The sequence below is a fragment of the Neobacillus driksii genome, from assembly GCF_013409995.1.
Taxonomy (GTDB): Bacteria; Bacillota; Bacilli; order Bacillales; family Cytobacillaceae; genus Neobacillus; species Neobacillus driksii.
Genome location: NZ_JACCBX010000018.1, coordinates 57,672 through 115,342, shown reverse-complemented (window position 1 = coordinate 115,342; position 57,671 = coordinate 57,672). Strand labels below are relative to the sequence as shown.

Annotated in this window: 51 protein-coding genes (2 of these 51 cut by a window edge); 9 read left to right on the top strand and 42 right to left on the bottom strand. The window is 39.3% G+C overall.

Features of this window, described 5'->3' with window-relative positions:
- The 15 genes from F4694_RS28660 to F4694_RS28590 all read right to left on the bottom strand — a co-directional run.
- On the bottom strand, positions 1-699 hold the 5' portion of the coding sequence (locus tag F4694_RS28660; RefSeq protein WP_179603334.1) for a glycoside hydrolase family 43 protein. It extends 267 nt beyond the left edge of the window; only the first 699 of its 966 coding nucleotides appear in the window; it begins with the start codon at positions 697-699; the stop codon falls past the left edge of the window.
- A 41-nt stretch (positions 700-740) separates the two neighbouring features.
- Entirely contained in the window at positions 741-1,691 is a 951-nt protein-coding gene (locus tag F4694_RS28655; protein ID WP_179603333.1) for a glycoside hydrolase family 43 protein, read from the bottom strand.
- Between the two features lie 27 nt (positions 1,692-1,718).
- Positions 1,719-2,933 carry a sn-glycerol-1-phosphate dehydrogenase gene (locus tag F4694_RS28650; protein ID WP_308806842.1) on the bottom strand — a complete coding sequence of 405 codons (1,215 nt, stop codon included), beginning with the start codon at positions 2,931-2,933 and terminating at the stop codon, positions 1,719-1,721.
- Positions 2,934-2,972: 39 nt separating this feature from the next.
- Positions 2,973-4,025, bottom strand: coding sequence for an aldose epimerase family protein (locus tag F4694_RS28645; protein WP_179603332.1), 1,053 nt, complete (start codon positions 4,023-4,025; stop codon positions 2,973-2,975).
- Positions 4,026-4,123: 98 nt separating this feature from the next.
- Positions 4,124-5,638 (bottom strand): arabinosylfuranosidase ArfA, encoded by a 1,515-nt coding sequence (gene arfA, locus F4694_RS28640; RefSeq protein WP_179603331.1) that lies wholly within the window; start codon positions 5,636-5,638, stop codon positions 4,124-4,126.
- A gap of 70 nt (positions 5,639-5,708) precedes the next feature.
- Complete coding sequence (locus F4694_RS28635) at positions 5,709-5,981, bottom strand: DUF6171 family protein (protein ID WP_179603330.1); 273 nt, start codon at positions 5,979-5,981, stop codon at positions 5,709-5,711.
- Between the two features lie 21 nt (positions 5,982-6,002).
- Positions 6,003-7,490: an alpha-N-arabinofuranosidase gene (locus tag F4694_RS28630; RefSeq protein ID WP_179603329.1), complete on the bottom strand. Its 1,488-nt coding sequence runs from the start codon at positions 7,488-7,490 to the stop codon at positions 6,003-6,005.
- Between the two features lie 85 nt (positions 7,491-7,575).
- Positions 7,576-9,060 carry an L-arabinose isomerase gene (gene araA / locus F4694_RS28625; protein WP_179603328.1) on the bottom strand — a complete coding sequence of 495 codons (1,485 nt, stop codon included), beginning with the start codon at positions 9,058-9,060 and terminating at the stop codon, positions 7,576-7,578.
- 78 nt (positions 9,061-9,138) lie between these two features.
- Positions 9,139-9,858, bottom strand: a complete 720-nt coding sequence (gene araD / locus F4694_RS28620) for an L-ribulose-5-phosphate 4-epimerase (protein ID WP_179603327.1) — start codon at positions 9,856-9,858, stop codon at positions 9,139-9,141.
- Positions 9,852-11,546 carry a ribulokinase gene (gene araB / locus F4694_RS28615; RefSeq protein ID WP_179603326.1) on the bottom strand — a complete coding sequence of 565 codons (1,695 nt, stop codon included), beginning with the start codon at positions 11,544-11,546 and terminating at the stop codon, positions 9,852-9,854. Before araB ends, araD begins: the two co-directional genes overlap by 7 nt.
- 359 nt (positions 11,547-11,905) lie before the next feature.
- Positions 11,906-14,185, bottom strand: a complete 2,280-nt coding sequence (locus tag F4694_RS28610) for a glycoside hydrolase family 127 protein (RefSeq protein ID WP_179603325.1) — start codon at positions 14,183-14,185, stop codon at positions 11,906-11,908.
- 16 nt (positions 14,186-14,201) lie between these two features.
- Positions 14,202-15,671 (bottom strand): arabinan endo-1,5-alpha-L-arabinosidase, encoded by a 1,470-nt coding sequence (locus F4694_RS28605; RefSeq protein WP_179603324.1) that lies wholly within the window; start codon positions 15,669-15,671, stop codon positions 14,202-14,204.
- Positions 15,672-16,059: 388 nt separating this feature from the next.
- Positions 16,060-16,902, bottom strand: a complete 843-nt coding sequence (locus tag F4694_RS28600) for a carbohydrate ABC transporter permease (RefSeq protein WP_179603349.1) — start codon at positions 16,900-16,902, stop codon at positions 16,060-16,062.
- Between the two features lie 85 nt (positions 16,903-16,987).
- Positions 16,988-17,878 carry a carbohydrate ABC transporter permease gene (locus F4694_RS28595; protein WP_179603323.1) on the bottom strand — a complete coding sequence of 297 codons (891 nt, stop codon included), beginning with the start codon at positions 17,876-17,878 and terminating at the stop codon, positions 16,988-16,990.
- Positions 17,879-18,032: 154 nt separating this feature from the next.
- Entirely contained in the window at positions 18,033-19,349 is a 1,317-nt protein-coding gene (locus F4694_RS28590; protein ID WP_179603348.1) for an ABC transporter substrate-binding protein, read from the bottom strand.
- Positions 19,350-19,824: 475 nt separating this feature from the next.
- On the opposite strand from F4694_RS28590, the gene F4694_RS28585 reads away from it, so the two are divergent.
- The gene (locus F4694_RS28585; protein WP_179603322.1) at positions 19,825-20,952 is read left to right on the top strand and encodes a GntR family transcriptional regulator; all 1,128 of its coding nucleotides are present in this window, start codon (positions 19,825-19,827) and stop codon (positions 20,950-20,952) included.
- Positions 20,953-21,076: 124 nt separating this feature from the next.
- On the opposite strand, the gene F4694_RS28580 is transcribed toward F4694_RS28585, so the two are convergent.
- Complete coding sequence (locus F4694_RS28580; RefSeq protein ID WP_179603321.1) at positions 21,077-21,784, bottom strand: HAD family hydrolase; 708 nt, start codon at positions 21,782-21,784, stop codon at positions 21,077-21,079.
- Between the two features lie 96 nt (positions 21,785-21,880).
- On the opposite strand from F4694_RS28580, the gene F4694_RS28575 reads away from it, so the two are divergent.
- Positions 21,881-22,474: a DUF624 domain-containing protein gene (locus F4694_RS28575; RefSeq protein ID WP_179603320.1), complete on the top strand. Its 594-nt coding sequence runs from the start codon at positions 21,881-21,883 to the stop codon at positions 22,472-22,474.
- A 141-nt stretch (positions 22,475-22,615) separates the two neighbouring features.
- Here the strand turns inward: F4694_RS28575 and F4694_RS28570 are convergent, their stop codons facing one another.
- The 5 genes from F4694_RS28570 to F4694_RS28550 all read right to left on the bottom strand — a co-directional run bounded on the left by F4694_RS28570 (position 22,616) and on the right by F4694_RS28550 (position 29,018).
- Positions 22,616-23,791, bottom strand: coding sequence for an amidohydrolase (locus F4694_RS28570; protein ID WP_179603319.1), 1,176 nt, complete (start codon positions 23,789-23,791; stop codon positions 22,616-22,618).
- A gap of 2 nt (positions 23,792-23,793) precedes the next feature.
- Entirely contained in the window at positions 23,794-25,047 is a 1,254-nt protein-coding gene (locus tag F4694_RS28565) for a Zn-dependent hydrolase (protein WP_179603318.1), read from the bottom strand.
- Between the two features lie 17 nt (positions 25,048-25,064).
- On the bottom strand, positions 25,065-26,267 hold the full coding sequence (locus tag F4694_RS28560; RefSeq protein WP_179603317.1) for a hypothetical protein: 1,203 nt from the start codon (positions 26,265-26,267) through the stop codon (positions 25,065-25,067).
- A gap of 261 nt (positions 26,268-26,528) precedes the next feature.
- The gene (locus F4694_RS28555; protein WP_179603316.1) at positions 26,529-27,149 is read right to left on the bottom strand and encodes a histidine phosphatase family protein; all 621 of its coding nucleotides are present in this window, start codon (positions 27,147-27,149) and stop codon (positions 26,529-26,531) included.
- Positions 27,150-27,851: 702 nt separating this feature from the next.
- A complete protein-coding gene (locus tag F4694_RS28550) occupies positions 27,852-29,018 on the bottom strand; it encodes a TraB/GumN family protein (RefSeq protein ID WP_179603315.1) in 1,167 nt (388 codons plus the stop codon).
- A gap of 96 nt (positions 29,019-29,114) precedes the next feature.
- Here F4694_RS28550 and F4694_RS28545 point away from each other — a divergent pair, with 96 nt between their 5' ends.
- Positions 29,115-30,059, top strand: coding sequence for an AraC family transcriptional regulator (locus tag F4694_RS28545; protein ID WP_257029461.1), 945 nt, complete (start codon positions 29,115-29,117; stop codon positions 30,057-30,059).
- A 4-nt stretch (positions 30,060-30,063) separates the two neighbouring features.
- On the opposite strand, the gene F4694_RS28540 is transcribed toward F4694_RS28545, so the two are convergent.
- Positions 30,064-31,296 (bottom strand): MFS transporter, encoded by a 1,233-nt coding sequence (locus tag F4694_RS28540; RefSeq protein WP_179603314.1) that lies wholly within the window; start codon positions 31,294-31,296, stop codon positions 30,064-30,066.
- Positions 31,297-31,429: 133 nt separating this feature from the next.
- Here F4694_RS28540 and F4694_RS28535 point away from each other — a divergent pair, with 133 nt between their 5' ends.
- Positions 31,430-32,143, top strand: a complete 714-nt coding sequence (locus F4694_RS28535; protein ID WP_179603313.1) for an MBL fold metallo-hydrolase — start codon at positions 31,430-31,432, stop codon at positions 32,141-32,143.
- A gap of 62 nt (positions 32,144-32,205) precedes the next feature.
- On the opposite strand, the gene F4694_RS28530 is transcribed toward F4694_RS28535, so the two are convergent.
- The 9 genes from F4694_RS28530 to F4694_RS28490 all read right to left on the bottom strand — a co-directional run bounded on the left by F4694_RS28530 (position 32,206) and on the right by F4694_RS28490 (position 41,207).
- On the bottom strand, positions 32,206-32,910 hold the full coding sequence (locus F4694_RS28530; protein ID WP_179603312.1) for a class II aldolase/adducin family protein: 705 nt from the start codon (positions 32,908-32,910) through the stop codon (positions 32,206-32,208).
- A 158-nt stretch (positions 32,911-33,068) separates the two neighbouring features.
- Positions 33,069-33,731 carry an amino acid ABC transporter permease gene (locus F4694_RS28525; RefSeq protein WP_179603311.1) on the bottom strand — a complete coding sequence of 221 codons (663 nt, stop codon included), beginning with the start codon at positions 33,729-33,731 and terminating at the stop codon, positions 33,069-33,071.
- Positions 33,732-33,745: 14 nt separating this feature from the next.
- The gene (locus F4694_RS28520; protein ID WP_179603310.1) at positions 33,746-34,384 is read right to left on the bottom strand and encodes an amino acid ABC transporter permease; all 639 of its coding nucleotides are present in this window, start codon (positions 34,382-34,384) and stop codon (positions 33,746-33,748) included.
- Between the two features lie 92 nt (positions 34,385-34,476).
- Positions 34,477-35,283 (bottom strand): transporter substrate-binding domain-containing protein, encoded by an 807-nt coding sequence (locus F4694_RS28515; RefSeq protein WP_179603309.1) that lies wholly within the window; start codon positions 35,281-35,283, stop codon positions 34,477-34,479.
- 15 nt (positions 35,284-35,298) lie between these two features.
- The gene (locus tag F4694_RS28510) at positions 35,299-36,027 is read right to left on the bottom strand and encodes an amino acid ABC transporter ATP-binding protein (RefSeq protein WP_179603308.1); all 729 of its coding nucleotides are present in this window, start codon (positions 36,025-36,027) and stop codon (positions 35,299-35,301) included.
- Positions 36,028-36,326: 299 nt separating this feature from the next.
- Positions 36,327-37,391, bottom strand: a complete 1,065-nt coding sequence (gene mtnA, locus F4694_RS28505) for an S-methyl-5-thioribose-1-phosphate isomerase (RefSeq protein WP_179603307.1) — start codon at positions 37,389-37,391, stop codon at positions 36,327-36,329.
- Positions 37,392-37,396: 5 nt separating this feature from the next.
- Complete coding sequence (mtnK, locus tag F4694_RS28500; RefSeq protein ID WP_179603306.1) at positions 37,397-38,629, bottom strand: S-methyl-5-thioribose kinase; 1,233 nt, start codon at positions 38,627-38,629, stop codon at positions 37,397-37,399.
- A 130-nt stretch (positions 38,630-38,759) separates the two neighbouring features.
- Positions 38,760-39,752, bottom strand: coding sequence for a Gfo/Idh/MocA family protein (locus F4694_RS28495; RefSeq protein WP_179603305.1), 993 nt, complete (start codon positions 39,750-39,752; stop codon positions 38,760-38,762).
- A gap of 12 nt (positions 39,753-39,764) precedes the next feature.
- Positions 39,765-41,207 (bottom strand): PstS family phosphate ABC transporter substrate-binding protein, encoded by a 1,443-nt coding sequence (locus F4694_RS28490; RefSeq protein ID WP_179603304.1) that lies wholly within the window; start codon positions 41,205-41,207, stop codon positions 39,765-39,767.
- 208 nt (positions 41,208-41,415) lie between these two features.
- On the opposite strand from F4694_RS28490, the gene F4694_RS28485 reads away from it, so the two are divergent.
- Together F4694_RS28485 and F4694_RS28480 are read left to right on the top strand one after the other, a co-directional pair.
- Positions 41,416-42,423 carry a GNAT family N-acetyltransferase gene (locus tag F4694_RS28485; RefSeq protein WP_179603303.1) on the top strand — a complete coding sequence of 336 codons (1,008 nt, stop codon included), beginning with the start codon at positions 41,416-41,418 and terminating at the stop codon, positions 42,421-42,423.
- Positions 42,424-42,435: 12 nt separating this feature from the next.
- Complete coding sequence (locus F4694_RS28480; RefSeq protein ID WP_179603302.1) at positions 42,436-42,747, top strand: YciI family protein; 312 nt, start codon at positions 42,436-42,438, stop codon at positions 42,745-42,747.
- Between the two features lie 36 nt (positions 42,748-42,783).
- Here the strand turns inward: F4694_RS28480 and F4694_RS32530 are convergent, their stop codons facing one another.
- Positions 42,784-42,918: a hypothetical protein gene (locus tag F4694_RS32530; RefSeq protein WP_257029458.1), complete on the bottom strand. Its 135-nt coding sequence runs from the start codon at positions 42,916-42,918 to the stop codon at positions 42,784-42,786.
- Between the two features lie 487 nt (positions 42,919-43,405).
- A complete protein-coding gene (gene brnQ, locus F4694_RS28475; protein WP_179603301.1) occupies positions 43,406-44,734 on the bottom strand; it encodes a branched-chain amino acid transport system II carrier protein in 1,329 nt (442 codons plus the stop codon).
- Positions 44,735-44,979: 245 nt separating this feature from the next.
- Between brnQ and F4694_RS28470 the strand changes: the two genes are divergently transcribed.
- Positions 44,980-46,440, top strand: coding sequence for a M20 family peptidase (locus tag F4694_RS28470; RefSeq protein WP_179603300.1), 1,461 nt, complete (start codon positions 44,980-44,982; stop codon positions 46,438-46,440).
- Between the two features lie 43 nt (positions 46,441-46,483).
- Here the strand turns inward: F4694_RS28470 and F4694_RS28465 are convergent, their stop codons facing one another.
- Positions 46,484-47,716: a Zn-dependent hydrolase gene (locus F4694_RS28465; protein WP_179603299.1), complete on the bottom strand. Its 1,233-nt coding sequence runs from the start codon at positions 47,714-47,716 to the stop codon at positions 46,484-46,486.
- Positions 47,717-47,957: 241 nt separating this feature from the next.
- On the opposite strand from F4694_RS28465, the gene F4694_RS28460 reads away from it, so the two are divergent.
- Complete coding sequence (locus F4694_RS28460) at positions 47,958-48,200, top strand: hypothetical protein (protein WP_179603298.1); 243 nt, start codon at positions 47,958-47,960, stop codon at positions 48,198-48,200.
- Positions 48,201-48,245: 45 nt separating this feature from the next.
- Positions 48,246-48,407 (top strand): DUF3934 domain-containing protein, encoded by a 162-nt coding sequence (locus F4694_RS28455; protein WP_179603297.1) that lies wholly within the window; start codon positions 48,246-48,248, stop codon positions 48,405-48,407.
- Positions 48,408-48,480: 73 nt separating this feature from the next.
- Here F4694_RS28455 and F4694_RS28450 read toward each other — a convergent pair whose 3' ends face one another.
- The 8 genes from F4694_RS28450 to F4694_RS28415 all read right to left on the bottom strand — a co-directional run.
- Complete coding sequence (locus tag F4694_RS28450; protein WP_179603296.1) at positions 48,481-49,236, bottom strand: NRDE family protein; 756 nt, start codon at positions 49,234-49,236, stop codon at positions 48,481-48,483.
- Positions 49,237-49,329: 93 nt separating this feature from the next.
- Positions 49,330-50,352, bottom strand: a complete 1,023-nt coding sequence (mglC, locus tag F4694_RS28445; RefSeq protein ID WP_179603295.1) for a galactose/methyl galactoside ABC transporter permease MglC — start codon at positions 50,350-50,352, stop codon at positions 49,330-49,332.
- 13 nt (positions 50,353-50,365) lie between these two features.
- Positions 50,366-51,868, bottom strand: a complete 1,503-nt coding sequence (mglA, locus tag F4694_RS28440; protein WP_179603294.1) for a galactose/methyl galactoside ABC transporter ATP-binding protein MglA — start codon at positions 51,866-51,868, stop codon at positions 50,366-50,368.
- A gap of 181 nt (positions 51,869-52,049) precedes the next feature.
- Positions 52,050-53,114 carry a galactose/glucose ABC transporter substrate-binding protein MglB gene (gene mglB, locus F4694_RS28435; protein WP_179603293.1) on the bottom strand — a complete coding sequence of 355 codons (1,065 nt, stop codon included), beginning with the start codon at positions 53,112-53,114 and terminating at the stop codon, positions 52,050-52,052.
- A gap of 206 nt (positions 53,115-53,320) precedes the next feature.
- The gene (locus F4694_RS28430; protein ID WP_179603292.1) at positions 53,321-54,907 is read right to left on the bottom strand and encodes a response regulator; all 1,587 of its coding nucleotides are present in this window, start codon (positions 54,905-54,907) and stop codon (positions 53,321-53,323) included.
- The gene (locus F4694_RS28425; RefSeq protein ID WP_179603291.1) at positions 54,882-56,366 is read right to left on the bottom strand and encodes a sensor histidine kinase; all 1,485 of its coding nucleotides are present in this window, start codon (positions 56,364-56,366) and stop codon (positions 54,882-54,884) included. Before F4694_RS28425 ends, F4694_RS28430 begins: the two co-directional genes overlap by 26 nt.
- Positions 56,366-57,364, bottom strand: a complete 999-nt coding sequence (locus F4694_RS28420; RefSeq protein ID WP_179603290.1) for a sugar-binding protein — start codon at positions 57,362-57,364, stop codon at positions 56,366-56,368. The genes F4694_RS28425 and F4694_RS28420 overlap by 1 nt, the downstream gene beginning before the upstream one ends.
- Positions 57,365-57,495: 131 nt before the next feature.
- Positions 57,496-57,671: the final stretch of a LacI family DNA-binding transcriptional regulator gene (locus tag F4694_RS28415; RefSeq protein ID WP_179603289.1), read on the bottom strand. Its footprint extends 814 nt past the window's final position; 176 of the gene's 990 nt are visible here — the last part of the coding sequence; the start codon falls outside the window, past its right edge; it ends in the stop codon at positions 57,496-57,498.

Here is a 57,671-nt window from a genome sequence, read left to right as displayed (position 1 = left end):
CGCTGTCAGAATGCCCATAGCATAATTTTCATCCGTGGCACTGCCAGAGAAAGAAATGAATATTTTACCGTCCCGCCTCAAAACTGCAGGCCCTTCATTTACCCAAAATCCAATTGTCTCCCAATCATATTCCGGTTTAGTAATCATGACTTGCGGTCCTTTAATCGTCCATGGGTTTTCCAATGGAGCAATATAAAGGTTTGAGTTACCTCTTATGTTTGGATCTTTTTGTGCCCAGACAAGGTACTGCTGACCTTTATGCTCAAACGAAGTCGCATCAAGGGCAAAGGACTCCCAGTCTGTTTTGATTTGTCCCTTTTCTTCCCAACTGCCTTCTAGGGGATTAGCAGATTTATTTTCAATGACAAACATGCGATGTTGAAATAGTCCATCTACGATTTCCTTTGATGGTGCGGCTGCATAATAGATATACCAGCTTCCGTTGATATAATGGATCTCAGGTGCCCAGATAAGTGCACTCAATGGTCCCGTATCATGCTTTCTCCATGCAACCACAGGTTCAGCTTCTGCTATTCCTTTAATCGTTTTAGAACGCCTCACTTCAATTCGGTCATATTCAGGGACTGAAGCAGTGAAATAGTAGTAGCCATCTGTGTGTTTATAAATCCAAGGATCTGCCCTTTGCTCTATAATGAGGTCCTGTGCTCTTTTCGCTTCTTCGATTGTTACTCTAACCATAAAAATCCCCCTTTATAGAAAATGATATCAACTGAATCGTCTTAGTTTGCATCTGGTACCGGAGTGCCAAAGTTAGGAGTTCCATCTTCATTCCATGTGAACACTTGTGCACGTGTATGACGATTCGGATCCCAAAGCGGGTCACCGACGATTTCACGGTAGTTACGAGCATGGTAAATCAGGATGTCTTGACTGCCATCTTCTGAAACCGTGAAACTGTTATGACCTGGACCAAATTGGCTGTTTTTCTCAGTTGTTTGGAAAACAGGTTCCGGCGATTTTTTCCATGATTTCGGATTAAGAAGGTCGCTGTCTTCGTCTGCTGAAAGCAAGCCCATGCAGTAGTTATAATCGGTAGCGCTGGCAGAATACGAAATAAATATTTTCCCGTTTCTTTTTAGAACAGCAGCACCCTCATTCACTAAAAATCCAATTTTCTCCCAATCGTATTCAGGCGTGGTAATCATAACTTGAGGACCTGTAAGTGTCCAAGGGTTCGCCATTTTCGCAATATATAGGTTTGAGTTGCCTTCGATTTCAGGATCTTTCTGAGCCCAAACATAGTATAGATTCCCTTGATGTTCAAAGGTGGTCGCATCAAGAGAAAAGGATTCCCAAGCCGTTCTAACTTGTCCCTTTTCAACCCAATTTCCTTCGAGCGGATTTTGTGCGTCATTTTCAATTACATACATGCGATGATCAAAAATAGCGTCCTTGCGGGCTGCCGCAAAATAGATATACCATTTGCCGTCAATGAAATGTATTTCTGGAGCCCATATATTTGCGCTCATGATTCCATCCTCATGTTTCGTCCAAGCAACGACTGGTTCTGCCTCGCCTAATCCTTGAATCGTTTTTGATCTTCGGACTTCAATTCGGTCATATTCAGGTACTGAAGCAGTGAAATAGTAGTATCCATCTGTATGCTTATAAACCCAAGGATCTGCTCGCTGCTCGACGATTGGATTTTTCAACGTTTCAACTTTTTGCATAATATTTCACCTTTCCTTTTAAAAAAATCATGGACGTATGAAGGGGCTGCTTTCCACAGCAACATTCATAAATTTTAAAGCTGTAAATCGATTTCTTAACGTATGTGCACCACTTAAGCTTGCGGCGACTAACTGTTCATCAATACCCAGCTGTTCCGGCGTGATGTCCCCGCCTGTCTCTGTTAATAGATTTTCTAGGTATTCGGGGGTTGGGATCTCTTGATATATTTTCATGATTTCTTTTACGTTTTCATTGTTAAGAGTGTTTTGCATTGACTGTAATCGAGCAGATTCAGATAGTAAAGGAAGGAACTGTCCTTTATAAACTTCCGCAAGCAGTACCGTTGATACTCCAACTTTCGCCCCGTGAAGCACGGCAGGGCGCTTCCGCTTTAAAAAGTCCATTTCCCAGTAGTGCGACAGGTGATGTTCGCCGCCGGAAGCTGGATGTGACTGACCAAATATAAGCATGGCCACCCCTGACATGATTAGAGCTTCAATTAGAATTTGAATTCCCTCTTCATCTGCTGCAGTAATCGATTCTACCTTTTCCACACAGGAATCTAATGCTTCACGGGTAATAGCGGCAACGAGCGGACAATATGGCTCTCCCATAACAAGGTGGCCAAATTTCCAGTCTGCAAGCGAGGTGAATTTGGCCAGCATATCCCCAAATCCTGCTGCCACCATTTTTCGTGGTGATGCCTTCAGTACAGATAAATCCGCGAACACGGCAATCGGAGCTGACATTTGGAAGGTTGTTTTCACACCCTTAACAATTAATGGAGCTCCCATTGATGTGAAGCCATCGACAGAAGGTGCTGTAGGAACTGAAATAAATGGCAATTTCATTTTTGTACTGCAAAAACGCGCTATATCATGGAGTGTACCTGCACCTACAGCGATAATGATCTCTGTATCTAATGGCATCTCTAATAATGCCTGAACTAAGGATTGCTCATCAGCAACGACATCATTATTTTCATCCGGCTTGATGATACTAAGAGAAATGTCAATACCTGTTTCTTTTAAAATCTCTGATAGACTTTTACCTGCTGCTTGATAGGTATTTTCATCTGCGATTATAACTGCATGTTTAAATCCCTTACCATCTACATATGCCGCAAGTTCTTTATAAACACGGTTTCCAATCTTGATTCTCTCAATGGGAATCGGATGATGATGATTTCCACAATCACATGTTTGAGCTAGAGTCATGAGTTCAGCAATATAGTTTTCCACTTTAATTCCTCCTGCTCTATAGAAAAAGTATCGGGAAATCTATTCTTCTAAAATCCCAAATTTATAGGTTGTTACCGTCGAATATTCTTGATCTTTCTCTAGAACCCAAGAAGGAAACTGAGGATGATGAATCGCGTCCGGTAATCCCTGTGTCTCTAAGCAAATTCCTAAGTACTTCCGTGACGGCACCCCGGCAATCTCCCCTTCAGATTTCATCTGATTTCCAGAATAAACGACAACACTTGATTCGTCTGTTTCAATCGTTAAAGTCCGTCCACTTTCGATATCCTTCAGGACAATTTCTTGATCATGTTGTGTATTTAATAAAAACGGATGGTCATACCCAGCGCCGGCTAATTTATTTTGCGGATGTTGTGACAGCACTCCAGTTTCAATCATTCTCTCCGTTATAAAATCAAATGCCGTACCTCTAACATCCAGCATATCTCCCGTCGGAAGCAGTTCATCATTTAATTCAAGAAACTTATCGCTTTTTATTCGTAAAGAATGATGTAAAATATCTCGTTTTAAATGTCCGCTTAAATTGAAATAAGAGTGATTGGTCATATTTAGTAGTGTGTCCTCATCAGACACGCCAGAATAACGGATAGAGAGTTCATTGTCATTATTCAAGGTGTAAGTAACGGAAACCTTTAAATTTCCAGGATAACCCTCTTCACCATTCGGGCTAAAATAGGTGAATCGAACGCCAATCTCCTGTTCATCCTCGATGACTTCACTATCCCAAACAATTTGGTTAAACCCTTTATTTCCGCCATGCAGATGGTTGTTATTTTCATTTTTTGCAAGTATATAGGTTTTCCCGTTCAAATCAAAGGCACCAGCCTTGATTCTTCCAGCGACACGGCCAACTGCAGCGCCTAAAAAATATCTATCATTTTCATATTCGTTCAAGTTGCCATATCCAATAACAACATTTTCAAAGTTGCCTTCTTTATCAGGTGTTATAATTTTTGTAATAATACAGCCATAATTAATACAGCCAATTTCTACTCCATGATCATTAATAAGATTAAATAAAAAAACAGTTTGGTTATCTTTCCTTCCAAACTCCTCTTTCAAGACCTTCATATATCTTTCAACCCTTCCTTTCGATAGATACCTAGAAAAAATGATTCCATACCCCTCCATCAACAAATGTAAACAGAAGAGGTATGGAATATTTGCTATTAGTTATGTTTCGCCAGGCGGATTACATTCCAAGATAACTTAGGTAATACCGCGGTAACTCCGCCGTTTTCAGATCTTGCATTACCATTAGAATGCGGTGCCACTGGTGTTCCTTTAGCAGAGTTGGTTTGTTTTAGATTGCCATCATTTTCTAAAACAATATGCTCGACAACTTCGTATCCATCAAAGTTACGGATGTCGACAGCGAGTTCCAAACCTTCCTCAAGGTGACGGTTTACAGCAAAGATTGTTAATGTTTCATGCTCTTCATTGTAAACAGCCGTTGACTCTAAATACGGTACATCCGTGAAATCCTTACTGTCATACTTAGGACTTGAAATAATAGGGTTTAATGAAACGCCGCGTCCATAGACAGAAGTATGCATATAAGGATAGAATATTGTTTGCTTCCAAGCAGGTCCATTGTCTTCAGTCATAATTGGTGCAATGACATTGACCAACTGTGCCAGACAGGCAATTTTCACACGGTCAGCATGCTTTAAAAGCGTAATCAGCATACATCCGACCAATAAAGCGTCTTCAAAGTTATAAATATCTTCTAATTGAGGTGGTGCAATACTCCATGGCTCAATATTTTTATCCGCTTCATTACTGTGATACCATACGTTCCATTCATCAAAGCTAAGGTTGATTTTCTTTTTACCGCGTTTTTTCGCTTTGATATAGTCCGCAATAGAAATAACTGATTTAATAAAGTCATCCATTTCTAGGGATAGTGCTAAATAGTTAGAAATTTCATTGTCACGGTTGCCGTAATACTGGTGCAAAGAGATGAATTCTACATGATCATATGTATGGTCAAGAACCGTTGCTTCCCAGTCAGCAAAGGTCGGCATATTGTGGTTTGAGCTTCCACATGCAACCAACTCGATTGTAGGATCTACCCACTTCATTACTTTCGCAGTTTCTTGAGCAAGGCGGCCATATTCCGCAGCTGTTTTGTGCCCGATTTGCCATGGACCGTCCATTTCGTTACCAAGACACCAAGTTTTAATTTTGTATGGATCCTTTACACCGTGAGAAATACGAAGATCACTATAGTAAGAACCACCTGGGTGGTTGCAATATTCTACTAGATTTCTAGCTGCGTCAATACCACGGGTTCCAAGGTTAACCGCCATATTTACGTCAGCATTGACTAACTGCGCCCATTTCATGAACTCGTTGGTACCCATTTCGTTGGTTTCTGTTGTACGCCAAGCTAAATCTAAACGACGCGGACGGCTTTCTACAGGTCCTACACCATCCTCCCAGTTATATCCAGAAACAAAGTTACCACCCGGATAACGGACAAGCGGAACTTGGAGTTCCTTAACCATTTCAATAACATCCTGGCGGAATCCATTTTCATCGGCTTGAGGATGTCCTGGCTCATAAATGCCGCCATAAACGGCACGGCCTAAATGTTCAATAAAAGAACCATAGATTCGATTATCAATTTCAGATACTTTAAAGTCTTTTTCTAAAATCATTTTCGCTTTATTTTTGCCCATGTTCCCTGTCCTTTCTTTTATCAGATAGAGTTTGCAAGCCACGGCTTCTTTTCTATAAAACAATGAGTAGTTAACTAACCTTTTCCCATTTTGGCTTTCCCGCAAAAGGACAGCTTTTGTTCTTAAACTTGGCCCGATAGCGGACTATACATCCGCTATGAGCACAAGTGGTGCCATATTGAAGAGAAGGGCAGCTTTCACAAATCTTTAAGCGTTCTGAGTAGACTTCGTCTGATACGATAACAGATAAATCTTCTTCCGTTTCCCTAACGAGCTCCTGGATGATTTCCTCTGTTACTATTACACTTTCAACGCAGCCTTTACATAGATTTTGCTTACTCACTGCTGGGGTCCCCCTCATTCTTTATTTAACCGCTAATGTAACAACAGACATTGCTGGAAGTTTAATGGCTAATTTATTATTTTCAACCGTTACGCCTGTGAACGCAACAGGTTTTACAACCTCTGGCTGTTCGAAAGTGTTATGTGCATTCATTGAGTCGGCTGTAATGATTGTTCCTGAAACCTTAGTTTCGGCTCCAATTATGCCACGAAGGTCTAAATCTAATACTGATTCGTTCTGGTGGTCAATGTTACATAAGCTGATGTGAATGATACCTTCAGCATTTTTTGAAGCAGATACGGTTACTTGTGGTAACGTTTCTCCGTTATATTCATAGCTGCCAAATGTAGTATCAACAGCAAGCAGTTCAGCATCTTGGTGAACTTTGTACATATCAAATACATGATAGGTTGGAGTAAGAATCATCTTCTCGCCTTCCGTTAAAATCATCGCTTGAAGCACGTTGACGGTTTGAGCGATATTCGTCATTTGAACACGATCAGCGTGATTGTGGAAAATGTTGAAATGCAGGCCAGCTACCAGCGCATCACGGATCGTGTTTTGCTGATATAAGAATCCAGGATTTGTTCCAGGCTCTACATCAAACCATGTTCCCCACTCATCAATAATCATACCGATTCGCTTATCTGGATCATATTTATCCATAATCGTGCTATGCTTTGTAATTAACTCATCCATATGAAGGGCTTTCTTCATCGTAATGAACCATTCGTCTTCAGGGAAATCAATCGCTGATCCTTTACCAAGCCAGAAATCTCCTGGGATCGTGTAATAGTGAAGACTTAAACCATCCATTAACCAGTGAGCGTTCTTCATTAATACTTCTGTCCAGTTATAATCATCGACGTTTGCGCCACCGGCGATTTTATAAATTTTATTGCCGCCATAGTTACGTACATACGTTTGATAACGGCGATAAAGGTCTGCATAATATTCAGGACGCATGTTTCCACCGCAGCCCCAGTTTTCGTTTCCTACACCGAAATACTTTAACTTCCAAGGCTCGTCGTGGCCATTTTCCCGGCGCCAGTTTGCCATTGGCGATTCACCTTCAAATGTCATATATTCAACCCATTCTGACATTTCTTGAACAGTGCCGCTTCCAACATTTCCGCAAATATACGGCTCGCACTCTAATAATTCACATAAAAGCATGAATTCGTGCGTTCCGAAGTGGTTGTTTTCTACAACGCCACCCCAGTGAGTATTGACCATACGTTTACGATTTTCACGAGGACCGACGCCATCCTTCCAGTGATACTCATCGGCAAAGCAACCGCCTGGCCAGCGAAGAACAGGAACTTTAATGTTTTTTAATGCTGCTAGTACATCGTTACGGATACCCTTTGTATTAGGGATCGAGGAATCTTCACCTACCCAGATTCCTTCATAGATACATCTGCCTAAATGCTCTGCAAAGTGACCATATATATTTTTATTAATTTTGCCTTTTGTAATATCAGCATTTACAATGACATTATTTTTCATAAAGTAATCCTCCAGTCGGTTTATGTAATCAAAGTACCCTAGTAAACCTTAGGGCTATTATTGCTAATAGCCCCAACTTTAAAAATTAACGATAGATAACGTCATTCCAGCGTAATTCGTTAATAAATGATTCTGTTTTTGTGTCGTTATTAATGACAACCATTTCAATACCAGCTAATTCTGCAAAGTCTCTTAACTGTTCTGTTGTTACTTTATAAGAGAACCCAGTATGGTGCGCTCCGCCAGCTTCAATCCAGTTCTCAACAGCTTGACTTAGAGAAGGCTGACACGTCCAAAGTACACGTGCAACAGGAAGTTTTGGCATATCCTGCTCTGGTTGTACCGCATCTACTTCATTTACAAGAAGACGGAAACGATGTCCAAGGTCGATAATGGATGCATTTAATGCAGAGCCGCCTCTTCCATCAAATACGATTCTTGCAGGGTCTTCCTTGCCGCCAATTCCTAGTGGATGCACCTCAATTTTAGGACGAGTGGCTGAAATGGTTGGACAAACCTCAAGCATATGAGCACCAAGAACCATTTCATTTCCTGGTTCAAAATGATACGTGTAGTCTTCCATAAAGGATGTACCTTCATTGCCCGCAATGATTTTCATTAAACGAACGAGTGCCGCAGTTTTCCAGTCACCTTCACCCGCGAAGCCGTAGCCTTGTTCCATTAGACGTTGAACTGCAAGACCTGGAAGCTGACGCATACCATGTAAATCTTCGAAAGTTGTTGTAAATGCTGTATATCCGCCTTCCGTTAAGAATGCTTTCATTCCAAGCTCAATTCTGGCTTGATAACGGATGCTGTCTCTTACCGGTCCGTCAGTTAGACCTTCTGGTGTAATATCATATTGCTCTTCATATTCAGCCATTAACTGGTCAAGTTCTTGTTCACTTACATCGTTCATGCGTTGAACGAGGTCGCCAACACCGTAACCATTAACTGTCCAGCCAAATTTAATTTGTGCTTCAACTTTGTCACCTTCAGTAACTGCTACTTGGCGCATATTATCACCAAATCTTGCCACCTTCAGGGTTTTACTTTCAGCAAAAGCAACTGCCGTTCTCATCCAGCTGCCAACGCGCTCTCTTACTTCCGCGTTTTCCCAGTGTCCGACAACCACCTTACGTTTAACCTTTAAGCGGCTGGCGATGAATCCGTGTTCACGATCTCCGTGTGCAGATTGGTTAAGATTCATGAAATCCATGTCAATTGAATTCCATGGGATATCACGGTTAAATTGTGTAGCTAAATGAAGATATGGTTTTTGAAGAGCTGAAAGCCCGGCAATCCACATTTTTGAAGGTGAGAATGTATGCATCCATGTAATGATTCCTGCACAATTTTCATCAGCATTTGCTTCAAGAATTAAGCGGCGAATTGCATCGGAATCCTTTACAACAGATTTAAAAACTAATTTATATGAAACGGCTGGATCATGATCTAGACCACTTACAATCGTTTTTGAATTTTCCTCTACTGCTCTAAGTACGTCTTCTCCGTAAAGTAATTGACTTCCAGTTACAAACCAAAATTCATAGGCTTTTGTCGTTAACAAGGTAAATCCCCCTAAAGTAGTTAGTTTTCTTCAATGTCCAAATAACATATGTTGATAAGTTAATCTATAAGACAACCATTAAAGCGTTTGCTTGGTTATTTGTTTTGTTTGACCATAATATGCGTTTTTCCCATGCTTTCGCAGGTAATGCTTATCCAACAAGAATTGTTGAATTGGGTTTACGTTAGGATTAAGCTGGAAGGTATGCAGCGCCATTTTCGCTACTTCTTCTAGCACAACGGCATTGTGTACTGCCTGATTGGCGTTTTTACCCCAACAGAACGGTGCATGGTTAAACACTAGGACTCCTGGCATTGCCACAGGGTCTAATCCTTGTTTTTCAAACGTTTCAATAATTACATTTCCTGTTTCAAGTTCATAGGCACGATCAATTTCATCCTGAGTCATCTCACGTGTACAAGGAATCTCTCCATAATAGTAGTCAGCATGTGTAGTTCCAAGTGCAGGAATCGGACGACCTGCTTGTGCCCAGCTCGTTGCCCATGGCGAATGGGTATGGACCACTCCGCCAATTGTTGGAAAAGCACGGTAGAGTGCAAGATGTGTTGGTGTATCTGATGAAGGGCGCAGATTTCCTTCGACAATCCTGCCTTCCAAATCTACTACTACCAAGTCCTCAATACTAAGCTCATCATAAGGAACACCGCTTGGCTTGATGACAACAAGGTTTTGTTCACGATCAATCCCACTTACATTTCCCCAAGTAAAAGTAACCAAGTTATGTTTTGGAAGCTGTAAATTAGCTTCCAAAACCTCTTTTTTTAGTCGTTCTAGCATACTGTCTCCTCCGTTCTTTCTAAGGAGCTTGCACTCTTAATTTTTTTCAATGTTTTCATCACGTTATTTTCGCCGCGTCCAAAATAATCGTATAGGCGGGCATATTCTGTATAAAGCTGATCATAGACCGCCTTATTTTCTGCATTTGGCTGGTATACATAATCTTTGACTCTGCCCATATCCTTGGCTGCTTCAGTAATGCTGTCATAGCCGCCGCGTTCTTTACCTGCTGCAACAGCACCAAACATTGCAGAACCAAGTGCTGGTGTTTGGGAAGAAGCAGAAATTTTAATACTCATATTTAATACGTCTGCATAAATCTGCATCATCATTACATTTTTCTCAGCAATTCCGCCTGCAGCATACACTTCATTAACAGGAACACCATTATCACGGAAGGTTTCAACGATCATTCGTGTACCGTATGCAGTTGCTTCAATCAGCGCACGATAGATTTCCTCTGGTTTTGTTAATAATGTTTGTCCTAGCAGTACTCCCGTTAGATCAGCATCTACAAGTGTTGAACGATTGCCGTTCCACCAATCAAGTGCGAGGAGACCGCTTTCACCAACGTTTAACTTACTTGCTTTGTCCGTTAATAACTGGTGGATATTTACGCCTTTTTCTTTTGCTTCTTCATAGTAACTTGCCGGTACACAGTTTTCAGTAAACCATTCAAAATGGTCACCTACGCATGATTGACCAGCTTCGTATCCCATATATCCTGGAATGACTCCATCTTCAACCACACCGCACATTCCCGGTACAATCTTTTCCTCTTCACCTAGTAAAATATGACATGTAGACGTTCCCATAATCATCAATAGTTTACCAGGTTCTGTAATCCCTACTGCTGGGACAGCAACGTGTGCATCCACATTCGCAACTGCAACTGCAGTACCCGGGTTCAATCTTGTTAACTTAGCACCTTCAGCAGTGATTTCTCCAGCTTTAGAGCCAATGGCAACGATATCCGTAGATAATTTATCCTCAACAACATTTTCTAAACGAGGATCAAGCGCTTTAAAAAATTCTTTTGATGGGTAGCCATCCTGCTTATGCCACATTGCTTTATAACCTGCCGTACAGCTGTTGCGCTTTACTTGACCAGTCAATTGAGAAATAACCCAATCGGTTGCTTCTAATATTTGATCTGCAGCTTCATAAATTTCAGGTGCTTCATCAAGAATTTGCCATACCTTCGGAATCATCCACTCGGAAGAAATTTTTCCGCCGTAGCGTTGTAAGAACTTTTCACCACGTTGTTCAGCAATTTCATTCAAGCGGTTTGCTTCGTCTTGTGCCGCATGATGCTTCCAAAGCTTCACAAAGCTGTGTGGATTTTTACTATATTCAGGTTTCAAGCATAATGGAGTCCCAGTCTGATCAACCGGTAGGACCGTACAAGCTGTAAAGTCGATTCCTAATCCGATGACATCATCCGGGGAAACTTGTGCTTTATCTAATACTTCCGGAATGGTAATCTGTAAAACTTCTAAATAATCTGTTGGATGCTGTAAAGCCCAATCATGTTCTAATTTAGTGGTTCCATCTGGCAAGAACTCATCCATCACTCCATGTGTGTATGGTTTTACAGCCGTTGCAACCTCTTTACCAGTTCCAATCTCAACTAAAACGGCTCTTCCTGACTGTGTTCCATAATCGACACCAATTGCATATTTAGCCATTTTTCTCACCCTGCCTTTTAGAAAGAATACGTTTACATAATCAATAAAATTTTTCTGAGTTTAATAGAATGTAATAACTACATTCGTATCTCACTCAGGTTAAAATTAAACGCTGCTTTATAAGTAAGTATGACATCCGTACAAGAAAGATGATTTTTCGACAAAACACTATCTATTTCACCCTACAAGTTAATGATATTGTAGCCGTTTTCAAAACTTGTACGTATAACCTTTAAGTTGATTGTACCACCTATCGATATTTTTTCAAGGTATTTTACTATTTATTTAAAAACTTTTTGCGTACAAGTTAAAAGAGCAGAAAATACATGTGAGTTTTGCCTGCTCTTTTAACTATTTTTCTATTCTTTTACCACACGAATACCAAATACCTTAGGTACCTTTTGACCTTCATGAGCACGGAAAGTCACCTTTATTTGCTCCTTACCAGCAGTTGTTTGCTTTGGAATCTCATATTTAACTTGTACAAACGTGTTCAACTCGGCAAGTTCCACTTTACCGTTTTCCAATTCAACTCCATCGATCGTGATAGCAAAGGAATTCATCGTCTCTATTTCTTTTGTATACATAACAAAAAGATGGTTCTGCTGGTTGGAATGAACCTTTAAAGCGAAAGAAAAGTGCCCGTTTGGCCATGTATCTCGGTATTTCCGATTGGACTGGACACCATAGCCCACATGCTCCCCTTCAAATTCATGATCACGCTCCGGCTGCATTTCTCCAGGCTGAACAAAATCAACGGTCCTAAGCTTTAGTTCATGCTCTTTTTCGACAGAAGCTTTATAAGAAAGTTCTGCTTCTTTCCATTTTTCTTCGGTAAAAACGTCCCAATAAACAGAAGTACTACGATCATGCATTTGATAGAATGGGAACAATCTCACATCTCGAGGATAGCCCAGCTCATTCATATCAAAATGATGATTATTTTCTGAGACAGGTACGATGCGATTAAGTAATGATGATTCACTGGTGACTAAAACTGGTGTAAATAATATCTCTTTTGCAGACTTATCCTGTTGTATTGGCCCTAAATCACCCGCTAGAACAAGTGGTCCATTCATAAATGCTATTCGATTTGGGTTATCGTTCATCGTTTCCACTCTTACTGTCATAGGTATATCTAATTCAACTGTATCACCGTTTTCCCACACACGATCAATAGTGATAAAACTAGAAGGTTTAGAATCGTGGTTGTACGGCTCACCATTCACTTTTACATTCATACCTTTTTCCGCCCAATATGGATAGCGGACAGATAGGGAGAATTGGTTTGAATCAGTAGACTCTACTACCAATTTTATTGAACCTGTTTCAGGATACGTAGTTTCCTGATGAACAATGACTCCTTTCTCGCTCCAATTCAGTTTGGATGGGATGTATTGGTTCACCACGAGAGATTGGTCGTTATAAAAATAGATTCCACTGCCATAACTAGAATGGTTCTCCATTCCCGTACCAACACAACAAGTAAAATCATTAAACTGAGAATTATAAACTTTGTGACCGCCCATATCTAAGGAAACAAAGTAAGTGACAGTGCCTTCTTGCGGGTGCTGGGACGCTAAAATATGATTATATAAAACTCTCTCGTAAAAATCTCCTTGCTCAGCAAGACCATTCCACTGAATAAGGTGTCTAGTTAGTTTTAACATGTTATAGGAGTTACACGTTTCACAAGTATTAGCCCCAAGCCGGTCAGTTAATTTGTCTGGTTCTCCAAAATGTTCATTCATGCTGTTTCCACCGATTACATATGAATGATGATGGACAACCTGTTTCCAGAAGAATTCTGAAATACGACGGTAGGATTCGTTATTTGAAATTTCATATTGACGTGCAGCGCCAATTATCTTTGGTATTTGTGTATTGGCATGTCTTCCTGCTAACACATCTTTTTCAGCTGCTAGGGAATCTAATAGTTCTTTGTGATAAAACAGTTGTGATAGCCTCCAAAAGCGCTCATCGCCCGTGTCTTCAGCAAGGTCAACAAGTACTTCTGACATACCGCCATATTCACATTTCAAGACTTCCTGTACCTGTTGTTCATTTAGGTTCTCAAACACATCGTTTAGCCATAAACCAAGCTTTGTTTCAACCTGCAAAGCTTTATTGTTATTCGCAAACTTAAAGGCATCACGCAGACCAGCGAATAATTTATGAATGGAATATAGAGGCACCCAGCCGCCATTCAAATCAAAACCTTGTGATCGGATATCTCCTGCTTTTACTTCTTCAAAAATTTCTTTTCCACGTGGGATACCAGAAATATATCCTGTTCCATGCGCTTTTTGACAAACTTCGAGTTCATCTACAATATAATCCACTCTTTGATTAAACACACTATCATCGTTTGCCGCTGCCATCATTGCTGCCGCTGATAGATAATGTCCTAGTGTATGTCCAGAAATCCCTTGTACTTCCCAACCTTCATAACTGGCCGCTTTTGGCTGAAGTCCCGCATACTCTCTGAATCTAGAAAGCAGTCTATCAGGCTCTAGCTTTAATAGATATTCCTTATTTAACTCCATTGCATGCTTTAGCGGACCGCCTGTAATACGAACATCCTTAAGATCAAATTCTTTTAGTTTCCTATTCACATTTACTTGATTGGTGGATAGCATGTAATGTCACTCCATTTTATTTATTTTTTTCAACCGTCTTTTTACCCCACAGGACCGTCCCCTCTTGGTCCATACCAGTGAAAACAAGCGTACCGTTCCAATTTTCCCAGTCCCAAGCAGGAATCACTTTCAACTTGTACTTCCAGTAATCATCAGGAGCTCTGCCAGGGTCATAAACCGTGAGTTCCAATGTGTTATCCCCCGTTAGTGCCCAACGACTCTTATCATCCTCTCCCATTTCCCCATTTGATTTGAGTTGTAAATTCTGAGAAACTTGTAAACTATCATCATATCTTGGGAGAAGGATCTGTTCCCATTTACCAATAATGTTTTCTTCGTTTATTTCTTGTTCTGCTTCACCCGCATATCTTTCCGGTGAAACCACCGGCCAGCCATCATCGGTCCAAACTATTTTCCTGACATGCAAATGGGACCAATAGACATCTTCGCCAGCTCTGGCATTGTGGGTGAGATAATATTCCCCATTTTCCTCAAACAAGGCATTATGACCAGTCCCCAGCCAGCCATCGCTATTTTCAAATCGATACGCTCCTACTAATTTGTTCCCAGTATTGAAGGATTCATCGGTTGTATCAATCATTTCACTGCCATTATAGTCCACATATGGTCCCGTTATATTTTTCGACCTAGCTGTACGGACATTATATGTATCCTCCAGCCACTCATATGATACAGTTAAGTAATAATAACCGGTATCACCGTTATAAATAATTTCAGGTCCTTCTATGCCGTAATTCATATTTTTCCTTTGCGCCACTAACGTTCCCTCATCATTTGGATCGACTAATTTTCCAGTAGCAGAATCTACTTTTGTAATAAAAATTCCGCCAAAATAGGAGCCATAAACCATCCAGGCCTGCCCATGTTCATCCAATACGATATCCGGATCGATCGCATTTACCGTGTGTTCATCCCCCTCTTGGGATTTAAATACGGCACCTTCGTCTTTCCAAGGACCCTCAATATTGTCACTTACCGCCACACCAATATACGAATTCCTTTTTCCAACAGAGGATACAGAGTAATATAAATAATATTTATCATTCAATTTCACCACATCTGGAGCCCAAAAGGTCGTTCCTTTGGTCCATTCCCACGCCTCCTGAGATACTTGTTCAAACACACGGCCAACAAACTCCCATTTAATTAAATCCTTCGACTTTCTTATCTGGATTCCTGGTTTTGGCGGGGCTCCTACCATGTAGTCTGTGGAAAACGCATAATACCAGCCATCTGCTTTAATGATTGAAGCATCATGAGTAAAATTGGTGGTCCAATCCTTTTCCTTATAAAGGATATCACTGTTGATATTTTGTACCGGCTTGTCAGCAGGTGCCGCTGGTAATGTAACGCCAGACAAATTGCCTGTTTTAGGCATAGCAAAAGTCATCAAAAGCGTTACTCCTATGATTAACACGATTAAAATGACGATTCCTGCTAAATACTTCTTTGTTTTAAGTTTCATTGATTGACTCCAAGGTATGTGAGTATTTTTTAAACACGGCTGTGTTAAAGCCAACTTTAATATTGGCACTCTGTTGATTTGCGCGGAAGGCACGAAGACTCCTGCGGGAGGACGGGGCAGGGGAGACCCCACAGGCGCTAAAGCGCCGAGGAGGCTCCCCGGACCGCCCGCGGAAAGCGAAGTGCCTCGTGACAGGCAAAGTGCGCCTGTCCCTGTGGTGATTTTCCAAAGAAGCTTTCCTTAGTGGAGCGCAAATCAACAGACCCATTTAACACAGCCTTAAACAAAAAGCACTTATCATCGAAAAATTCTGATAAGTGCTTTTTTATTTCTCTATTAACTTCTAATTTGTTGAGCCAAAAATGCACATGCATTTGATTTAGTTGTATTAACCTTTTACCCCTGAAATTGCGATTGATTCGATGATTTGTTTTTGGAAGACGATGAAAACAATCAACATTGGTAATAACGCAACAACCGAAGCGGCCATGATTAGCGGATAATCACTTTGGATCGCATATGAAGCGTTAAAGTTTGCAATTACAAGCTGAAGCGTCTGCTTCTCAGGTGAGTTCAGATAAAGAATCGGTCCAAGGTAATCATTCCAAATCCCCATAAACCATAGAATCAACTGTGCAGCTACAGCAGGTTTAATTAATGGAAAAATGATTTTGTAAAAGATTTGGAAGTATGAGCATCCATCAATCTTGGCAGCTTCAATGATTGAGTTAGGAATACTCGTTAAAAACTGACGTAAAAAGAAAATCATGAAAATGTTTCCGAAAAACCCTGGGATGATTAATGGCAGTAATGTATCAACCCATCCTACAGAAGAAAACATGATGAACTGCGGAATCATTAGCACTGGATAAGGAATCATAACCGATGCAAATAACATCATGAAGATTTTATTTTTACCATTAAAATGCAGCTTCGAGAATGCAAATGCTGCCAAACTTGAGGTGAATGTACCAATCACTGTTACTGACACAGCGACGATTAAGCTATTACTAATACCTGAAAGCAGCGGCCCCATAGACCAAATCTCAGAATACTTTGCAAAAGAAATCGTGTCTGGAATCCATACCGGAGGCAATGCAAAAACATCCTCCCGGGTCTTGATTGAAGTCGAGAACATCCATAACAATGGTGCTACCATGAAGATTGCTCCAAAGCTTAGGAAGATAAATACCACAGCGTCGGTAATTCTATTTTTCTTCTTTTCAGACATAGGTTCTGCTTTAACTGACTTTTTATTTGCAACTGCAACTTCCATTTTATACGCTCCTCTCTATTACTCTGTTACTTTACGGTTATTAATCCAGTTCGAAGGAATTTTTCTCATTTATCTTAAATTGGATTAAAGTAATAATGAAGATGAAAAGTCCTAATACTAACGCCATTGCAGATGCATAACCTAATTGGAAGTTACCAAATGCTTTTTGCCAAATATAAAACACCACGGATGCCGAACTATATTCAGGACCACCAGTTGGAGTCATTACGTTAATTTCAGTGAAAATCTGAGCCCCGCCAATAATGTTGGTTACGATAATAAAGAAGGTAACGGGTTTTACCATAGGAAGAGTGATGTGCCAAAATGATTTGAAGGCATTAGCACCATCCAGTTTTGCTGCTTCATAGAATGATTTCGGCACACTTTGAAGGGCAGCTAAGTATAACAGCATTGTATATCCTAATCCCTTCCACACCGCCATGATGATCAATGCTGGTTTTACCGTAGAAGTATTTTGCAGCCAGTTAGGACCTTCAACTCCAAAAATAGCTAAAAACTGATTGACTAATCCGTAATCTCCGTTATATGCCCATTGCCATAGAATAGATATTGCAGCGATAGAAGAGATAACCGGAATATAATATAGAACCCTAAATGTATTGGTTCCAGGAATCCCGCGATTTAAAGCCAAAGCAAGCAATAACGCTAATACAATACCGATTGGAATACCAAGCATCATATAAATCGTGTTAAACATCGACTTATAGAAGTACTCATCTTTGAATACATTGATAAAGTTTTCCAATCCGATAAAGTCCATTGACCCTAGACCATCCCAGTTTGTAAATGCACCGTAAATGGAATAAATAAGCGGAACCATTGCGAATATGAGGAATCCTATGACAGGTGCTGCAATAAATAAATAGGCATATCTTTGCTCTGTGCGATACAGTTTGGATGTCGTTTTCATCTTCCCTCACCCTTTCTAAAGCTATAATGATGACACATTTCCCTTTTTCTAAATTTCTTTTTCACCAAAAAATTTAGATAAAAGGAATAAATGGTGCTAGTAGTTTTTAAGAAAACTAGCACCATTTACACTGTGTCAAAGTTCAGTTAATTGCTTATTTCTTAGCTTGTTTTTCTTGTTGGATTGCTGCATCTAGTAATTTTTGCATCTTAGGCTGTGCTTCTTTAACATATTCTTCAGCTGTCATCTTACCATCAAGAACTGGCTGGATGTTTTTGAAGAATTCATCATACCATTCAGCTGTGTACGTTTTTTCAGCCGGGAAACCACGACCGTAATCGTTAATAATATCTAAGAATTCTTGCTTGTTTTCAGGCTTAATTGAAGTGTCCGCTGCCCATTGTTCAGCAACAGTTACGCTGTTTGGTAATTGAACTTGTGCATCTACTAACGCTTGGTTACCTTCTTGGTCAGCAGATAGGTATAATGCTAACTCAGCTGCTGCTTCCGCATTCTTGGATGTAGCTCCTACACCGATACCTAGAGAACCAACCCAAGCAGCAGGTTTACCTGTTTTACCTGCAGGCCATGGAATTAAGTCATATTCAAACTTTAATTGTTCTGCATATGTTGCCATATCCCAAGGACCAACTGGGAAGAAAGCCAATTCGCCCTTCATCCATCTTTGGTAAGTATCAAGTGTTTGTGCTTCTGCAATAGAAGGAGTGATTTTGTATTTATTTTGTTGATCAGCAAACCATTGTACTGCTTCAGCAAATTCAGGAGTATCAATTGTTACCTTTGTGCCAGTTTCATCGATCCAGTCTGCACCATTACTCCAAGCAATTGGCTGTAATGCCCATTGAATGTTAAATCCAGCACCAAATTGATCACTTTTTCCATCGCCGTTTTTATCTTTTGTCAATTGTTGTGCTACATTAATGAATTCGTCCAAAGTATAAGGCTTATCTTTGTCAGGAAGTGGAATTCCTGCTTCTTCAAACATTGTTTTATTGTAACCTAATGCAAATGGTCCTAAGTCTTTTGGCAATCCATAAATTGCACCTTGTCCTAGAGTTTCGCCGTCGAAACGATACTTAGCAACACCTTTTTCCCAAATATCTTCGATGTTTACATTTTCTGACCCTTCAACATACTCAGTAATATCTTTTAATACACCAGAGTTTACATATGCTTTCACTTGAGCTGGGTTATAGAAGAATACATCAGGAATCTTCTTACCAGCAATTGCCGCTTTTAACTTTGTATCATATTGATCTGGAGCAACTTGAACCAATGTCACTTTCACATCAGGATGTGATTTTTCATAACGTTTTACAGTTGCTTCATAAGCTTTCAATTCTTGAGGCTGACCTCTAAACATAAATGTAATAGCTGTTTTTCCATCTTTCGTTTTACCTGACGTCTCTGAGCTATTAGAGCAACCAGCAAGGATGGAACCGATAATCATAATAGTAAGTAGAATCAATGAACCTAGCTTTTTTGTTGATTTCGACAAGGTAATCCCTCCAAAACTATTTTAATAGTAAAACAATTTGGTAAAAACTTTGAAAACGCAACCATAATTTAATAAAATAATAGTTGTTTGTAATAATACGCTTGTGCATTGTACGTACATGTTAAGGCGACTACATAAAGATCCCTCCTGAATTTTCTACCGCCGTAACCTTTTGCACTAAACAACAGGCATTATAATTACGTTTTTCTAGCTTTTTTTTAAAACTATGAAAGCGTATTCCCTACAATTAAAATAGTAATATACCTGTTCGTACATGTCAATCATGTTTTAATAAATTTTTTACTTATGTACGTACGTGTTTTTAAGGTATAATAATTAGTGTATAATTAAAACATCGAAATCTCTTTTATTCTTACTCAAATATTTTAAGGGTATACTCATATGTAATATAGAAAGCGGTGATACAATGGCGCAAAAAACCAAGTACAATATGGTGAAAGAACAGATAACAGATTGGATCACCAGCGGTAAGGTTAAGCCTGGTGAAAAAATTCACTCAGAAAATGAACTTGTTAAAATGTTCGGTGTGAGCAGGCATACAGTTCGTCAAGCAGTGGGTGACTTAGTACATGAGGGATGGCTTTATAGGGAACAAGGAGCGGGAACCTTTTGTTCGTTTAAACAGGAAGAAAATGAGCCTACTGTTCTCCCAGCTCAAACGAATGGCAAAAATATCGGAGTCATAACTACCTATATTTCCGACTATATTTTCCCTTCTATTATTAGAGGAATTGAATCCTACCTATCAAACCAGGGTTATTCATTAACGTTTGCATGTACGGATAACGACATTGAAAAAGAAAAACTATGCCTGCAAACCATGTTAAATAGAAATATCGATGGTCTTATCGTTGAACCAACAAAAAGTAGTGTTTATAATCCTAACATTCATTACTACCTAGAACTGGAACAGCGTAACATCCCGTATTTAATGATTAACCAGTTTTATCCACAGTTAGCACCTCCACATATTGTTGTTAATGATGAACACGGAGGCTATATTGCTACTGAACATTTAATTAAACTGGGGCATCGCAAAATTATTGGCTTATTTAAAACCGACGATCTTCAAGGAGTTAACCGTATGCAGGGCTTCATCCGCGCATTCCGTGAACACGGAATCACGTTCTTCCCAGACATGGTTATCTCCTACTCAACCGAGGACATGAATGAAAAAGTCAAGGATCAATTAAACAAGTTTTATTCATCAGATGATAAGCCGACAGCAATTGTTTGTTACAATGACCAATTGGCTCTGATGGTTCTAGATGTATTAAGAAATTATCAAATAAGTGTCCCAGATGATGTTTCAATTGTCGGTTATGACGACTCATTTTTAGCTGAGACCTTTGAAGTAAAACTAACATCCGTTGCCCACCCTAAAATGGAAATGGGGATTGAAGCAGCGAAGAGGATCGTATCCGCTGTAGAAGGAAAGGACAATAATCCTCAGTCTATTATTTATGAACCTGAGCTGGTCGTAAGAAATTCCACTGCTCCTGTAAAAAGCACGGATTTGATTATACAAGAATAGCGGCTTTCGAACTTTGTTAAGGATTTCACTACTTTATATTAATTAAAAAAACACACGCAACTTGTGTGTTTTTTTAATAAGATTCGTTTTTCGATTACAGTGATTTGCTGCCTTTTGGATGGTATTAACTTTCTTCTTTTACTATATCAATAATAGATAGAAGTTGATTTATTTCTGCCAACGGTTTATGGCCGATATCTGGCAGCCTTTTTCGGTGGTTATACCAAATCGCCTTCCAACCTGCTTCCATCGGTGCCACCACATCATTTGGCCAGGAGTCGCCAATATATATCATCTCACTCGGAATCATGTTGACTTTTTGTGCTACATGCTGAAATATTTGTTTGTTCGGTTTTGCCACTCCCACCTCGTCAGAAATAAAGATGCGATCTCTAGAAACGAAACTTGTCAGGCCAAGTGAATTTATTTTATTAAACTGATGTTGCACTGGCCCATTTGTAATGATTCCAACAAGTTTTCCTTGAGCTTTAATCTCGTTTATTAGCTTCGGAACCTCCGCAAATAACTGGAGGCTGCCTGAATTTAACTCATATTGTGCTTGAAATCGACTCGCTAGTTCATTGGTAATGCCCTTTTGAAAATATTCTAATGCCATCACAATTCTAGCTATCCGCATTTCTTCTAAGGTCAACTGGCGGCTGCTATATTGTTTCCATAGCAAATCACTGAAGTCCCTAAATTTTTTGTACAATGACGTAACATCCATGTATTCATAAAGAAGGGGAAATGTATCTTTAAATGCTTTTGAAAATGGATATAGGTGATCATGTAATGTATCATCTAAGTCAAAGAAAATTGCTTTAATTGTCATTCTGTCCTCCTTAGAGACAACTTGTACTTCTTTTTTAAAAAGTTGTATGGTATTTTAATAGTACTACTAGCAAATACGAATAATGGAGATTCTAACATGAAACAATTATTCAAAATACTTGAATTTGTCACAGCCTTTTTCCAATTAAATCTCCTATGGCTTTTATTTTGCCTGCCGGTTATTACGATTTTCCCTGCAACCGTGGCAATGTACTGCGTAATCCGCCAGTGGGTATTACATAAAGACTATAGTGTTTTTCGGAATTTTTTCCAATACTTTAAAGAAAACTTTAAACAAAGTTTTGTCTTAGGGATTATCTGGATTGTTTTCGCTGGGCTGTTTTTCCTTAATTTTATGTTATTGAAAAACTTTGCCTCTTTCCAATATGTACTCTTAACCGTTTTAACTTTAATTGGCATCGTAATGCTTTTCATCACCATTTTCATTTTTCCAACCATTGCCAATTACAATGTTAATTGGACGACTGCAATCAAGAACTCCTTATTCTTTTCAATCAGATATATACTAGTTACACTATCTCTTATTGTCTTACTTATCTTAACGATATTAATCCTGTTCACTTGGAAGATTACCTTCATGTTTATTTTCTGTGTATACGCGTATTGTAACTACCATTTATGTAATATCGTATTTAACAGAATCCAACAACTGCAAACAACACAACAGTAAGCGTTGCAGCAAAAATGGATACCGCCAACGGCAGTATCCATTTTTATTTGTAACTTAAACCTTAATTTCCAACTGTCCGCCTGAGGCGGACAGTGTCCACGAGTGGTGCCTGTCACCTAGGTAGGTGACAGGCACACCGTTTTATTCATTTAGGTATGCCCATGCATATTGGGCGTAGAGTTCTGCGCCTGTTGCGAGGGCGTCTTCGTCGATGTTGAATTTTCCGTGGTGATGGGCCCATTCTGTGTCTTTATCTGGATTGCCACTGCCGACGAGGGCGAAGCTGCCTGGTGCATGGGCGAGGTATTCACTGAAGTCTTCTCCGCCCATGGTTGGTTTTTCGTTATAAACCACATGATCCCCAAATGCTTCTGCAGCAACTTTTTGCACTAGGTTTGCACTGTATTCATCGTTAAGTACCGCTTTGGTTCCACGAATATATTCCACATTTGCAGTCGCACCGTAAATCGCAGCTACCTGGTCAGCGTAATGCTGAAGCTGTTTTTCAATATAATCTCTCGTTTCAGGGTGGAAACAGCGGACTGTTCCTTCTATTACTGCATTTTCAGCTATTACATTAAACCTTGTACCGACGACCATTTTACCAATTGTAAGAACGGCTGGATGCTGGGCATCAATGGTTCTAGATACTACGGTTTGTACATTCATGACAAAGGAGGAAGCTACAATGGCAGCGTCAATACATGCATGCGGCATGGCTCCATGCCCGCCTCTGCCCTTGAAGGTAACTTTAAATAAATCTGCTGATGCAAAGGATGGTCCAGGGGTACACGATACTTTATGCGTTGGCATCTGCGACCAAATGTGGATTCCAAAAACGTTATCCACTCCTTCCATTGCACCTTGTGCCACTAACGCCTTCGCCCCTTCAGCTACTTCTTCAGCAGGCTGGAACAATAACCGTACATTACCTGGCAATTCTTCTTTTACTTCATTTAGCGCTTTAGCTGCGATTAATAACATAGCTGTGTGCGCGTCGTGTCCACAGGCATGCATTTTCCCTTCTTCTCTTGACGTATAGGGTAGATCTTTGTTTAATTCCTCAACCTGCAATGCGTCCATATCTCCTCTTAGAGCGACCGTTTTGCCCGGTCTTCCCCCTTGAATTTCCGCAATCACACCAGTCGGTTCAGTTTTCCTATAAGTGATTCCTAATTGATCAAGGTACTCCGAGACAAATTGAGTAGTTTTAAATTCCTCCCACGATACTTCGGGTTCAGAATGCAGCTTTCGACGTAACTCTGTTAATTCTTCGCTGTATGTTTGAATCGCTTCTTTTATTTTTGCATGTATCATGATTATTCAGCCTCCGTTAACTTTTTTGCTGCTTCATAAAGAACCTGAACAGCATTTGCGATGTGCCTAGAGTCGGACCATTCTTCCGGACAATGACTTAACCCGTCTTTACTCGGAATAAATAACATTCCTACATTCGTAAAATCTGAGAAGACCATTGCGTCATGACCTGCACCGCTGTTAATCGAACACTTGGGAATATCAAGTTCACCGCTCTTTCTCTTTAGCAATGAAACAATATCCTTGTTCATCTCTTTTGGTTGTATATATAATAGCTGCTCAACACTAACCTCAATACCTTGCTTGCTATAAAAAACCGCCAAGTCCTTCACTTTTTCGATCACATTCAAAACATTTTCTTCCTTGCCTGAACGGATGTCCACTGTAAATACCGTCTTATCAGGAATGACATTTGCTCCATTTGGAAATACATTTAATCTTCCAGTAGTAACAACCGTTCCTTCGCCTTCTGATTCGGCAAGGTCTGGGAATTCCGCAATCATCTTAGCTGCCGTGACTAACGCGTCAGCTCTACGATCCATCGGAGTCGTACCGGCATGTCCGGCCTGCCCCTTTACGGTTACTTCTAATTGAGTCAACCCAACAATGGCCTCAACGACTCCAATAGGGATAGCTTTTTCTTCAAGGATCGGTCCTTGTTCAATATGCAATTCCAGGTATGCCTTCATGGTTTTCGGATCTCTTTTTTTCGGAAGCGAAGGATCGAGTCCTATTTCCTTCATGGCATCGACTGCATAAATACCATCTTTATCTTTTAAACGATTAAAACCTTCCTCATCTAATAAACCTACGATTCCACGTGAACCCATCAGTCCGCCGCCAAATCTTGACCCTTCTTCTTCAACAAGAGCAATCACTTCTAGGGGGTATTTTGGTGTTAATTTATTCTCCGCAAATAGCGCCGCGACTTCAAGTCCTGCCACAACTCCCGCAGGTCCATCATAGGAGCCGCCATTTGGAACGGAATCAAAATGGGAACCAACAAGGACACTCGGAGCATCCTTTAGAGTTCCTTCAAGTCTCCCAAAAATATTACCAAATCCATCTTCCTGAACCGTTAAACCATATTCTTTCATTTTGTGTTTAATATATTGTCTTGCCTGCAAATCCTCAGCACTATATGTAAGCCGGGTAGTACCTTTACCCGGTGTAGCGGTAAAGGTACTCAATGTATCAATATGGCTTTCAATTCTAGCCTGAACTTTTTCTAAATTTGTTTCTATTTTTGTTTCCATCTACTCCAAATCCCTTCTTACAAGAATCCTACAAAGATACCTGCTAGTATAACCGACACCATTGTAACGGTGATGAATCCTCCGACAAGCATAGGAGGCAGCATATTGCTGGTCAGCATTTCTCTTTCCTTTTCATCTTCTGTCAAGGATTTAATAACTTCGTTTGTGATAATGTAATCGGCTGGAAATCCATATAAAGCTGTCAGCGAAACAGCGAAAGCCATATCTTTGCTTACTTTTAAAAGCTTTCCGGCAATGAATGAGAAGATATACATCCCGATTACCCCTAATACAATTGTGCCGACAAGCGGATAGATAATTTCAAGCATCATGCTTGGTGTCGCTTGTTTTAATCCGTCAAAGATAAACAACATAAGTGCCATGATGGCAAATCCGAAACCATTTGCTTTTTGTAAAACCTGCTTTTCCAGGAATCCAGCACTAGTGGCAATGACCCCGAACAATAAGCAAAGTACAAACGGGCTGATCGTAACCACAGGAGCTAATAGAGTTGAAGTTAGATAAGCTAGGTATGCAACCAATGAAAGCCTCAAAAACTTAAAGAAATCGGTATTATACTTTTCTGGCATATTCTTAAAAAGTTTCAACTCAGGTTTGGCAGCTGCTGTAGCTGCTACTTCAGCTGCAGCCTTCCCTTGTGCTTTTTCCGCAAGTTGTCCGCTGCGATATTGCTGTAGAAGTCTCTTCCCTTCTTTTTTCAAAACGATAGAAGTGATTGGATATCCCGCAAACCCCTGCATAACATAAATCACGATAGCAAATACAGATAATGATGCAAGTCCTGCTTCCTTCGCACCTTCAGACATGATTAGGGCCGACACAACTCCACCGACTAAAGGAGGAATGGCAACAACCACTGTCTGATAGCCGAAAAGGAATGTTCCAATTCCGAATAATATCGCGATAATTCCTAAAATCCCTGAGAGTGCAATAATGATCGTTTTCCACTGATTCTTCAATTCTTTAAGGGATAGTAAAGTTCCCATATTGGTAATTAATAAGTACATCATCATTGTTGCAACCACTGGCGGCACCCCTGCAAGTGCTACAATGTCTTGCGGGAAGAATGTCCAATATCCTCCAAGGAACAAGACGGCGCAAATGAAAATAGAAGGTACCCATGCCTTTGTTCGTACCGCAACTAAATCTCCAATAAATAAAATAGCCATAAGAATAACTAAAGCTAACATCTGTGACATGTAAAGTCCCTTCTTTCTGGTTAGATTTACTAAATTTTCGTCTTACGAAATATTTGTTATTACTAGAATAATAATATAATTATACTTTTCAGTCAATTTAAATTATTGGAAATTTTCATGTAATCGTTTTCAAAGCATTTCTTTACTTAAAAATTAAGCATTTTGTTATTATAGAAAATAATTTCATTATTCTAATAGGAGAATAATATAAAAAATACGCTCTCATTCGTATCGAACGAGAACGTATTTTGCGTTTTAGTTTTACACGACTGGCACGAAAATTTTTTCGAACTGATAATCTCCATCTAGTTCATTAATTTTAATAACCGAGGCGTTTTCAACCGGTTTGAAATTTTTTAAATCCTCTATTGGCCAATTCATCAGGAACGTTAAAAGCATGTGGATAAAGGCTGCATGAGTGACAATCACAATATTTTCGTAGCGCTGCTGCTTCCTCACACGTTCTACGATCGTGTGCATGAACATTGTCGCACGCAAGTACACGTCCGCAAGCGATTCTCCATTTTGAAAGCGAAAGTAAAATTGCCCCGCCGCTTTGAACTCCTTCTTCTTTTCAGGGGGACGGTCAGCAAAATCATAAAGATTCCCCAACTCCCACTCTCGTAATAATGGATTCTCGTAAAATGGAACGCTTTCTGGTAAAAGAGAATGAATAGCCTTAGCTGTTTGCATCGTTCTTAGATAAGGTGAACTGTACAGAACAGTCTTTGGGCTAACGATATTTTTGAAAAATTCAGCCGTTACCTGAGCTTGTTTATGCCCCAGCTCCGTTAAACTATGCTGTGAATCATGGGTATGCGACATCACGGTTTTATCGACATTATGCTCTGCTTCGCCATGACGGATGAGATAAATGTTCAACTATTTCAACCCCTTAAACAAGTCTATTACCTCTATTCTACTTCAGCCCGCTGACCGATTACCTAGTAAACGTTCGACAATATTTTACAGCGATCCCAATCCTAGACCTCTTATACATTACCTTTTTTGTTTTATGTTTCGTTTATGATATTACGTGCCAAATTTGTATTTTACGTGCCGATTTTAAAGTTTACGTGCCAAATCCCTACTTTACGTGCCATCTCTAGAATCCTTCCAAACTGATGCAGGCACTAATAAAAATCTATTAAAAGGCTGGCGATATGCCAGTCCAACGTCATTGATATGGTGTGGGACCAACACTAGATCGCTCTTAAATTACCTTTTTTAATTTATGTGCCGTTTTATAATTTTACGTGCCAAATTTGTATTTTACGTGCCGATTTTAAAGTTTACGTGCCATCTCTAGAATTACCTTCCAAACTGATGCAGGTACTAATAAAAATCTATAAAAAGGCTGGCGGAATGCCAGTCCAACGTCATTGATATTGGTTTGGTACCAACACTAGATCGCTCTTAAGTTACCTTTTTTTAATTTATGTGCCGTTTTATAATTTTACATGCCAAATTTGTATTTTACGTGCCGATTTTAAAGTTTACGTGCCAAATCCCTACTTTACGTGCCAAACTAATTAATCCATAAAAAAATACCACAGTCCTAGAACTGTGGTAACACATGACACGTTACAAATTATTAAGGAACGTACGAATCACGTCTGCTCCCCCGATAAAGGTTCCAAATGAACCTCCAATGTTGGTAAGGATGATGACTAATAGAACCCTTGTAAATTTATTACGCCAAAAGCCTTTAATGGAGAAAACATCTTCTGATAATGTTTCAAAGTCTGCGACACTTGGGCGTTTGATATAAGCTTGGACAATTCCAGACACCCATCCTGCTGCAAGTAACGGATGCAAAGTGGTGATTGGCGCGGCAATAAAGGCAGATAAAATCGCCAGCGGGTGAGCCAAGGCTGCAGCAGCACCAATTGCGGCTGTGATCCCAGTCCAAAGTATCCAGCTAATCGCTTGATCCATACCAGCGGCAGGGTTAAGAAAAAAGGTAAACGCAATGAGAGCAACAATGAGCACTGGGATTGCCCAGCCGATAATTTGCGGTGTTTTAGATTTCGGCTTTGTTTTTGTGAGTGCTTGCAGATCCTGGTCATTATGAATTTCTTTTGTAATTCCTGGAACGTGCGCTGCTCCAAGAACTGCAACAACCTTTTTTCCAGGTGCTTCTTTAATTTTTTGAGCTAGGTATTGATCACGCTCGTCAATTAAAGGTTTCTTTAATTTAGGAAAAGCTTCAGATATTTCCGCAAGCGAAGCATTCAATGTATCTTGAGTCTTCATTTTTTCAAGTTCTTCTTCTGAAATAGTTTCTTTATTAAAAATACTATAAATAATTGACGTGAGCAGCTGAGCTTTTCCCCAGACACCAACATTACCCCATATACGCGAGAACGTAATTTGGATATTACGGTCGGCTAAAACGAGCTCAGCCCCTATCTCTTTTGCTGATTCAATCCCTTGAATCATTTCCTGACCTGGTTTTGTGTCAAATTGCTTGGCTAAACGATTTTGGAAGGAGGAAATCGCTAAATTCATGATTAATAATGTTGCCTTTTTTTCTTTTATGACTTTAAAGATATCCGTTTCTCTCCATTTGCTGCCTTCCATGATCGACCTGTAGCGTTGGTCATCCAATTCAATACAAACAGAATCTGGACGTTCTCGGTCAATAACCTCTTTAACCTGCTCTACACTTTGTTTGGAAACATGAGCAGTACCAATTAAAATAATTTCTTTGCCATCTAAATCAATGCGGGTTATGTTTTCTTCCGTCATAATCTACTTCCTTCATCACAATATACTTATTTCCTATAAATGTCTCTATCCTTATAATGAAGTAGAAACCGGAGAATTTCAACACATTATATTTTGATGCCGTTATCAAAAAAGCTTAATAGATTTGAGGTGATAGCTATCCAACAGTTACTGCTGCTGCAACAAGTAATCGATTATATTGAAGAACATATTAAGGACGAAATTGCTCCAGAGAGCTTAGCGACTATGACAGGATATTCCCCTTACCATTTTTATCGGGTTTTTCAGAAGTATACAGGTTATACCTTAATGGACTATGTCGTAAAAAGGAGACTCCAGTATGCATTACACGAACTCGTCAATGGAAAAAAGGTTATCCAAATTGCGATGGATTACGGGTTTGAAACCCATGCCGGTTTTACAAAAGCTTTTAAAAAATGCTTTGGAAGCCCTCCTAGTCTATATAAAATTCATTGCCCCAAATCATTGCCGCAAAAATTAGATTTGATTACGATTCATCAAAAGAACACAGGCGGAATTGTGATGCAGCCAATGATTGTAAAGAGGGAGGCCTTCACTGTCGCAGGTAAAACATTCGAAATTAATATGGGAAAAGTATCTTATACAAGAGATGCACCGGCGATTTGGGACCAAGAGGGGCTGGCAGATGGTTCCATCGAAAGGTTTTTATATAACTCGTTAGCTCCTAAAAAGCATGGGGAGTACTGTATTAATTTAAGTCCTTCAGCAGTAGATAATAAGTTTATCTATTTATTTGCTGTTGATTTCGAAGAAGGTACCTCGCTACCAAATGGGCTGACAACATTACAAATACCAGCGGTTACTTACGCTGTGTTTAGAACTCCGTTGGTTGAAGTAGAGAAATTTGCTTCAGCTATAAAAGGAACATGGAAATATATTTTGGAGGACTGGTTCCCTCAATCTTCCTATGAGGTGGATGAAGAGGCTTTTGACTTTGAATACTATGATGAACATTGCCACCACTGGGATTACGACAAAATCTATATGGAGATTCATATTCCCATAAAGGAAAGAGGATGAAATCTCACCCTCTAGTTTTTTTCATAATATGCTGATATAAAAATAGGACAGGCATTAAAATAATCGCACTACCCATAATCGCTACTTTTATCGTAAAGTTTGAAGCAATCAGACCAATCACAGGTCCGCCGCCAATTTGTCCAATTGCGTCAACCTGGCCTTTAACTGAAAAAAAGGTAGCACGTGTAGAGGAATCTGGAATGATTTTATTCAGCCAAACCGTCTCCAACGGATACATAATGCTTCTTGAAATTTGGATAATGATATAAAAAGCTAATAAACCAACAGCGAATGTAGTAAAAGCAAAACCAATTAATGAACCGATAATTAAAATGCTGCCAATAAAAAGAGCCACATAAATATGGTTGAGATGCTGGTGGATGGAACTATTATCAATAAAGTGGAGCGCTGCAAATGTCAAAAGAACGACAATGAATTGAACCCCGCCCATCAGCAAAACTAACTGACTATCGGATAAGGTTGATAATCCTGATTGTTCTATAAAGTGGGGAATCCACAATCTGTCAAATCCCTCACTATAAAAACCAAAAAACAACGCAATCAGAAAAAGCATTCTCATTAGATGATTTACCCTAGAATAATAAAGAATTTCACTCATATTTTCCTTGATATTCTTCCAGCCCGATACTCTCTCCACTTTTTCAGCTGGTTTAAAATTCTCTTCTTTCATAAAGAAAACCAAAAGGATGGATAGCACTACCAACCCACTTCCTCCTAAAACGATGGGCAAATTGAGTATATAATACCCTGCCAGAATGCTTAATGGAATGGCAAGGACTTTTCCGAGATTACCTGCCTTCGCGCCTTTGACAAATGCCGAAGAAGCACGTTCTTCCCCAATCTCATCGGCAATCCAAGCTTGATGAGAACCACTTGTAAAAGTATATCCAATCCCCCATATGATTTGAGATAAAATCACAGCTGTGAAAAACGGAAACATTCCCTCAATAATAAAACCTATTCCAATCAAGAAAAAGCCAATAATAACAGATAGCTTTCTGCTTTTTAAATCGGACAGGATTCCAGTAGGAATTTCAAAAAGGAAAACAGTCGCCTCCAAAACGGTCCCCACTAAAACTAACTGCAACGGTTCAAGTTGGACCATTTCAACTTGATATAACAAATTTACGGTAAATATAAAGGTAAAAAACAATTGTGATAAGAAACACGTATAAATATAAACCTGATATGGATCCTTTTTCTTTAATAAATTCATCTTCTTTCCCCCTCACCTTAATCATAAAGTGAAGGAGATTACATTTCTTTTCCTAATTTGCGATTATGTTTGTTTACTATTCTAAATCTTATATACTTAATAATCTAAGATATCGTTATTATGGGGTAGGAATTTGGAGTATTTATTTGAAGCAGTAAAAGAAAATGTATATGTTTTAGCCATCTGGGATTCCAGTTGGAATTCCTATAATAATTGCTATTTTATTGTCCAAGAGGATGGCATTACTTTAATAGACTCCAGCAAAGAAGCGCATTCTGAATATTTAGTCCAATCTCTAAAACAGCTGGGTAAATCACCAGAAGACGTTAAATTTGTGTTAGCCACACATGGTCATGAGGATCATGTCCAAGGAGCCTCTATTTTAAAAAATGCAAAGAAGTATATTCATCATCAAGAACGCAGCCTTATTGAGTATCCAGAACCAGATCAATTCCATTTTGATTTATCAAATCGTGGTGTAGTTGATAACTTTGAATACCTTTGGGTTGGTCACCACACTCCTGGCTCGCTTGCTTTCTACCATAGACCTTCTAAAGTCCTTTTCACAGGTGATTTCCTCTGCTTTTTCGGTGACCCGCTATCAAAAGATGGTTTAGTCTCCGTAGGAAATGACCTAAGACATGAATGGCTGGAGTTTTTACGCAATGGAGGGGTTGCTAAAGACGATCTAAATGACTTTCTAAATGGACTAAAGGCCATGAATGGTTTTAATGTAGATGTAATGTGTACCGGGCATGGCGGAGTTCTTGTGGGGGATATCGAATCCTTTGTCTCTGAGTTGCTTAATGTAGGTACCAAATTACAGGAAATACAGGTCGAGAATTAAGTAAAAGCAGCATAAGACTCAAACAATGAGTTTGCGTTTTATGCTGCTTTATTGAACTTCAGCTATCCTTTTCTTTCAGCCTCACTAATCGGAACGCCGCCTGCCTTTACTCCCATCGATTCACGAATCTTAATTAAGTCAGCAACTTGTGAACTATTTAATTCATTCGACTTTTTCAAAATATGGTTGGAATACATAAGAATAGAAGCACAATGTTCGAGGGATTCCATTCGGAAATATGCCTCCATTAAATCTCTTCCCCATGTAAGTGCTCCGTGATTCGCCAAAAGAACAGCATTATGTGTCTTGCAGTAAGGTGCAATGGAATCGGGAACTTCTTGTGTTCCAGGTAACGCATACGGTGCCACTGGTACATTCCCTAACAGGACAATTGCCTCTGGCAGAACTGGTTGATCCAAACTTATTCCTGCAACTGCAAAAGAAGTGGCTACTTGCGGGTGAGCATGTACCACACCATGGACTTCAGAATTTTCATTGTAAACCCTCAGGTGCATTTTCACCTCAGATGAAGGCTGTAATTTTCCGGATAGTACATTCCCAGAAAGGTCCATCTTCACCATCATTTCAGGAGTCATAAACCCTTTGCTTACCCCAGTTGGTGTCGTCCATATTTCATTGGGACTCACTTTCACCGAGATATTTCCATCATTCGCGGCTACATAATTTCTGTTATACATTCTTCTGCCGATTTCACAGATCATTGCTCTTGCTTCGAGATCGGAATAGTATTGTTTGTTATCATGCATAAGTATAGAACTCCTTTTTACAGCAACTTTAATCATCCATTAACAATAATCTTATTTTATGTGTTGGCAGTAAAATTGTATGTAACCTATTTCTTTTTTTAGAATAAACTATGAACTTTTTAAAAACAAAAATCCGGCCCATTTAATGAGCCGGATTCTTAAGACTGCTTTAATTCTAACCTACGCGCAACTAGTGACAAAGCATAATTAACGATAAAGTACATCAACGCCACAATTATAAAAACAGGTATCACATACGATCCTTTTTGCGCGTAAATAATTTGTCCGTTATGTAATAAATCCGGCAACGCGATGACGACAGCTAACGATGTATCTTTAAGCAGTGAAATAAATTGACTGACAATCGGAGGTACCATTCTTCTCAGCGCCTGAGGCAGGATAATATAGCGTAATGTCTGGTTGTAGTTCAAGCCGGACGCGCGTCCTGCTTCAATTTGTCCTTTATGAATAGAGTTTAAACCGCTTCGGATAATTTCTGATAGCATGGCTGATTCAAAAACCGTCAATGCTGCGATGGCCGCTGTCGTTATTTCCATTTCGATCCCGATTTCGGGCAGTACAAAATAGGTGAAGAAAATGATTAGCAGCAGAGGAAGGTTACGTATTGTCTCAACAATCACAGCAAGTAATGGAGAAACTACCGGTATCCGCGCGTATCTTAGAGTCCCTATAAGTCCGCCAATAATGAAGCTGAGCACGATTGAAATCGCAGCAACCTTAAGGGTTACTCCAAATCCTTCCAGCAAAAACTTGAAATGTTCAGGTGTATATACTTCAATGAACGGTGCTAGAAAGTCCATCTTGCGCACCTCCCTTAATTACTTCTTGCTAAGCGTTTTTCTAAATATCCTACGCCAAGACTTAAAGGTATAGTTAAAATTAAATAAAATAAGGCAACGAAAACATAGGTATCAAAGGTTACGTACGTTTTTGCAGATATTAAATCCCCCTGATACATTAAATCCCCTCCTGCAACAACTGCTAACAAGGATGAATTTTTAACTAAATTGATAAATTGGTTGCCCAGAGGGGGGATAACGATCTTTATAGCCTGAGGGAGTATAACTATTCTCATTGCCTGGCCGTAAGTTAATCCTGTCGAACGGGCAGCTTCCATTTGCCCTTTTGGTACGGACATAATTCCGGCACGGATGGCTTCAGCGATGAAAGCGGCTGTATAGATAGTCAACCCGATTGTTCCTGCAGTCATCCCGCCAAAGTTACCAGCCAAATAAGCGAAAAACACAATAACTAGTACAGGTATATTACGAATAAATTCAACATATGCGGTCCCCAACCAGTTAAGAGGTTTAAACGGGGAAATTCGCATAACAGCAAGAAGTGTTCCCAAAATAAAACTTCCTAATAAAGCTATTAAACTGGCAATTATGGTTATTTTTAATCCTTCTAAAAATGAATCCATATTAGTCGTTAGTATCGAGAAATCCAGCAAACGATCTCCTCCTAAATAATCAGGATGAGCTCACTCCGAAAAGATTGCATACGGATTACAGCCCATCCTGATGAGAAACCTGGTATTAATAATTAATTTTTAATCCATTTATCCTTAATCTCATCGTACTTTCCTGAATCCTTCAGGCTTTTTAAGGCTTTATTCAACTCATCTACAAGCTCTTTATTCCCTTTTTTAACAGCAATTCCGTAAGGTTCTTCTGTAAAGGTTCCTCCGACTAATTCAAATGATGGATCTTCTTCTGCCATACCGTAAAGAATGGAATCATCTGTTGTCAGGGCATCACCCTTACCTGCCTTTAGTGCTGTAAAGGCTTCAGCATAGTTTTCAAATTCAAGTACTGTTGTTTCAGGCGCTTTCTCACGAATATTGATTGAAGATGTCGAGCCTTTAACAGCAAGCACCGTTGTGCCTTTTTTCAAGTCATCAATGCTCTGAACCTTGCTGCCTTTTTTCACAAGCAATGATTGCCCGGCATCAAAATAAACATCAGTAAAATCAACTTCTTTTTTGCGTTCTTCCGTGATTGTCATCGTAGCGACAACCGCATCAACCTTACTATTATTTAAGAGACCTACCCTTGTTTTCGAAGTAACTTCAACGAACTCGGGCTTAACATCCTTGCCAAACATTTCTTCTGCCAACGCTTTGGAAAGATCGATATCGAACCCTTCCACTTCACCTGTTGATGGATTTTTCAATCCAAACAAACGCGTGTCATGCTTTACGCCAAATACAATTTTTTTGTCTTCCTTGATTTGGGCTAGTACATCCTTGCTGCTATCAGTAGACGCCTTGTCCCCGCCGCACCCGGCAAGAAATATGGCAGCCATTGCAGTGATTAACGCCATTTTCACGAATTTTTTTGTTTTGAACATTCCATTTACCCCCTATTAATGATTTAATATACGGCTGAGAAATAAGCGCGCCCGTTCTTCACGAGGATTCTCATAAAATTCAGCCGGAACAGCCTCTTCTAAAATTCTTCCTGCATCCATAAAAACGATTCGGTCGGCAACCTCTCTGGCAAAGCCCATTTCGTGGGTTACTACGACCATTGTCATGCCTTCCCTTGCCAGAGTCTTCATAACATCTAGAACCTCCCCGATCATTTCGGGATCGAGTGCAGAGGTTGGTTCATCAAAAAGCATAATTTCTGGTTTCATTGCAAGTCCCCGGGCTATTGCTACACGCTGCTGCTGGCCACCGGAAAGCTGGGATGGATATGATTCGGCCTTATCTAAAATACCTACCTTCTCGAGATATTGTCTGGCAGTATCCTTAGCTTCTTTTTCGGATTGGCCCAATACTTTCATAGGAGCTAGAGTGATATTTTCAAGCACGGTTTTGTGAGGATATAAATAAAAGTGCTGAAAAACCATGCCAATATTGCGCCTTAGCTTATTGATATCTGTCTTTTTATCCCCTACAGATATCCCATTTACGGTGAGCGTCCCGTCGGAGATTGTTTCCAGGTGGTTGATACAGCGCAGCAGAGTACTTTTCCCTGAACCGGATGGGCCTATTACAACGACTACTTCACCTTGATTGATTGTGAGATTAATATCTTTTAAGACTTGAAAATCTCCATAAAACTTATTTACCTGATTAAATACAATCATGCTTGACCTCCTGATTACAATACCCAGCAAATATCGAGTTTCTACTTTTAAAAATTTTCAGAATTAAGTAAATTATAGTCACATTTTGTCAATACTGTCAATTCATGACAAATTACCTGTTTTTTTATAGGTTTTTAATACTATCTTATATAGTGAAATCAAAAAGAAACCTCGCCAAGATAGCGGCGAGGTTTTGGATCGTTAAAATACCCATTACTATGTCAAACCGAATGTCAATTTGGCTTTTAAATATTTGAAAAGCACTTCAAAATTTATCAATTCACTCAGTTTTAAGATTTTTATTTTTTAAACATTTTTGGCAGGCTTTCGGTATATGGTACATACGCAATTCCATTTTCCGTAACAATTCCGGTGATTAATGAATGGTCGGTAACATCAAAGGCAGGATTGTATGTTTGAACACCCTCTGGTGCCATGGATTGCTCATACCACTTCGTTGTGATTTCTTCAGATGGGCGCAATTCAATATGAATGTCGTCGCCTGTTTTGCATTCTAAATCAATTGTAGATAATGGTGCGCAAACATAAAATGGAATATTGTAGTGCTGCGCGAGAATCGCAACACCAGATGTTCCAATTTTATTCGCTGAATCGCCATTTGCCGCAACACGGTCACAGCCGACTAGTACAGCTTGAATTTTACCTTCCTTCATCACGATGGAAGCCATATTATCACAAATTAATGTGACATCTACTCCAGCCTGCTGCAGCTCCCACGCCGTTAAGCGTGCACCTTGGAGTAATGGCCTTGTTTCATCTGCATAAACTTTGAAGTTAAAACCTTTTTCCTGGCCTAAATAAATCGGAGCTAACGCGGTGCCATATTTTGCCGTTGCAATCGTTCCAGCATTACAATGGGTTAGGATTCCCCAGCCTGGCTCCAACAGCGAAAGAGCATGCTCTCCAATTTCTTCGCAGATTTTTTCATCCTCCGCTCGAATGTTTTCAGACTCCTCTTTCAGTGCAGCCTTCACTTCTGCTATACTTTTACCTGCTTCTTTCTTAAATCGGTCTTCCATCCGATTTAATGCCCAAAACAGGTTCACTGCCGTCGGTCGTGAAGTAGCTAAATAATTCTTCACTTTTTTAAAGTCTCCAAAAAGAGTTTCATAGGTTTCTGCAGTAGATTTCTTGGTTCCTAAATAGGCACCATATGCCGCTGCAATCCCGATCGCTGGCGCCCCTCGTACCTTTAATTGATAAATCGCGTCCCATATATCTTCCATTTCCTTTAATTCTAGAAAATTTGTTTCGTTTGGTAAAAGTGTTTGATCTAATAATACTAATGTATCATTCTCATCATCTAATCTTACAGATTGAATGACAGTAACCGGATTTTGCACAACGTTTATGCCCCTTTCACAGTTGTCAGTTCAGCAGTTTGAATCACATTGATAAAATCTGCTCCAGTTTTAATGGAAGCGCAATTTAATATAAATGTTTTTCCGGCAGTTAAACAAATTTTTTCAGCACAGATTCTTGCATCACGGTCCTCAATGGTAGTTAAATCCTTCACCTTTGCAAGTCCGATAACTCTTCGTAAAAGCTCAAGTCCAGTCACAGCTGCAGTATCTCTTAAAATAGTATCTAAATAATATTCTTTAAATCCTTCATAGCTTGCCACACGTTCTGTCGCTTTCTCATCCCAAGTTTTGTTGAATTTATCAGTAAATAAATTTACAACATCTTTAATCGTGGTGATTAGATAATTCAAATAGTCATCCCGGGTTTCCTCTTCTTCTATCGTAACCTTACCATTTGCATAAGCAAAAATAAGATTGGCAATCACATTCCCAATATCATAGCCGGCAGGCCCATAAAACGCGAATTCAGGGTCAATTACCTTGGTAGAATCTCTTTTTATAAAAATAGATCCCGTATGAAGGTCACCATGCAGTAACGACTGAGCATTTGTCATAAACTCAAATTTTAACCTCGCACTTTCTAGTAGTAATTTTTTATCATTCCAGATGTTCTTTCTTACAAATTCCTTTGATCCCTCAAACACTTCATTTCGAGGGCAATCATAAAAAGGTTCTGTGTAAACTAAATCCTCTGTAATTTCACAAAGCTCCGGGTTTATGAATCGCTTAACCAGTTCTTTCTTTTCCTTATGTTCTACCACAACATCGGATGTTAATAATAAGGTATTGACTAGAAAAGTAGAAATATGGTCGGCAAAAAGCGGGAATTTTTTATGTTTTATTAACGCTGTTCTCATAATCTCATGATCGGATAAATCATCCATTACCGTGCAGTTCATAATGGGATCATAGTTGTATACCTTTGGTACAAAACCAGGAGCTAGTTTATATTGGAGTCCCAGGATTTCACTTTCAATCCGATTACGGTCCGGTGAAAGTTTGAATTCATCAGAGATTCGTGCCACCGGTCCTGCTTGTTTAATAATGATTGACTGATTGTTTTTTATATCTACTATTTTAAAAACATAGTTTAAGTTACCATCACCAATTTCTTTACAAGTCAAACCCGCATCTTTTGGAAAGAGCTTGATTGCTTTTGCATAATCAATTGCGTCCTGTTCTGTCATGGTGAAATAATCAGCTGTGAAATCCTTCATTACTAACACCTCCAAATTATTTCTTTTTATAGTATGTTAATCCAAGGAGAGAGTTAGAACCGTTTAATACTAGGACAAATAAAAAAACAGCATACTCCCTAATCATTCTTTGGGAGTATGCTGCTTTTTTTTATACGAATTTAATACTATTTCCTGTTTTTATAGACTGATAACAAGCCTCGACCACACGCATATTTTGAATGGCATTTTCACCTGTATAAGATGGTTCGCCATCCTCCAAAATCACTTGCGAGAGATGCTCAACCTCAGCTCGATAAATATCGACCACTATTTTCTCTTCTCTCGTTTCAGCTTCTTTTTGGACAATAATAAGTCCTTCTCCCCCTACGTTATCTGGGCGGAATGCTCTTGGAACCTTTATCTGACCCTCGGTTCCAATCACTTCATACTCTGCTCTAAAAACCATATCAAAGCTGCAATCAAAATGAGCGCGAACACCATTTTCCATTTGCATATATCCAAAAGCAGATGTGTCTACTTTATAGTCAGAATCCATATTCGCTTGAACATGAACTTCTACTGGCTCAGACTCTATAATATTCCGAATGGCATGGATGGCATAACAGCCAACATCATAAAGACTTCCTCCACCTTTAGATGAGTCCATTCTGACATTGCCTTCTGGCTGGGCAAGGAAAAACGAAAAGCTGGCCCTCATGTATTTAACTTCACCAATTTCGCCACTTTTGATGATTTCTCTCACCCGTTCATGCTGCGGGTGAAATTGGTACATAAATGCTTCCATAAATTTAACGTTCTTTTGTTTGCAAAATTCAACCATTTCTTGCGTTTCTTGTGCCGTTAAAGACGCAGGCTTTTCGCATAGAATATGCTTGCCATGTTCGGCCGCTTCAAGTGTCCACTTTTTATGTAAATGGTTTGGCAGCGGAATATAGACTGCGTCAATCTCTGGGTCTTGGAGCATTGCTTCATAACTGCTATATGACTTTGCAATATTAAATTGTGCTGCTACCTCTTCAGCTTTTCCACTGGTTGAAGCGATTCCTGTTACCACAGCATTATTTGCCCTTTCAAATGCAGGGATTAATGATTTTTGAGCAATATTTGCGGTACTTAAAATTCCCCATCTTACCTTTTCCATCTGCGATTCCTCCTAGTTTTTTATATAACCTATTTTTTCAATAATTTCTTGACCCTGAGGCCCTTTCATCCACTCCAGAAAGGGTTCAATGGTTGTCTTGGTGTTATTCTTTAATGTTATCGCATAAAGGTTAGCAGTAAAAGGGTATTTTCCACTCGCAATATTCACTGGTGTTGGTTCGACACCAGTGATTGCAAGTAGTTTAATATTTGAATGATCTCTCATTCCTGTTGCAAAAAAGCGAAATGAAAATCCAATTGAATTATCATAATTCCGATAATCAGCCACCTGTTCGATAATCCCTCCCATTCCTTCTGGTACATCTTCCTTTAAAGGCTCCATAATGGGTATGTCACCCATAATCTTTTCGAGAAGCGTTTGACTGCCAGAATTTTTCGGACGTTGGAAGGCTATTATTCTTTCATTCTGTCCACCAAGTTCAGACCAATTCTTTATTTCCCCAGAATAAATTCTCTGAATCTCAGAGACATCCAAGCTATCTACCTTATTATCCGGATTAACAAAAAAGACAAATGCTTCCTTGCCAATCGGTGTCATGACTAGTTCCTTTCCCTGCCTTTTTGCCATTTCCTGCTGCTCTTTCGAGGGTTCTGCACCAAAGTATATGTCCACTTCACCAGACAAGAGCCGTTCATAGGCGTAAATTGTATTTGTGAAGCTAACGATTTCCATTACGTTATCGGCTTTACTGATGTTTTCATAGACTGTTTTAGCAAAAGCAGAATAGACTGGGTATGCTGCTTCTGCACCGTCTAATCTAGGCATTTCACTAGAATTCTTTATTGTAAAAGTAGATGGAGCTTCTAGTTTAGGTAAGATATTAGCTGGGTTTGTTACTTCATAAGGTGTTAAATCGGTAGATGAATAGCCGCCGCCATACTCAAAGCCATAGGACGGCAGGACTGTCTTACTTCGCTGCCACTGAACTGCGACCCCCGTACCCATTGCGAGGATGAATACTGCCAATAGCGTCATCACTTGCTTTTTGTAAAAAGTAGGGCGGTCCTTTTTTATATTGAAAGATACGAAAATAGTAAACACAAATGCTAGTTCATATGCTAAGGGTGCCCAAAGAAACAATCTTCCCTCGCCCATTAACATCGTTATAAAAAAGATTGGCGCCATAGGTATATGTAAAATACCATAAACTAACCATGAATCTGCCCCAAGAAACCCACCGCTAATCAGCATAAAAATTGCCCATAATACAGCTGTATAAACGACCGGAAGGAGGAAAATAAAACTAAGTCTGCTATCGTCTTCTGTTTTGAGCAGTCTCTTACTGGCAATTCCACCAGCAATACACCCGCCAATGATAAGCGGCAGAATAATATTAATCAAAAAATTGTTCGTTGTAATAAACAGTGTCATAAATGAAATGACAAGTGGAACTACACCAAAATACATAAACATAGGAAGCATACTTTTCCCCATACATACCACTCCTAAGACTTTTTGCATTCTTCACTTAGTGTAATTTTACACTCTATTGAATTATTTTACAACACTACCGTTAAATGGTATTTTGATGGTATTTCGAAACCTCAATGCAAACGGCCTTCTCAAGCTTAAGTAAAGAAGGATTTTATTACAATAAATAGAATAATATAATTCCTAATCTTTTATTTGGAGGAAGAGCTTAGTGGTATTTAATAGTAATTTATCTATAAAGGTACGGCTTCGAGATCTGCAGTTACCGGAAGATTATAAGCATATAGCTTTGCTGTTTAACTCCATTGAACCTGGTTCTACAACACTTGAATCTCTTGAGGATGAAGATCGCCATATCCCTCAAAAGTCCACACTCACCTTAAATGACCAAGGCCTCCTAACAGGTTTTGGGAGAATAAGAGTGTTAGCAGAACACACAAATGGGCAGGTCGTTGGATATGGCGCCTCATGGAGGGCTCCATGGAGTGATCCAGGTGAACTTGCCAGTTCTTTTTGCGTTCATCCGGATTTTCAAAGACAAGGTGTTGAGGAACTGATTCTTGCTCACCTCGAAAGTTGGGCAGCCAGCCACAAAGCTTCCGTCTTACTTTCTGAAGTAAAGGATTGGATTACAGGCTCCCTTCCTTTTACACAGAAGCATGGTTTTTTACTGGATGCACATATTTTTGAATTAAGGTTAAACTTAAATCAGATAGACTTAACCAATTTTGCAGACTCCGTACATAGATTACCGAATTCTGGTATCACTTTTGTTACCTTAGCTGATATTTCAGGCGAGGTTTCAGAAAAGAAATTATATGATTTATATGTAGACACATCAAAAGACAACCCAGGGCAATTTGGGAACCTTCCTGCTTTTCCGGAGTGGCGTAAAGAGGCACTTCCTGAAGATTATTCGCAAGAAAAGTGGGTATTTATCGCTCTTGATGGTGATCGTTTTGTTGGAGTGTCTACCCTATTCAGTACGGAGGAGACAGGGGTCATGTATACGGATTACACAGGGGTCGACCGACTTTATCGCGGCCGTGGAATTGCCAAAGCCCTAAAACTTCTATCCATTCAAGCGGCGCTAAATGAAGGTGCTCATACGATGACGACGGAAACGGAAGCTGGAAATGAAGCGATGCAAAAGCTTAATAGAGGTTTAGGCTATCTGCCTGGTAAAGGACATTATCGTATTCGCAAAGCATTACTATAGGGGGGTTGTTACATGGAAAAGTTGCAGTTTTTATACAAGCTTAACCTTATTCCTTCATTATTGGAGGAAGCCAATTGGACAGAAAAGGAAGAAGCCATTGTACAGAATCATTTCGAGGTCCTGCAAGGATTGCTGCAGGAAGGTAAACTTATCTTAGCTGGCAGAACATTGAATATGGATCCATCTGGGATGGGAATTGTTATTCTTGAAGTTGACTCTGAGGAAGAAGCAAGAGAACTGATGGAAAATGACCCAGCTGTAAAAGAAGGAATCATGGAGGCACAACTTTTTCCATATCGCGTAGCGTTAATAAGAAAAGGGTAGCCTAATTACAACTAAATAAAAAAACGAATCTCAACATTATCTTTGAGAATCGTCTCTAAACAAGCTTACTACATATTCTAATTCATCTTTAGTCCATTGTTTTTGAGCAAATGTTGATGCAACGATGTATTTTCCGTAAGTGTCCATAAAGTTTTCAATTGCCTTTTTCATTTTATTACCACCTTTGTATGATTTATATCTTTATTATCGTACATTGGTGTGACTTTTTACAAAGCGATGGAAAACGGAAACATTTGCCATAAAAACGTTAACATATTCATTGTAAGCGTGTATAATATCCAGTTTTCTTATGATTGCACGTTTTTTCGTTATCTTACATACATTAGGCTCTGTTAAAACTGAATGCTGATTTCACTGTGTTTGGAAAATAAGCGGAGAATTACCGTTTAAATTGGGAAATACCCATATTTCCTTAAAAATAAGCGGAGTTTTTCCGCTTATTGTATCCATATCCTTGGAATTTGTCTTATTTAAAGCAGTTAACCGGAATATCTCCGCTTATAACTGCTTCATAAGGTTCCTCTATATACAATAGCCGGAAATTCTCCGCCTAATGTTTCAAACACCTACACGAAAATCAACAATGAATCATAACAGTGCCTTACATTAAAGAGACTAGGGAGCATGCCCTAGTCTCTTATTTTGATGATGCTGCCAAATTAAATAGCTTTGTATATTGAAAAAGTAACCCTATCAGACCGCCCGCGATACTTGGGAGCAACCATCCTAATCCATTTGTGTAAAGCGGTATGAAAGAAAATGCTGTAGAAATGGATGCTATTTCAATACCAGCAGTTGATAAACCATCATATAGACTAATTATTCCCGCACCAATGGTTGCACCTATATAAACAGCCCTCGACACCGGTAGATACGAGTGCAACAGAGATAATAAAATCAGAACAATCGCAATCGGATAAATAGTAATTAACAGTGGTATAGAGAAATAAATTAATTGACTTAACCCTAGATTCGAAATGGTAAAACTAAATAAACAAAGAATGGTTACCACAACTGGATAGGAAAGTCTAGGAAATCGTTGACTTAGATACTCACCACATGCAGCCACCAAACCTACAGAAGTGGTCAAACAGGCTCCGGTGATAACCAACGCAAGAATGATGGACCCAAATGGTCCGAATAGAAGTGATGTGACAGAAGAAAGAATATCCCCGCCATTTTCCTGCATTCCTACACCCTCTACAGAGGTGGCACCAATAAATGATAAGGATATATAGACAAACGATAACCCCATACCTGCAATGATTCCCGCCTTAATCGTATAAGAACGAATAACAGCTGCTGATTTTATTCCCATTTCCTGCACGCGATTAATCACAACAACCCCAAAAACAAGAGCAGCGATCGCATCCATCGTTAAATACCCTTCGACAAACCCGCCAAAAAACGCTCCGTCTCTATATTTTCCTACTGCCTCACCAATGGAACCAATCGGAGAAGCAAATCCTCTGATTGAAATTACTACGATTAATAGTAAAAGTAGCGGTGTAAGAATTTTTCCAACACGATCTACTAGCTTTGCTGGATTTAGTGCAAGCCAATAGGTGATAAGGAAAAATACCAATGTTGAAATAAATAACCCCATGCTGCTTTCATTTGGCAGGAATGGAGCAACACCAATCTCATACGTAACCGTTCCGGTACGAGGGATTCCGAATAATGGTCCAATCGTTAAATAAATAATAACGGGAAAGACCTTAGCGAATGCGGGATGTACCCTATTTGATAAGTCATTTAAATCCCCGCCTGATCTCGCGATGGTAAAGACAGCCAAAAGAGGCAGGCCAACACCCGTTGCTAAAAACCCAATGGTAGCTGTCAATAGGGATTCACCAGCCTGCTGGCCAAGTAATGGCGGGAAAATAATATTCCCAGCACCTAAAAATAAGGCAAACATAAAAAAGCCCAAGGCTATGATTTCTTTTAATGGTAATTTTCGTTCCATGTGACGCTCCAATCTTTCATATAATATTTTCCAATTCCTCATTTCAGAAGAATAAAGAGATAATTAAGTGAAACTCGATAATATAACTATATTAATATACAAAATATCACGATAAACTGCAAAGAATTTTTAAAATAGTTGTTCAATTCTCAATAGAAATCACTTCAAAAAAATCTAGTATAACAAATAAAGGGATTTCTCTTCATAGTATTGAAATATAGAGATGAGAATGGAGGATTCCTATTATGAAAAAACGAAGACTTATTTTCGGGATGATTAGTGGATTGCTTATAATTTTTATTATCGTAACCGCTTCCAATGCAATGTTAGTTACTTCCAGACAACCTTCTCCCCAGCCAACAGTAGTGATGATTAATGAGGTTAAAGCTGTTGAGCACCTTTCGAAAGCGATTACGTATAAAACAATATCCTATCAGAAGCGAAGTAAGTTTGATTTTACTGAATTTGATAAGTTTATTTCTTTCTTAGAAGAGAGTTATCCATCCATACACACTCAACTCGAATTAGAAAAAATAAATGAATATGGGCTTATTTATAAATGGCAAGGGTCAGATTCTAGTAAAAACCCTATTGGCCTAACCAGTCATTATGATGTTGTTCCTGTGTTAGAAGGTACGGAAGACAATTGGGAACAGCCTCCTTTCAGCGGCACTGTTGAAAACGATAAAATATGGGGACGCGGAACATTGGATGACAAGGTTGGTGTAATTGGAATCTTAGAAGCCGTAGAATTTTTAATCAATGATGGTTTCAAACCAGCCAGAGATGTATATCTAATGTTTGGTTTTGACGAAGAAATTGGCGGGGATGAAGGTGCCCTTAAGATTGTAAATACCTTAAAAGCTAGAGGAGTCACGTTTGACTTCGTATTAGATGAAGGCGGAGCAATTGTTGAGAACATGGTTCCGGGTGTCGACCAGCCAGTAGGCGTGGTGGGAATCTCTGAAAAAGGCTCTGCTACCTCGGAATTGTCCATTGAAGGAAGCGGAGGTCACTCTTCTCAGCCGAAAAACCACACCAACATTGGAAGAATTGCGGGCGCGATCGCTAAGCTAGAAGATACACAGTTTAAAGGTGATCTTCGAGGTCCTGGTGAAGACTTATTTGAATACGTAGCACCAGAAATGAGTTTTCCGATGCGGTATGTTTTTGCCAATAAAGTCATTTTCGAGCCTATTATTGAGCAAATACTGTTGCAGCAGCCGGCGACCGCCGCTCTGATTAGAACCACCATCGCCCCAACCATTTTTCAAGCTGGAGAACAATATAATGCTTTACCTGAGAAAGCAACGGCAATTATCAATCACCGTCTAATGCCTGGGGATTCTTTAGAAGATGTCAAAAGCTTCATTGAGGATACGATTGAGGACGATGCTATTAACGTTACCGTTACCGGAAGTGAAGCTTCTAAGGTTTCTTCGACTAACGGATGGGAATTTAAATCTATCCAACAGGCGGCAAGAAATGTCTATAAAGACGCGATTATAGCCCCCTATTTAATGTTTGCCGGCTCTGACGCGAAGCATTATGACAGTATCTCCAAAAATACCTATCGGTTTTTGCCCGTGCAAATTACCTCTCAGGATTTAAACAGAATGCATGGCACAAACGAGCATATTAGTAAAGATAACTTTATTAATGCGATTAAGTTTTACGCTGAAATTATTAAAGAATCGAATTCATGAGGTACTAAAGAGACACCAGGTCCCATGACCGGTGTCTCTGCTCTTACTTCGATAATAACGCTAAAACAGTATCCAATAATACGGTTACCCCTTTTTCACACTCTTCCCACGAGGTCAGTTCTTCTTCACAATGGCTTTTCCCATTAAAACTCGGAACAAAAAGCATCGCGGAAGGTACAAGGCTGGCAATAAATTGTGCGTCGTGACCGGCACCGCTGACCATTCTTTTATTACTATATCCCAGTGACTGTGCCGATTTTTCTAATTGGTTAACGATTTCAGTATCAAACCAAACCGTATCCCGCTCCCATAATTTAGTCGTTGTTACCTCACAGCCTTCATTTAAACCGCGATTTGGAAGATCTTCAACGAATTCTTTAAATGTCTTTACTATCTCAGGATTTTTGTGTCTTGCTTCTAGAGAAAAAACAACCTTATTCGGAATCACGGTATGAATACTCGGGTACACGTTTACCCTGCCGATCGTAAATACTAATTCTTCATCTAATGGACCTAATACTCTGCGAATTTCATTAATGAGGTTATTGGCAGCAAAAAGAGCATCTTTTCTCATACTCATCGGCGTAGTTCCTGCGTGGTCGGATTCACCTGTGATTTCAATATCATAGCATGCCATGCCGACCACGCATTCGACCACGCCAATTGCCAAAGCTTCTTTTTCAAGAATCGGACCTTGTTCAATATGCAATTCTAAGAAAGCAGTACCCTCTTTAAGACGATTCTCTACTTCCCCTTCATACCCAATCGATTTAAGTGCTTCCTCAAAAGTGATTCCCGCAAGATCTTTCTTTTTCAGCATCACCTTCTTATCAAATTTACCTGAAAGCACGCCTGATGCCATCATCGAAGGCTCAAATCTCGCCCCCTCTTCATTCGTAAAATTAACAAGTGTGATTGGGATTTGAGGTTTGATATTATTTTCTACCAGTGTTCGTACAACTTCTAAACCAGCTAAAACGCCTAACACACCGTCAAACCTGCCGCCTTTTTTCACTGAATCCAGATGGGAACCAATCAGGATTGGAGGCAAATTCCTAGCACCTTCTAGTGTCGCGTACATACAGCCCATATCATCAACATTCACGGTTAAGCCTACCTCCTCACAGCATGACCGGAAGAAATCTCTGGCTAAGCGATCCTCCTCTGATAATGCCAGACGGGTTACCCCATTATTGTCAGTCCTGCCAAAGCGCGCAAATCGTTCAAGCTCATTCTTTAATCTTTCCCCATTAATTAAAAGCTTTTGCCGCTGCATGCATATCTCACTCCTTTTTTATGTTGGTAGGTTTAATAACGGAGTCTTTTATTGTGTTAATATTCTGTCAATATTAATTATATCTATTCTCATATGTCTGTCATTAGACAAAGTATCAATTTATTTCACTTTTTTGTTTTATAGTATGTAATGAGAAAGTTGCAAAAGAATGTTTATATTTTCCCCTTTTTGTATAACCTATGTTCGAATGTGGACTAGAAGTAATGATGGAGGTGTGGTAATGTCAGAGTTAGAACCTTTAGAGTACCAAACGGGAGCACCTATACTTGATTATGATATTATTGAAATTAAAAACACGGCAAATGGATTTGAAGTCCTGCTGGATATTAATTTGGACAGCGGCTATTCATTATCAAGAACAACCCTGGAAATTACTCATGAGGATTTACAAGGTTATGATACAAACGCAATTGAAGAAGGTATTAAATATGCATTAGGTTTTTTTGGGCACGAGACTCAATAACCTTTTTCAAAAGGATCCTGTCTTCAATCATGATGGAGTGGTTATATGCCCAAAGCAAAGGCGAAAAGTGGAGTAGGCAGAGGAACAGGTAAGAAAGGCTGGAATCGTTGGCAGGCTGGTGCTAAAAAAGCAAAAAATGCTAAGCCCTATGTCAGCAAAGGGACTAAAAGAGCGGAGCCAGATGTGGCCCCCGATAAATCCGAATAATTCCATTCAAACAGTTAATCAAACGTTTAATTAGTTTAGCAATCAATCTAATCAAACGTTTGATTAGTTTTTATCACCGTTTAATTGTATACTGTTGATCCTTTATTTCGTTATTGGAAAATACACGTTCCACATACTGTATTTCTTTTTCCGACAGTAATAAAACGGTTGAACTTCTCGTCCCATAATTTTCACTCTTGATAAACATTGGTGAAAGCATTCTCTCTAATTCTACTGATACACCAGTTTTAGGAAGGTTTTTATCCGGAGCTTGGTCTGCTTTTTGAAGCAGAGTTAAAAGATCTTCTACTAAATCCGTCTGTTTTTTGTTTATGATCTCTGTTAACCCCGCTTTGCCCATTTGCACTTTCGGCCATTCCGTATTTAATAAATGATTGCTGACACCATAAATCCCCGGCGTTAACTTCTTTAACTCCTGTCCTACATTCGAATAATAATATAGCTGATCTCCATCGCCAGCCAGTAAATTGTACCCCGGATGTAAGGCATTATTTCTAGCTAGACCCTTTATATACTCTAAAACATCTCCATTATACTTTAGTGCGTCTAATACAAGTTCTCCACGTGACCGTTTTCCCTCTGTCACTTCGTTGGGATCCCGATAATTCGTTAAAGCAGCAAATTGCCCACTTCTCGTAACACCCATCCACGTACCCATTTTTTCTAAATCCCGTCCTGCGAGGATGTCCGGAGCGTCTTCCCAAAAATGTGCAGGAGCTGTTGGTCTTTGATAAAATTCATCTCGATTAGCAGCAACGATTAGCTTATATGTTGGATGAACTTGATAGGCAAACAATATTAAACACATTAATAGTCACAACCTTTTTTTAAATACTACCTATATTTTAACAGTTAATCCCAAAAACGAAAGGCATCCCCACATGGGAATGCCCGTTTGTCATTATTTTTTCTTAGCATGCTTCCGCATATCAAAAGCCACCGCTACGATGATGATGGCGCCTTTTACGATAAATTGAATATATGGACTTACACCAAGGAAGGCTAAACCGTAGTTTATAACTTGGAAAATTAGCACCCCTGTGATGACTCCCGGTACAGTTCCAATCCCGCCTGATAAGGAAACACCACCTACTACACAGGCTGCAATCGCGTCTAACTCGTACATATTACCAGTATTATTGGTTGCACTGCCAACACGGCCAGCTTCTAATGTACCTGAGAATCCATATAATAAACCTGCAATCATGTAAATGATGATAATATTTTTTGCAACGTTAACGCCGGAAACCTTTGCTGCTTCAGGATTGCCGCCAATAGCATACATATTTTTACCAAGCTGTGTTTTATTCCACATTACCCAAATAATGATCGAAAATACAATTGCATATAAAATCAGAAATGGGAATTCATATTGACCTAATTTAATTCCTTTTTGTGCAAATGTCGTAAAGCTTTCGCTTAAACCGCCAATTGGCTGTGCTCCATATGGAGGACGGTCAAAGTAAATAGACGTAATTCCGTAGACACCAATCATCATACCTAAAGTAGCAATAAAAGGCGGTACATGAAATTTAGATACAATAAACCCGTTTAACGTCCCAAATAGTCCCGTTACCAACATTGCAATAATAATCGGAACAAATAAAGGTAATTCCGGTAAGTTCGGATACATTTTATACGCATAATCCCCAGCTTGCAGTAACGACGCTGAGACTACCGCCGCAAGTCCGACCATTCGTCCGGCTGATAAGTCTGTCCCGCCTAATATCAAGATCCCTGCTATACCAAGTGCAATAATGATCCTTGAGGATGACTGGCTTAGGATATTAATTAAGTTCGTCATCGACAAAAAGTCAGGAGACGCAATCACAATCCCAATAACTAGTAGAATCAAAAATACATAGATAACATTATCAAATAGCCATTTTGTAATCGTAGATCTTTTAGTGGCCTGAGTATTCATTTTACATCTCCTCCTAATACAACGCTGCCAGTCGCATAATTTCTTCTTGTGTGGTTGTTTTTGTTTCTACGATTCCGGCTGCTCTTCCATTACTCATTACTAAAATTCTGTCTGTTACGCCAAGTAGTTCAGGCATTTCAGAAGAAATCATGATAATCCCTTTGCCTTGCGCTGCTAATTCATTAATCAGTTGATAGATTTCAAATTTCGCGCCAACATCTATACCTCTTGTCGGCTCATCCAGCAATAATACTTCCGGTTTTGTGAGCAGCCAGCGTCCAATAATTACTTTTTGCTGATTACCGCCCGAAAGACTTCCGATTGGAGTTCTTTGCGATGGTGTCTTTACTTTCATAGAATCGATTACCCACTTTGTATCATCATGGACTTTGCTTTCTGATAAAAACAATCCTTTTCGATATTGAGAAAGGTTGGCAATAATAGAGTTGAAGCTAATGCTGAGCTGTGGATATATCCCAGTTGTTCTTCTTTCTTCTGTTACCAATGCAAAGCCATTTTTTATGGCATGCTGCGGGGAAAGATTTTGAACCACTTTACCATTTAATTCAATACTTCCTGATTTAACTCCTCTGATTCCGAACAGTGCTTCCATCACCTCTGTACGTTTGGAACCGACCAAACCGGCAATCCCTAATATCTCCCCTTTTCTTAACTCAAAGTTAATAGCAGAAAATGACCCTTCTGTTTCTGCAGTTAAATCTTTAACCTTAAGGGTTACCTCCCCAGGTTGATTGATCTTAGCTGGAAAACGCTGTGATAAGTCACGGCCAACCATTAACTTTATGATTTCGTCCGTTGTTAATTCTTTCGCACTTTTCGTTGCAATGTACTGACCATCACGCATGATGGTCACCTCGTCAGAGATTTTTAAAATTTCTTCCATCTTGTGTGAAATATAGATAATCGCTACGTTTTCACTTTGCAATTTTTTAATAATCGTAAATAAATGATTTACTTCTTTTTCTGTAAGGGAGGAAGTTGGCTCGTCCATTACGATTAATTTAGAATGGTATGAAACAGCTTTTGCAATTTCCACCATCTGCATTTCAGAAACAGATAAGGTTCCTACTTTACTGCGTGGATCAATGTTAATGTCAAGGCTCTTGAAGATAGCGGCTGTATCTTCATACATTTTCTTTTCATCAATAAAAATGCCTTTTTTCGGATATCTTCCTAGCCAAATATTGTCCATAACATTTTGCTGACGGACTTGGTTGAGTTCCTGATGGACCATTGAAACTCCGTTTTCAAGAGCTTGCTTTGAATTCGCAAACGAAACCTCTTTTCCCTCTAACAGAATTTTTCCTTCATCCATGGAATAAATCCCGAATAAGCACTTCATTAAGGTCGATTTCCCTGCACCATTCTCACCCATTAAGGCATGTACTGTCCCTGCCTTCACTTTAAGTGAAACGTTATTAAGAGCAATTACGCCAGGAAATCTCTTTGTTAAATTAATCATTTCGAGTAAATTCGTTGAACTGGCCTTTGACATGCTTAAACCTCCTTGCCTAACCATTTAAACTGCGTTTTTATATAGTAAGATTTGAATTTATCAGTCCTGTTTCAAATGTACCTTGAAACATAACCCCGAACGAAGGAAAAGAATAATGATCCTTTTCCTTTGTTCGAGGAGCGCCTTAGAGGCAATCCTCGGACCAGGCGCTTCTGCTTTTCTATTTGTATGCGTCTTTTCCAACTTGGATATTTTCTTTGGTAATCTCGATATAAGGTACACGAACCGCTTTGGAGTCGTCTAATTTCCATTCTGTTCCTTCTAATACGTCCTTACCGTTAGCAGCATTGGCAGCTAGTTGAACGGTTGCTGCACCTTGGTTTTTCGCATCATTCAAAACAGATCCAACCATTTTTCCTTTTTCAATCATTTCAAGTGCTTCTGGAATCGCATCTACCCCAACAACTGGCATAAACTTGTCACCCGAGAAGTAGCCTGCTTTTTCAAGTGAAGCGATAGCACCTAATGCCATACCATCGTTATTTGCAATAACAAATTCGATACTCTCGTTGTATTTTGCAATCCAAGCATCCATTTTTTCTGTTGCTTTCATTGCATCCCACATACCTGTATCTAATGCTAATTCATCTACTTCAATTCCCTTTTCCTTCACAGTGTCAACAACATATTTAGTACGAGCTTCAGCGTCAGGGTGACCCGGTTCACCTTTTAATAAAACGTATTGAAGCTTTCCATCACCATTTTTATCCCATTTTTCTTTGTTTGCTTCCCAAGCCTTGGCGATTAATTCACCTTGGAGGATACCAGATTCAGATGAAGTCGTTCCTACATAGTAAGCTTTTTCATATCCTTTTAATACAGAGGCATCTGGCTCTTTGTTAAAGAAGATAACTGGAATGTCCTTTACTTTAGCCTTATCAATAATGGTTTGTGCTGCTTTAGGGTCTACAAGGTTAATAGCCAGCGATTTTGCCCCTTTTGCTATGAGTGTATCAACTTGCTCCACTTGCTTTGCTTGGTCATTTTGAGAGTCATTTAGCATTAAATTAACTTTTCCGTCAGCTGTAGTTTCCATCGCACGACGTACATAGGACATGAAGTTGTCATCGAATTTATAAATGGTTGCACCTACTGCTGGCAGATCGCTGTCCTTGCCTTTTCCAGAATCTGTGGAACTGCTCTCTGTACTGCCACAGCCAGTTGCTAATAGAATGCTAGATGCAACTGTTAAAGATAGAACTAACCCTTTTTTGTTTTTAAACATGTCATCCTTCTCCTTTTTGCTATTTAGTAAAGACTCTGGTAACTCGCTTACCCTTTACCATTGAAAGCCCTTACACATATGTTAGCATCCGGAGTTTTCGTTAAGTAGTTCTAACCTATAGCACTAATTTGTGATTTACTAGATTTTTTTGTTACTAGCACAAAAGACCGATTCAGTATGAAACGGCCTTTACAAAAGTAAAACTATTAACTTACTGTTTCTTTCCGAAATTCTGTCGGGGATAGGCCTGTCTGTTTTTTAAACACCCGGCTAAAATAATTCGGGTCTTTATAGCCTACAGAATAGCATATTTCCTTTAAGCTCTTTGAAGCGTCAATCATTTCTATTTTTGCCTGCTTAATCCTTATTTCTGTTACATAATCTATAAAAGTCATCCCAAATCGGTCTTTAAACAATTTGCTTAAATAATACGGACTTAGTTCCACATAGTCTGCTACTTGTTCCAATGTAAGAGAATTCGCATAATGATTTTCAATATATTCCTTTGCCTTATGTAGCATTCCCTTGGCATGACTGTTTCTCCATACTTGAATCTGTTGAACGATGGACAATAAATAGGATTTGCCCCTTTCAAACATCACACTAATATCGTCAGACTCTTTGATTGAAAGAGTACCTTCATACCCTATTCCTAAGTCATGCAGCATTCTTGAAATTAGGATGAACAATTCATCAAATGATTTTTTTACAATAGGAGCTTTTAGACCTTCATTATCAACTAGCTTCTCTACAAAGGAATCAAAAATAAACATCGACTTTTTTAAGTCTCCTTGACGCAAGGCATCCAGCAGCTTTTTCTCCACTTCGAGTAGATCCGAGGTTGAAGGTAATACTAAGGTTCCTTGTTTTCCTGCAAATACATATTTCCGATTAGGTGTTTTTAAAACCAGATTTAATGCGGCTACTGCTTCATGATAGGATTTATTTAGCCCATGGACATTACTGTAAGGAAGACCGATCCCTATTTTTAAATCTGCATTAAACTGACTCTTTTGGAATTGATTGAGCAAATAGTCAATTACAGCTTGAGCATTCGTTTTAAACTGTGCTTTTTCCGTGGTTTGTTTGCATAAAAACAATACCGGTACTTGGCTTTCCGTCATGGGTCCCATTAACACTTCTTGATTTTTATTGGAAGATTTAAAAATATCCTTAAGCCACAAATACCAATTTTGCCATTCATGTGGCAGGAGTTCTCCTTTTTCCGGCGGCAAAAGGGAAAGAAGCATAATATATCCAGAGGTTATCTCTACCCCTAACAGCTGACTCCATTCATCAAATGTAATATCATGAACAGGATTCAATATGAGTGATGACACCCATTCCTTTTGGGCGATTGACACAGCACGTTCGAGGTTTTCCTTTAAGCACTTCTCTTCTTCCATCTTCTTCTTTTCCCCTAAGATTTCAGAAGAAACCCGCTCTAAGCTTTCAAGAATATCCTGTTTCCTGCTAGGTTTTAGGATGTATTCCTTAACCCCCTGCTGCATAACTTCCTTTGCATATTCAAACGTATTAAAGGCTGAAACCATGATAAATCGGATATTTTCGTCCGTACCTTTAATTTCCTTAACAGCTTGTACGCCGTCAATTCCCGGCATTTTTATATCCATAAAGATAATATCAGGCTTATGTTCTCTAGCCATTTCAATCGCTTTTCTGCCATTAGGGGCCTCTCCGATGACCATTACGTTCTCTGCAGAGTTGTTTATTATTTTCGTCAATGCCTTCCGCTCTAGAATTTCATCATCCACAATTAGAATTTTCAACAAGCTCTTTTCCCCCTATTACCGCGTCTGGAATAGTCAGTGTAAACTTTGTGCCCTTACTCAACTCTGAATGGATTTCAATAATGTCTTTTTGACCATAAAAAAGCTGAAGCCTGCGAATCACATTTTTTACTCCAATACCAGTCGAATGACCCTGTGATTTATTCGACTCATACGCCTCTTCTATTTCAGTTCCCCTCACATAGTTTAGCAATCGATTTTGAGTGATTTCATCCATACCATCTCCGTTATCGACAATTTCCACATGAATTCTATGATTACTTTTGTAGATATGAAGTCGGATTTCTCCATTTTCCTCAAAAGATTCAACACCATGTATAAAAGCGTTTTCAATTAAGGGTTGCAGCGTCAAACTAGGTATTTCTCGATCCAAACAGTCCTCTTCTATGTCTGTACTGAATTGAATCCGATCCCCAAACCTTGTTTGCTGAATAAAAAAGTACTCTTTAACAATCGCTACTTCATCTCGAAGGGTGGCGGCTTTATTTAAATCCCCACCTAGGTTGTATCGCAGTAAGGCGGCCACAGATTCAATTAATCTCGAGGTATGCTCCGCGTCCTCAAGGTAAGCCATTTTTGAAACTGTATTCAACGTATTAAATAGAAAATGTGGATTGATTTGATTTTGAAGACTTCTTAGCTCTAATTCTTTTAACAGCTTATCCAGTTCTGATTTCTGCTTGATTTCTTTTACATACTGCCGAAGGTTTGAGCGCATTTGGTTAAACGTTTCGGTCAATAGCTTTAATTCATCCTTGGTCGTTATTTTAATATCCTGGCCAGCTAAGTTTCCCTTTGAGATTTGCTTTGCTGCTTGAGACAAAAGGGTGATTGGTTTTGTAATTCCGCCAGATATCCAAAGCGCAATTAAGGTACTCAGAAAAAAGGCAGCAGCAAAAAGGGAGAAGGACAATAGTTTATAATAATCGTTCTGCCTTTCCATTTGATCATAAAAGTTTTGATAGTCTGTAAGTTTATTATTTAAGAGAGCAAGAGTACTTTCTTGAAGGAAACCTGCTATTTTTAATACTTCATTAAGATGATTTGAATATTCGTTTATATCATCCTTATGGAACGCTGTCACCGTTGCATCACATTCTTCAAGAAAACTATCAATCATATGTTGATAATTAGTAACCGTTATATCATTGGAATTTATTTCTTGTTTAAAGAGCCTTTGGTCTCTAAGTAACCTGGACTTTTCCCTGTTATAGACTTTTAGATAGGAGTTTTCCTTATCTAGAAGATAACCCTGGAGGTTTTCTGTAATTAAATTCGTTCTTTGCGAGATTTCATTTAACAAAAGAAATCGTTCAAAACTATCATCATATTCATTGACAAGGTTTTCACTGCTTTTATAAAAAAACAACCCGACTGAAGTTAACAATACAACCAGGACAATAAAATAAAGCAGTAGTTTTGATCTAATTCGAAATAACATTAATACCCTGCCTCCCGCCCGCCTAGATGACTTACAGGCAAATCCCCTGCTCTCAATACGCGGGTATTGGTATGCACTACTGGAGGTACCGTCTTACCTTCAATGAGATCAATCATCATTTGCACCGCTCGATATCCCATTTCATATGGTTCCTGAACTACTGTTGCCTTAATGGTGCCTTTTGATAGGTAATCAAGCGTTTCAGGCAGATTATCAAATCCAATAATATAAACTTGATCGGTTTTTTTATACTTTTCTACCACTTGGGCTATTCCAATTCCATCTAGAGCACTTGTCCCATAAAAAGCATTGACCTCTGGATAATCCTTTAAGATTTGGTAAGCCTTTTCAGCGGCTCGGACTCTACTAATTTCTGATTCTTCCATGGTAATAATCTTTATTCCCTGTTCAGACATCACAGCGTCCCGAAAGCCTTGTACGCGCAGCTGCTGATGGTTCGCATAAAAACTGCCTGTAATGATGGCCACATTCGCTTGACCCTCTGTATCTTCAATCAATGCTTTACCTGCTAAATAACCAGAATAGTAATTATCAGTTCCAATATACGCCATGCGGTTACTATTGGAGGCGTCCGTATCAATGGTAATCACAGGAACTCTCTCTACAACCCTATTAATCAGCGGAGTAAATTGCTCATCGCTTAGTCCTTGTGTAATAATTCCATCCACTTTTGAAGCCATTGACATTTCAATCGTTTTTAAATGTTCGTCGATATTGGCTTGCTTTGGACCAGCATACTCCAATAAAACGCCATATTCCTTTGCAGCCTCCTGAGCACCTTTTTCAACAAGCCGCCAATAGTCATTGTCCAGCTCCTCAGGAACCAGCACAAAATGATAGTTATATTCATGTATATCTCTATCTTCTTCAGGCAAATCATGAGACATAACCTTATAACCATAAAACACAGAAAATGCGCAGCTCACAAGAAAAAACATAACCCCAAACGTATACGCCGCCACCGTTAACCTGCTCATAAACAACCCCATTAACATCAAATATCTAGATAACTAAAATTATACGAAACATACCAATATTCGACAATGCCAAATGGTGCCTGTCACCATAAAAAAAAAAACAAATGTCCACCCGTGGTGGACATCTGTTTTTAGGAGCTGCTGTCTCTTATGATGAGTTGGGTGGTGATGGTGATTTTTTTTGCTATTTGTCGACCTTCGATTTTCTCGGCAAGGGTGTTGACCGCTGTTTCTCCCATTAGTTCGGTATAGACTTTTACAGTGCTTAATGATGGAAACACGTATTTTGAAATACTGATGTCGTTTA

What these genes read in the sequence shown, in the direction of transcription:
- F4694_RS28545 (WP_257029461.1), top strand. Translation starts at nt 29,115, where the DNA reads ATGCCGTTATCAAAAAAGCTTAATAGATTTGAGGTGATAGCTATCCAA.
- F4694_RS28605 (WP_179603324.1), bottom strand. Translation starts at nt 15,671, where the DNA reads ATGAAACTTAAAACAAAGAAGTATTTAGCAGGAATCGTCATTTTAATC.
- mglC (WP_179603295.1), bottom strand. Translation starts at nt 50,352, where the DNA reads ATGAATACTCAGGCCACTAAAAGATCTACGATTACAAAATGGCTATTT.
- mglA (WP_179603294.1), bottom strand. Translation starts at nt 51,868, where the DNA reads ATGTCAAAGGCCAGTTCAACGAATTTACTCGAAATGATTAATTTAACA.
- F4694_RS28595 (WP_179603323.1), bottom strand. Translation starts at nt 17,878, where the DNA reads ATGAAAACGACATCCAAACTGTATCGCACAGAGCAAAGATATGCCTAT.
- F4694_RS28510 (WP_179603308.1), bottom strand. Translation starts at nt 36,027, where the DNA reads ATGATTGTATTTAATCAGGTAAATAAGTTTTATGGAGATTTTCAAGTC.
- F4694_RS28425 (WP_179603291.1), bottom strand. Translation starts at nt 56,366, where the DNA reads ATGTTATTTCGAATTAGATCAAAACTACTGCTTTATTTTATTGTCCTG.
- brnQ (WP_179603301.1), bottom strand. Translation starts at nt 44,734, where the DNA reads ATGGAACGAAAATTACCATTAAAAGAAATCATAGCCTTGGGCTTTTTT.
- F4694_RS28420 (WP_179603290.1), bottom strand. Translation starts at nt 57,364, where the DNA reads ATGAGCAGGTTAACGGTGGCGGCGTATACGTTTGGGGTTATGTTTTTT.
- F4694_RS28450 (WP_179603296.1), bottom strand. Translation starts at nt 49,236, where the DNA reads ATGTGTTTAATATTGTTTGCCTATCAAGTTCATCCAACATATAAGCTA.
- F4694_RS28655 (WP_179603333.1), bottom strand. Translation starts at nt 1,691, where the DNA reads ATGCAAAAAGTTGAAACGTTGAAAAATCCAATCGTCGAGCAGCGAGCA.
- arfA (WP_179603331.1), bottom strand. Translation starts at nt 5,638, where the DNA reads ATGGGCAAAAATAAAGCGAAAATGATTTTAGAAAAAGACTTTAAAGTA.
- F4694_RS28465 (WP_179603299.1), bottom strand. Translation starts at nt 47,716, where the DNA reads ATGCAGCGGCAAAAGCTTTTAATTAATGGGGAAAGATTAAAGAATGAG.
- F4694_RS28455 (WP_179603297.1), top strand. Translation starts at nt 48,246, where the DNA reads ATGCCCAAAGCAAAGGCGAAAAGTGGAGTAGGCAGAGGAACAGGTAAG.
- F4694_RS28610 (WP_179603325.1), bottom strand. Translation starts at nt 14,185, where the DNA reads ATGCTATCCACCAATCAAGTAAATGTGAATAGGAAACTAAAAGAATTT.
- F4694_RS28580 (WP_179603321.1), bottom strand. Translation starts at nt 21,784, where the DNA reads ATGACAATTAAAGCAATTTTCTTTGACTTAGATGATACATTACATGAT.
- F4694_RS28565 (WP_179603318.1), bottom strand. Translation starts at nt 25,047, where the DNA reads ATGGAAACAAAAATAGAAACAAATTTAGAAAAAGTTCAGGCTAGAATT.
- F4694_RS28490 (WP_179603304.1), bottom strand. Translation starts at nt 41,207, where the DNA reads ATGGGGAAAAGTATGCTTCCTATGTTTATGTATTTTGGTGTAGTTCCA.
- F4694_RS28575 (WP_179603320.1), top strand. Translation starts at nt 21,881, where the DNA reads ATGAAACAATTATTCAAAATACTTGAATTTGTCACAGCCTTTTTCCAA.
- araD (WP_179603327.1), bottom strand. Translation starts at nt 9,858, where the DNA reads ATGCTAGAACGACTAAAAAAAGAGGTTTTGGAAGCTAATTTACAGCTT.
- F4694_RS28515 (WP_179603309.1), bottom strand. Translation starts at nt 35,283, where the DNA reads ATGTTCAAAACAAAAAAATTCGTGAAAATGGCGTTAATCACTGCAATG.
- mtnK (WP_179603306.1), bottom strand. Translation starts at nt 38,629, where the DNA reads ATGAAGGATTTCACAGCTGATTATTTCACCATGACAGAACAGGACGCA.
- F4694_RS28585 (WP_179603322.1), top strand. Translation starts at nt 19,825, where the DNA reads ATGGCGCAAAAAACCAAGTACAATATGGTGAAAGAACAGATAACAGAT.
- F4694_RS28540 (WP_179603314.1), bottom strand. Translation starts at nt 31,296, where the DNA reads ATGAATTTATTAAAGAAAAAGGATCCATATCAGGTTTATATTTATACG.
- F4694_RS28600 (WP_179603349.1), bottom strand. Translation starts at nt 16,902, where the DNA reads ATGTCTGAAAAGAAGAAAAATAGAATTACCGACGCTGTGGTATTTATC.
- mglB (WP_179603293.1), bottom strand. Translation starts at nt 53,114, where the DNA reads ATGTTTAAAAACAAAAAAGGGTTAGTTCTATCTTTAACAGTTGCATCT.
- F4694_RS28470 (WP_179603300.1), top strand. Translation starts at nt 44,980, where the DNA reads ATGAAAAAACGAAGACTTATTTTCGGGATGATTAGTGGATTGCTTATA.
- F4694_RS28480 (WP_179603302.1), top strand. Translation starts at nt 42,436, where the DNA reads ATGGAAAAGTTGCAGTTTTTATACAAGCTTAACCTTATTCCTTCATTA.
- F4694_RS28590 (WP_179603348.1), bottom strand. Translation starts at nt 19,349, where the DNA reads ATGATTATCGGTTCCATCCTTGCTGGTTGCTCTAATAGCTCAGAGACG.
- F4694_RS28495 (WP_179603305.1), bottom strand. Translation starts at nt 39,752, where the DNA reads ATGGAAAAGGTAAGATGGGGAATTTTAAGTACCGCAAATATTGCTCAA.
- F4694_RS28460 (WP_179603298.1), top strand. Translation starts at nt 47,958, where the DNA reads ATGTCAGAGTTAGAACCTTTAGAGTACCAAACGGGAGCACCTATACTT.
- F4694_RS28525 (WP_179603311.1), bottom strand. Translation starts at nt 33,731, where the DNA reads ATGGACTTTCTAGCACCGTTCATTGAAGTATATACACCTGAACATTTC.
- araB (WP_179603326.1), bottom strand. Translation starts at nt 11,546, where the DNA reads ATGGCTAAATATGCAATTGGTGTCGATTATGGAACACAGTCAGGAAGA.
- F4694_RS28530 (WP_179603312.1), bottom strand. Translation starts at nt 32,910, where the DNA reads ATGCATGATAACAAACAATACTATTCCGATCTCGAAGCAAGAGCAATG.
- F4694_RS28560 (WP_179603317.1), bottom strand. Translation starts at nt 26,267, where the DNA reads ATGTCACAGATGTTAGCTTTAGTTATTCTTATGGCTATTTTATTTATT.
- F4694_RS32530 (WP_257029458.1), bottom strand. Translation starts at nt 42,918, where the DNA reads ATGAAAAAGGCAATTGAAAACTTTATGGACACTTACGGAAAATACATC.
- F4694_RS28550 (WP_179603315.1), bottom strand. Translation starts at nt 29,018, where the DNA reads ATGACGGAAGAAAACATAACCCGCATTGATTTAGATGGCAAAGAAATT.
- F4694_RS28570 (WP_179603319.1), bottom strand. Translation starts at nt 23,791, where the DNA reads ATGATACATGCAAAAATAAAAGAAGCGATTCAAACATACAGCGAAGAA.
- F4694_RS28630 (WP_179603329.1), bottom strand. Translation starts at nt 7,490, where the DNA reads ATGAAAAATAATGTCATTGTAAATGCTGATATTACAAAAGGCAAAATT.
- F4694_RS28645 (WP_179603332.1), bottom strand. Translation starts at nt 4,025, where the DNA reads ATGAAGGTCTTGAAAGAGGAGTTTGGAAGGAAAGATAACCAAACTGTT.